Source organism: Curtobacterium sp. MCPF17_018 (genome assembly GCF_003234135.1).
Taxonomy (GTDB): domain Bacteria; phylum Actinomycetota; class Actinomycetes; order Actinomycetales; family Microbacteriaceae; genus Curtobacterium; species Curtobacterium flaccumfaciens.
In genome coordinates this window covers 449,495-505,588 of sequence record NZ_QKSJ01000001.1, presented here as the reverse complement: position 1 = coordinate 505,588, position 56,094 = coordinate 449,495, and the positions used below count along the sequence as shown (strand labels likewise).

54 protein-coding genes (2 of these 54 only partly in view) are annotated in these 56,094 nt (G+C 72.2%); 22 read left to right on the top strand and 32 right to left on the bottom strand.

The window, feature by feature from the left end; all coding sequences use genetic code 11:
* The 6 genes from DEJ27_RS02380 to DEJ27_RS02355 all read right to left on the bottom strand — a co-directional run.
* Positions 1–151 carry the beginning of an NAD(P)-dependent oxidoreductase gene (locus DEJ27_RS02380; protein WP_258369785.1) on the bottom strand. The gene continues 686 nt to the left of window position 1, outside the view, so the window shows 151 of its 837 coding nt (coding positions 1–151); the start codon lies at positions 149–151; its stop codon lies off the left edge, out of view.
* A gap of 73 nt (positions 152–224) precedes the next feature.
* Positions 225–839 carry a M23 family metallopeptidase gene (locus DEJ27_RS02375; protein WP_220032914.1) on the bottom strand — a complete coding sequence of 205 codons (615 nt, stop codon included), beginning with the start codon at positions 837–839 and terminating at the stop codon, positions 225–227.
* Between the two features lie 352 nt (positions 840–1,191).
* Positions 1,192–1,536 (bottom strand): hypothetical protein, encoded by a 345-nt coding sequence (locus DEJ27_RS02370; protein WP_110858874.1) that lies wholly within the window; start codon positions 1,534–1,536, stop codon positions 1,192–1,194.
* Positions 1,537–1,671: 135 nt separating this feature from the next.
* On the bottom strand, positions 1,672–2,418 hold the full coding sequence (locus DEJ27_RS02365) for a 1-acyl-sn-glycerol-3-phosphate acyltransferase (RefSeq protein WP_027465061.1): 747 nt from the start codon (positions 2,416–2,418) through the stop codon (positions 1,672–1,674).
* An 87-nt stretch (positions 2,419–2,505) separates the two neighbouring features.
* Positions 2,506–4,374: a DNA helicase RecQ gene (gene recQ, locus DEJ27_RS02360; protein WP_110858873.1), complete on the bottom strand. Its 1,869-nt coding sequence runs from the start codon at positions 4,372–4,374 to the stop codon at positions 2,506–2,508.
* A gap of 9 nt (positions 4,375–4,383) precedes the next feature.
* Positions 4,384–5,532 (bottom strand): CPBP family intramembrane glutamic endopeptidase, encoded by a 1,149-nt coding sequence (locus DEJ27_RS02355; RefSeq protein ID WP_146238483.1) that lies wholly within the window; start codon positions 5,530–5,532, stop codon positions 4,384–4,386.
* Between the two features lie 36 nt (positions 5,533–5,568).
* Here DEJ27_RS02355 and DEJ27_RS02350 point away from each other — a divergent pair, with 36 nt between their 5' ends.
* The gene (locus tag DEJ27_RS02350; protein WP_146244639.1) at positions 5,569–6,495 is read left to right on the top strand and encodes an EamA family transporter; all 927 of its coding nucleotides are present in this window, start codon (positions 5,569–5,571) and stop codon (positions 6,493–6,495) included.
* Between the two features lie 12 nt (positions 6,496–6,507).
* Here DEJ27_RS02350 and DEJ27_RS02345 read toward each other — a convergent pair whose 3' ends face one another.
* Complete coding sequence (locus DEJ27_RS02345) at positions 6,508–6,966, bottom strand: GNAT family acetyltransferase (RefSeq protein WP_110858870.1); 459 nt, start codon at positions 6,964–6,966, stop codon at positions 6,508–6,510.
* Positions 6,967–7,060: 94 nt separating this feature from the next.
* Here DEJ27_RS02345 and DEJ27_RS02340 point away from each other — a divergent pair, with 94 nt between their 5' ends.
* Both DEJ27_RS02340 and DEJ27_RS17645 read left to right on the top strand, forming a co-directional pair.
* A complete protein-coding gene (locus DEJ27_RS02340; RefSeq protein WP_258369776.1) occupies positions 7,061–7,870 on the top strand; it encodes a class E sortase in 810 nt (269 codons plus the stop codon).
* Positions 7,867–8,043, top strand: a complete 177-nt coding sequence (locus DEJ27_RS17645; protein WP_181419972.1) for a hypothetical protein — start codon at positions 7,867–7,869, stop codon at positions 8,041–8,043. Before DEJ27_RS02340 ends, DEJ27_RS17645 begins: the two co-directional genes overlap by 4 nt.
* A 17-nt stretch (positions 8,044–8,060) precedes the next feature.
* Here DEJ27_RS17645 and DEJ27_RS02335 read toward each other — a convergent pair whose 3' ends face one another.
* The 4 genes from DEJ27_RS02335 to DEJ27_RS02320 all read right to left on the bottom strand — a co-directional run bounded on the left by DEJ27_RS02335 (position 8,061) and on the right by DEJ27_RS02320 (position 14,144).
* A complete protein-coding gene (locus DEJ27_RS02335; protein ID WP_111090237.1) occupies positions 8,061–11,051 on the bottom strand; it encodes an AAA family ATPase in 2,991 nt (996 codons plus the stop codon).
* Positions 11,051–12,214 (bottom strand): exonuclease SbcCD subunit D, encoded by a 1,164-nt coding sequence (locus DEJ27_RS02330; protein WP_110858868.1) that lies wholly within the window; start codon positions 12,212–12,214, stop codon positions 11,051–11,053. Before DEJ27_RS02330 ends, DEJ27_RS02335 begins: the two co-directional genes overlap by 1 nt.
* A 71-nt stretch (positions 12,215–12,285) precedes the next feature.
* Complete coding sequence (locus DEJ27_RS02325) at positions 12,286–13,476, bottom strand: S24/S26 family peptidase (RefSeq protein ID WP_111090236.1); 1,191 nt, start codon at positions 13,474–13,476, stop codon at positions 12,286–12,288.
* 68 nt (positions 13,477–13,544) lie between these two features.
* Positions 13,545–14,144 (bottom strand): hypothetical protein, encoded by a 600-nt coding sequence (locus DEJ27_RS02320; protein WP_110858866.1) that lies wholly within the window; start codon positions 14,142–14,144, stop codon positions 13,545–13,547.
* A 208-nt stretch (positions 14,145–14,352) separates the two neighbouring features.
* Between DEJ27_RS02320 and DEJ27_RS02315 the strand changes: the two genes are divergently transcribed.
* Together DEJ27_RS02315 and DEJ27_RS02310 are read left to right on the top strand one after the other, a co-directional pair.
* Positions 14,353–14,931, top strand: coding sequence for a MarR family winged helix-turn-helix transcriptional regulator (locus DEJ27_RS02315; protein ID WP_110858865.1), 579 nt, complete (start codon positions 14,353–14,355; stop codon positions 14,929–14,931).
* A gap of 36 nt (positions 14,932–14,967) precedes the next feature.
* The gene (locus tag DEJ27_RS02310) at positions 14,968–15,477 is read left to right on the top strand and encodes a DinB family protein (protein WP_110858864.1); all 510 of its coding nucleotides are present in this window, start codon (positions 14,968–14,970) and stop codon (positions 15,475–15,477) included.
* 265 nt (positions 15,478–15,742) lie between these two features.
* Here DEJ27_RS02310 and DEJ27_RS02305 read toward each other — a convergent pair whose 3' ends face one another.
* Together DEJ27_RS02305 and DEJ27_RS02300 are read right to left on the bottom strand one after the other, a co-directional pair.
* The gene (locus DEJ27_RS02305; protein ID WP_110858863.1) at positions 15,743–17,881 is read right to left on the bottom strand and encodes a DEAD/DEAH box helicase; all 2,139 of its coding nucleotides are present in this window, start codon (positions 17,879–17,881) and stop codon (positions 15,743–15,745) included.
* A 270-nt stretch (positions 17,882–18,151) separates the two neighbouring features.
* A complete protein-coding gene (locus DEJ27_RS02300) occupies positions 18,152–19,006 on the bottom strand; it encodes a PPK2 family polyphosphate kinase (RefSeq protein WP_181419960.1) in 855 nt (284 codons plus the stop codon).
* A gap of 110 nt (positions 19,007–19,116) precedes the next feature.
* On the opposite strand from DEJ27_RS02300, the gene DEJ27_RS02295 reads away from it, so the two are divergent.
* Complete coding sequence (locus DEJ27_RS02295) at positions 19,117–20,127, top strand: alpha/beta hydrolase (protein ID WP_110858862.1); 1,011 nt, start codon at positions 19,117–19,119, stop codon at positions 20,125–20,127.
* A 131-nt stretch (positions 20,128–20,258) separates the two neighbouring features.
* A complete protein-coding gene (locus DEJ27_RS02290) occupies positions 20,259–20,555 on the top strand; it encodes a hypothetical protein (RefSeq protein ID WP_110858861.1) in 297 nt (98 codons plus the stop codon).
* Here the strand turns inward: DEJ27_RS02290 and DEJ27_RS02285 are convergent.
* The 3 genes from DEJ27_RS02285 to DEJ27_RS02275 all read right to left on the bottom strand — a co-directional run bounded on the left by DEJ27_RS02285 (position 20,552) and on the right by DEJ27_RS02275 (position 26,380).
* Positions 20,552–24,019, bottom strand: a complete 3,468-nt coding sequence (locus tag DEJ27_RS02285; protein ID WP_111090235.1) for an efflux RND transporter permease subunit — start codon at positions 24,017–24,019, stop codon at positions 20,552–20,554. The two genes, DEJ27_RS02290 and DEJ27_RS02285, sit on opposite strands and share 4 nt — an antisense overlap.
* A gap of 63 nt (positions 24,020–24,082) precedes the next feature.
* The gene (locus DEJ27_RS02280) at positions 24,083–24,757 is read right to left on the bottom strand and encodes a DUF6518 family protein (RefSeq protein WP_110858859.1); all 675 of its coding nucleotides are present in this window, start codon (positions 24,755–24,757) and stop codon (positions 24,083–24,085) included.
* A 171-nt stretch (positions 24,758–24,928) separates the two neighbouring features.
* The gene (locus tag DEJ27_RS02275) at positions 24,929–26,380 is read right to left on the bottom strand and encodes a PLP-dependent aminotransferase family protein (protein WP_258369775.1); all 1,452 of its coding nucleotides are present in this window, start codon (positions 26,378–26,380) and stop codon (positions 24,929–24,931) included.
* Between the two features lie 61 nt (positions 26,381–26,441).
* Between DEJ27_RS02275 and DEJ27_RS02270 the strand changes: the two genes are divergently transcribed.
* The 3 genes from DEJ27_RS02270 to DEJ27_RS02260 all read left to right on the top strand — a co-directional run bounded on the left by DEJ27_RS02270 (position 26,442) and on the right by DEJ27_RS02260 (position 28,714).
* On the top strand, positions 26,442–27,119 hold the full coding sequence (locus DEJ27_RS02270; protein WP_181419959.1) for a YitT family protein: 678 nt from the start codon (positions 26,442–26,444) through the stop codon (positions 27,117–27,119).
* Positions 27,120–27,275: 156 nt separating this feature from the next.
* Positions 27,276–28,136: a DUF4097 family beta strand repeat-containing protein gene (locus DEJ27_RS02265; RefSeq protein ID WP_110858858.1), complete on the top strand. Its 861-nt coding sequence runs from the start codon at positions 27,276–27,278 to the stop codon at positions 28,134–28,136.
* On the top strand, positions 28,133–28,714 hold the full coding sequence (locus tag DEJ27_RS02260) for a PadR family transcriptional regulator (protein WP_027465044.1): 582 nt from the start codon (positions 28,133–28,135) through the stop codon (positions 28,712–28,714). The genes DEJ27_RS02265 and DEJ27_RS02260 overlap by 4 nt, the downstream gene beginning before the upstream one ends.
* Positions 28,715–28,838: 124 nt before the next feature.
* Here the strand turns inward: DEJ27_RS02260 and DEJ27_RS02255 are convergent, their stop codons facing one another.
* Positions 28,839–29,291 (bottom strand): MerR family transcriptional regulator, encoded by a 453-nt coding sequence (locus DEJ27_RS02255; protein ID WP_110858857.1) that lies wholly within the window; start codon positions 29,289–29,291, stop codon positions 28,839–28,841.
* A 130-nt stretch (positions 29,292–29,421) separates the two neighbouring features.
* Here DEJ27_RS02255 and DEJ27_RS02250 point away from each other — a divergent pair, with 130 nt between their 5' ends.
* The 4 genes from DEJ27_RS02250 to DEJ27_RS02235 all read left to right on the top strand — a co-directional run bounded on the left by DEJ27_RS02250 (position 29,422) and on the right by DEJ27_RS02235 (position 33,321).
* Positions 29,422–31,656, top strand: coding sequence for an APC family permease (locus DEJ27_RS02250; protein WP_110858856.1), 2,235 nt, complete (start codon positions 29,422–29,424; stop codon positions 31,654–31,656).
* An 11-nt stretch (positions 31,657–31,667) separates the two neighbouring features.
* The gene (locus DEJ27_RS02245) at positions 31,668–32,423 is read left to right on the top strand and encodes a hypothetical protein (RefSeq protein ID WP_110858855.1); all 756 of its coding nucleotides are present in this window, start codon (positions 31,668–31,670) and stop codon (positions 32,421–32,423) included.
* 61 nt (positions 32,424–32,484) lie between these two features.
* Complete coding sequence (locus DEJ27_RS02240) at positions 32,485–32,760, top strand: DUF3072 domain-containing protein (protein ID WP_017886246.1); 276 nt, start codon at positions 32,485–32,487, stop codon at positions 32,758–32,760.
* 120 nt (positions 32,761–32,880) lie between these two features.
* Positions 32,881–33,321: a DoxX family protein gene (locus tag DEJ27_RS02235; protein WP_111090234.1), complete on the top strand. Its 441-nt coding sequence runs from the start codon at positions 32,881–32,883 to the stop codon at positions 33,319–33,321.
* Positions 33,322–33,444: 123 nt separating this feature from the next.
* Here DEJ27_RS02235 and DEJ27_RS02230 read toward each other — a convergent pair whose 3' ends face one another.
* A complete protein-coding gene (locus tag DEJ27_RS02230) occupies positions 33,445–34,590 on the bottom strand; it encodes an NAD(P)-binding domain-containing protein (RefSeq protein WP_110858853.1) in 1,146 nt (381 codons plus the stop codon).
* Positions 34,591–34,748: 158 nt separating this feature from the next.
* Between DEJ27_RS02230 and DEJ27_RS02225 the strand changes: the two genes are divergently transcribed.
* A complete protein-coding gene (locus tag DEJ27_RS02225; protein ID WP_017886249.1) occupies positions 34,749–34,967 on the top strand; it encodes a DUF3073 domain-containing protein in 219 nt (72 codons plus the stop codon).
* Between the two features lie 665 nt (positions 34,968–35,632).
* Here the strand turns inward: DEJ27_RS02225 and purM are convergent.
* Positions 35,633–36,748 carry a phosphoribosylformylglycinamidine cyclo-ligase gene (gene purM, locus DEJ27_RS02220; protein WP_110858852.1) on the bottom strand — a complete coding sequence of 372 codons (1,116 nt, stop codon included), beginning with the start codon at positions 36,746–36,748 and terminating at the stop codon, positions 35,633–35,635.
* 73 nt (positions 36,749–36,821) lie between these two features.
* On the opposite strand from purM, the gene purF reads away from it, so the two are divergent.
* Entirely contained in the window at positions 36,822–38,279 is a 1,458-nt protein-coding gene (purF, locus tag DEJ27_RS02215; protein ID WP_027465037.1) for an amidophosphoribosyltransferase, read from the top strand.
* 84 nt (positions 38,280–38,363) lie between these two features.
* On the opposite strand, the gene DEJ27_RS02210 is transcribed toward purF, so the two are convergent.
* Positions 38,364–38,765 carry a hypothetical protein gene (locus DEJ27_RS02210; protein ID WP_110858851.1) on the bottom strand — a complete coding sequence of 134 codons (402 nt, stop codon included), beginning with the start codon at positions 38,763–38,765 and terminating at the stop codon, positions 38,364–38,366.
* A 108-nt stretch (positions 38,766–38,873) separates the two neighbouring features.
* Here DEJ27_RS02210 and DEJ27_RS02205 point away from each other — a divergent pair, with 108 nt between their 5' ends.
* Entirely contained in the window at positions 38,874–41,462 is a 2,589-nt protein-coding gene (locus DEJ27_RS02205; RefSeq protein ID WP_146244638.1) for a LuxR C-terminal-related transcriptional regulator, read from the top strand.
* Between the two features lie 290 nt (positions 41,463–41,752).
* On the opposite strand, the gene DEJ27_RS02200 is transcribed toward DEJ27_RS02205, so the two are convergent.
* A complete protein-coding gene (locus DEJ27_RS02200) occupies positions 41,753–42,124 on the bottom strand; it encodes a sterol carrier family protein (RefSeq protein WP_071248502.1) in 372 nt (123 codons plus the stop codon).
* 57 nt (positions 42,125–42,181) lie between these two features.
* Between DEJ27_RS02200 and purD the strand changes: the two genes are divergently transcribed.
* Together purD and DEJ27_RS02190 are read left to right on the top strand one after the other, a co-directional pair.
* Complete coding sequence (gene purD, locus DEJ27_RS02195) at positions 42,182–43,450, top strand: phosphoribosylamine--glycine ligase (RefSeq protein WP_111090232.1); 1,269 nt, start codon at positions 42,182–42,184, stop codon at positions 43,448–43,450.
* Positions 43,447–44,316, top strand: a complete 870-nt coding sequence (locus DEJ27_RS02190) for a phosphoribosylaminoimidazolesuccinocarboxamide synthase (RefSeq protein WP_111090231.1) — start codon at positions 43,447–43,449, stop codon at positions 44,314–44,316. The genes purD and DEJ27_RS02190 overlap by 4 nt, the downstream gene beginning before the upstream one ends.
* 520 nt (positions 44,317–44,836) lie before the next feature.
* On the opposite strand, the gene DEJ27_RS02185 is transcribed toward DEJ27_RS02190, so the two are convergent.
* Positions 44,837–46,051: a PP2C family protein-serine/threonine phosphatase gene (locus DEJ27_RS02185; RefSeq protein ID WP_110858848.1), complete on the bottom strand. Its 1,215-nt coding sequence runs from the start codon at positions 46,049–46,051 to the stop codon at positions 44,837–44,839.
* 88 nt (positions 46,052–46,139) lie between these two features.
* On the opposite strand from DEJ27_RS02185, the gene DEJ27_RS02180 reads away from it, so the two are divergent.
* Positions 46,140–46,457: a hypothetical protein gene (locus DEJ27_RS02180; RefSeq protein ID WP_146238480.1), complete on the top strand. Its 318-nt coding sequence runs from the start codon at positions 46,140–46,142 to the stop codon at positions 46,455–46,457.
* 76 nt (positions 46,458–46,533) lie between these two features.
* On the opposite strand, the gene DEJ27_RS02175 is transcribed toward DEJ27_RS02180, so the two are convergent.
* From DEJ27_RS02175 to DEJ27_RS02165, 3 genes are read right to left on the bottom strand one after another with little or no spacing between them, the layout of a single operon-like run.
* Positions 46,534–47,352 (bottom strand): helix-turn-helix transcriptional regulator, encoded by an 819-nt coding sequence (locus DEJ27_RS02175; RefSeq protein WP_146238479.1) that lies wholly within the window; start codon positions 47,350–47,352, stop codon positions 46,534–46,536.
* A complete protein-coding gene (gene lepB, locus DEJ27_RS02170; protein WP_110858845.1) occupies positions 47,349–47,996 on the bottom strand; it encodes a signal peptidase I in 648 nt (215 codons plus the stop codon). Before lepB ends, DEJ27_RS02175 begins: the two co-directional genes overlap by 4 nt.
* Positions 47,993–48,568 (bottom strand): hypothetical protein, encoded by a 576-nt coding sequence (locus tag DEJ27_RS02165; protein WP_146238478.1) that lies wholly within the window; start codon positions 48,566–48,568, stop codon positions 47,993–47,995. The genes lepB and DEJ27_RS02165 overlap by 4 nt, the downstream gene beginning before the upstream one ends.
* Before the next feature lie 127 nt (positions 48,569–48,695).
* On the opposite strand from DEJ27_RS02165, the gene DEJ27_RS02160 reads away from it, so the two are divergent.
* Positions 48,696–49,481 (top strand): SDR family oxidoreductase, encoded by a 786-nt coding sequence (locus tag DEJ27_RS02160; protein ID WP_110858843.1) that lies wholly within the window; start codon positions 48,696–48,698, stop codon positions 49,479–49,481.
* A gap of 113 nt (positions 49,482–49,594) precedes the next feature.
* Here DEJ27_RS02160 and DEJ27_RS02155 read toward each other — a convergent pair whose 3' ends face one another.
* From DEJ27_RS02155 to DEJ27_RS02130, 6 genes are all read right to left on the bottom strand, one after another.
* Entirely contained in the window at positions 49,595–50,479 is an 885-nt protein-coding gene (locus DEJ27_RS02155; protein ID WP_111090230.1) for a VOC family protein, read from the bottom strand.
* Between the two features lie 223 nt (positions 50,480–50,702).
* Entirely contained in the window at positions 50,703–51,794 is a 1,092-nt protein-coding gene (locus tag DEJ27_RS02150; RefSeq protein ID WP_146244637.1) for a hypothetical protein, read from the bottom strand.
* A complete protein-coding gene (locus DEJ27_RS02145) occupies positions 51,791–52,393 on the bottom strand; it encodes an ABC transporter ATP-binding protein (protein WP_111090228.1) in 603 nt (200 codons plus the stop codon). Before DEJ27_RS02145 ends, DEJ27_RS02150 begins: the two co-directional genes overlap by 4 nt.
* The gene (locus DEJ27_RS02140) at positions 52,384–53,427 is read right to left on the bottom strand and encodes a peptidoglycan-binding protein (RefSeq protein WP_111090227.1); all 1,044 of its coding nucleotides are present in this window, start codon (positions 53,425–53,427) and stop codon (positions 52,384–52,386) included. The genes DEJ27_RS02145 and DEJ27_RS02140 overlap by 10 nt, the downstream gene beginning before the upstream one ends.
* Positions 53,427–54,029: a hypothetical protein gene (locus DEJ27_RS17415; RefSeq protein WP_146244636.1), complete on the bottom strand. Its 603-nt coding sequence runs from the start codon at positions 54,027–54,029 to the stop codon at positions 53,427–53,429. The genes DEJ27_RS02140 and DEJ27_RS17415 overlap by 1 nt, the downstream gene beginning before the upstream one ends.
* 4 nt (positions 54,030–54,033) lie before the next feature.
* Complete coding sequence (locus DEJ27_RS02130; RefSeq protein WP_110858837.1) at positions 54,034–54,318, bottom strand: hypothetical protein; 285 nt, start codon at positions 54,316–54,318, stop codon at positions 54,034–54,036.
* Positions 54,319–54,422: 104 nt separating this feature from the next.
* Between DEJ27_RS02130 and DEJ27_RS02125 the strand changes: the two genes are divergently transcribed.
* A complete protein-coding gene (locus tag DEJ27_RS02125) occupies positions 54,423–54,989 on the top strand; it encodes a GNAT family N-acetyltransferase (RefSeq protein ID WP_181430062.1) in 567 nt (188 codons plus the stop codon).
* Positions 54,990–55,126: 137 nt separating this feature from the next.
* On the opposite strand, the gene DEJ27_RS02120 is transcribed toward DEJ27_RS02125, so the two are convergent.
* Positions 55,127–56,094, bottom strand: partial view of a catalase gene (locus DEJ27_RS02120; protein ID WP_111090224.1) — the 3' portion only. The gene runs 550 nt beyond the window's last position; the window shows 968 of its 1,518 coding nt (coding positions 551–1,518); its start codon lies beyond the right edge, outside the window — the gene reads right to left on this strand; the stop codon is at positions 55,127–55,129.

Sequence of the window (56,094 nt, the reverse complement as noted above, 5' to 3'; positions counted from 1 at the left end):
CGACGGCACTGCCCGGGTCGCTCGCCACCGTCGCGCCGCGGTCGCCCAGGGGTGCGGCCTTGTCGGCACTCCGGTTCCAGACCGTCACCTCGTGGCCGTCGCGGAGCAGTGATCCAGCCACGCCGGCGCCCATCGCACCCGTCCCCAACACCGTCACTCGCACGTGCGTCTCCGTCCTGGCGCGGCTCCGTGCCGCGACCGTCCCGACGCTACGCCCGACGCCGTCAGAGGAGCCCGCGAGCCCGCAGCCAGGCGGCCGGGTCGATCGGGGTGCCGGCCACGATGACCTCGAAGTGCAGGTGGGCGCCGGTCGAGACCCCTGTGTTGCCGACGGCCCCGAGCCACTCCCCCACGCGGAGGACCTGGCCGGGGCGGACGTCGATCGCCGACAGGTGCCCGTACCGCGTCGCGGTGCCGTCGGCGTGCCGCAGGAGGACCTGGTTGCCGTAGCCACCGAGCACACCCGCCGAGACGACCCGGCCGGGCAGCGCGGCGACGACCGGGGTCCCGATGGCCGTGGCGAAGTCGACCCCCTGGTGGTTCGACGAGCAGGCCGCGCAGCCGACGACCCAGCGGGAGCCGAAGGCTCCGGCGTCCGGGATCGCACCGGCCGTGGGGCGGACGGCTCCACCGGTCGGGCCCGAGCCACCGGGAACCCGGAGGGCTGCCGCAGCACGACCCACCGAGAAGTCGTCGCGGCCGGCGGTCGGCCCGGTCGAACCGTCGGCGACGAAGTGCTGCATGCCGGCGGATGCCGACGTGGGTTCCGGAGCGGCCGGAGCGGCGACGGCGGTCTGCGGGGAGCCGACCGCGATGAACAGGCACGTGACGGCGGTCACCGCCGCGGCGGGCAGTGTCCGCCGGGCGGGGATCCGGAAGGGCGGGAGGCGGCGGCGCGCGGGAGCGGCCGGCTGCGCGACCCGGGTCGGCTGCGCGGCCTGCGTGGGCCGAGTCGGCTGTGCGGCCCGCGTGGGCCGGATGGGCCGGATGGGCCGGATGGGCCGGGTGGAAGCCGGGGTGACGGGAGGGGGCACCGCCACCCCGGCGGCTCGGAGGGGCCGCGGCTGCGCAGCGTGCCGTGCACGGCGCAGCGGGGGCGCGGTCGGTCGGTCGGCGGTGCGGCGCTCGGCTCCGCGCGGGCGCCGGGGCAGACCGTCGTCGAGGGTCGTCATCGTGCGGTGACCGGCCCGGTCAGACGCGGACGACGCCGTCACGGGCGATCCGGTCCAGCTCGCACACGACGGCGTCGACGACCGCGCGGGTGATCGCGTCGGCGACGGTCTCGACCAGGACGAGGTGCTCGGGACGGATCGTGACCTCGGTCACGAGGGCCGATGCCACCCGCACCGGGATCTCGTCGATCGCGGCGACGAGGGCGGCCGGCACCAGCGTGGAGTCACCCGGGCGGACGGGCGCGGAAATCGGTGAGGTCGGTGCCGGGGTCACGACGGCGAGCGCCGGCGACGGGGTGGAGTGCGGCGCGTCGGCCTGATCGCGGCGCTGGGCGATGGAGTCGAAGAGCGGGGTGGAGGACATGCTGCGGATGGTCCGATCTGGATGTCGTGGCTGGTCGTTCTCGGGCGACCGGCGATGGCGGCGTGCCGAGCGGCACGTCCGCCATTCAACCATCGATATTTCAGATTTGCAATAGTGACCGGACAGTCGCGGTGGTCAGTCCGGGTCGACGGCAGCCGCGGTCGGGTCGTCCGGCTGCAGCGCACGACGGACCCGTTCCACGATCGTCGCCGGCGGGTTGTTGTAGGCGTTCGCCGGCTCCTGGCCGCTGAGCTCCTGGATCGCCGCCATCACCGCATCGGTCGCGTGGCGCCGAGCACGACCGGACGACGCCTCGCCGAAGGACGACAGGTCGATCGGCTGCCCGAACTCGATCGTCACGCGGGCGAGCTTCGGCAGCCGGGACCCGACCGGCTGCACGTCCTCGGTGCCCGTGAGCGCGACGGGCACCACGGGGGCGCCGCTCGTCAGCGCCAGCCATGCCACGCCCGTGCGGCCCTTGTAGATCCGGCCGTCGAGCGAGCGCGTGCCCTCCGGGTAGATCGCGAACGCCTCGCCCTCCTGCAGGCGTGCCAGCCCGAGGTCGAGGGCCTGCTGGGCCGCCGCACCCGCGCCACGCTCGACCCCGATGGCGCCGATGCCACCGAAGAACGCCCGCGAGACGGCTCCCTTGAGACCCGAACCCGTGAAGTACTCCTGCTTCGCCAGGAACGACACCTTGCGCGGCGCCATGAGCGTGATCGCGGGCGAGTCGATGAACGAGCGGTGGTTGCTCGCGAGGATCACCGGGCCGCGCTTCGGGACGTTCCGACGACCGATGATCTTCGGGCGCCACAGCAACCGGGCGAGCGGGGTCACCACCGCGCGACTGAGCACGGTGGCGAACTTCGTCGAACCGGACACCGGACCTCCTCGTGGTGACGAGCTACCGAGTGTAATGAGGCGCGCGGAGGGCACATGCCCGGAACGGCATGCAGTGGCGGCAGAGCGTCAGTCGGCCGCCGCGACGACGTCGAGGACCGCGCGCCCGTACCGCTCGAGCTTCGCTGCGCCGACGCCGGAGATCTCGCCGAGCTGGTCGACGTCGGCGGGGCGGACGGCGGAGATGCCCCGGAGTGTCGCGTCGTTGAACACCACGTACGCGGGGACGCCCTGCTCGCGAGCCTCGGCAGCACGCCAGGCACGAAGGGCCTCGAACAGGCCGACCGCTTCCTGCGGCATGTCGGTGACAACCGTCCGTCGACTGCTGCGGCCGGCGCGCGGCGCCTTGACCGGGTCGCGACGCATCCGCACCTGCACCTTGCCCGTCAGGACCTCGGCGCTCGTGGGACTGAGGACGACGGTGCCGAAGCCGTCGCCCGACACCGCCGCGTAGCCCTGGGCCAGCACCTGTCGGGCGACCGCCCGCCACTCGGCCTCGGACAGGTCGGCGCCGATGCCGAAGGTCGCCAGGGTGTCGTGCTGCAGCTCCTGCACGCGGGGCGACCGCTTGCCGATCAGGATGTCGACGAGGTGCGCCACGCCGTACCGCTGGCGACGCTCACGCTCGAGCCGCACGACGGTGGACAGCAGCTTCTGCGCGGGGACCGTGCCGTCCCACGACTCCGGCGGCGCGATGCACGTGTCGCAGTTGCCGCACGCCGTGCTCTCCTGCCCGAAGTACGCGAGCAGCCGCACCCGGCGGCACTCGATCGTCTCGCACAGGCTGAGCATGGCGTCGAGGTGGGCGCTGAGCTGTCGACGGTGTGCTGCGTCGCCCTCGGACTGGTCGATCATCCGCCGCTGCTGCACGACGTCGTTCAGGCCGTACGCGAGCCACGCGGTGGCCGGCAGCCCGTCACGACCCGCACGGCCCGTTTCCTGGTAGTACCCCTCGACCGACTTCGGCAGGTCGAGGTGCGCCACGAACCGGACGTCGGGCTTGTCGATGCCCATGCCGAACGCGATGGTCGCCACCATGACGACACCGTCCTCGCGCAGGAACGTCGACTGGTTGCGGGCACGCACCCGGGCGTCGAGGCCCGCGTGGTACGGCAGGGCGTTGATCCCCTGCTCGGCCAGGGCCGTCGCGGTGCGCTCGACGGAGTTGCGGGACAGGCAGTACACGATGCCGGCGTCGCCGCTGTGCTCCGTGCGGATGAAGGTGAGCAGCTGCTGCAGCGCGCCGGTCTTCGGCTCGATGCGGTACTGGATGTTCGGCCGGTCGAAGTCGGCGACGAAGTGCGCGGCGTCGTCGAGGCCGAGCCGGGCGGAGATCTCGCGGTGGGTCTGCGGCGTCGCGGTGGCGGTCAGGGCGATGCGCGGCACCGTCGGCCACCGCTCGTGCAGGACGCTCAGCTCGAGGTAGTCCGGGCGGAAGTCGTGACCCCACTGGGCGACGCAGTGTGCCTCGTCGATGGCGAACAGCGAGACGCGCGCCCGGTCGAGGAGCGCTCGGGTGGACTCGAGCCGGAGCCGTTCGGGCGCGAGGTAGAGCATGTCGACCTCGCCCTGCACCACGGCACGCTCGACCCGGGACCGTTCGTCGGGGCCCTGCGTGGAGTTGAGGAACGCGGCCCGGACCCCGTTCGCCGCCAGGGCGTCGACCTGGTCCTGCATGAGGGCGATGAGCGGCGACACCACGACCCCGACGCCGTCACGGACGAGCGAGGGCACCTGGTAGCACAGGGACTTGCCGCCACCGGTCGGCATGAGCACGAGGGCGTCGCCACCGGCCACCACCTGGTCGATGATGGCCGCCTGCTCACCACGGAAGGCGTCGTAGCCCCACACGCGGTGCAGCACGTCGAGCGCAGCGGCACGGGGTGCGGACACGGCAGCGGGAGCAGACACGGCAGCGGGCGCGGGCGTGGTGCTCATGCCACGAGCCTACGGGCGACCGGCGACACCCACCGCACTGTCCACAGCACCGTCCGTGCCGGAGTCGGCACGGTGGTCGGAACCGGCCACGTCGTCGGCGCGGGCCGGCGTGGTCGCCCAGCCCGTGCCTCCAGGCCGGGTCCAGCGAACGCCGCTCGCCCAGGCCGGGGTCACACCGCGGAACCGGGGTGCCTCGTGCCCGGCGAACCGGCGGTCCAGCTTCCGCCACCACGCCAGGAACTCGACCATGGCCCAGAACGCGAGCGACGTGCCGAGGGTGACGAGGGTCCCCTGCCACGTGCCGTTCGCGTCCGACGAGGTCAGGTCGACCTTCGACCAACCGGGCGCCTGCAGCACGAAGATCATGATGTTGTTGAAGGCGTGCTGCAGGACCGTGGCCTCGAGCCCGCCGGTCCGGAGGACGATGATCGCCGCGATCAGGCCGAACGAGCCGACGTCGAGGATGCCCCAGACGTTGTAGCCGTTCGGGATGTGCAGCACCGCGAAGACGACCGTCGAGACCGCCACGGCGATGATCGTGCCGACGCGACGCGGGATCCACGACGCGACGGTCTGCATGAGGAAGCCGCGGAAGATGTACTCCTCGGCAGCGCCCTGGAACGGGACGAGCAGGACGACGAGGACGATCGTCAGGGTGAGGGTGCCGAGGGAGACCGTCGACTGGCCGATCGCGTCGTGGTTCCAGGCGAAGCCGCCGTCGGTCGTGATCATCCCGCCGTCCCAGAACAGGCCGGTCTGGACGACGAACATGACCGCGGCGATGACGAGCGTCGGCAGCAGACACCACGCCGTCCAGGCCCACCGGACCCGGAAGCGCGTCGACGACAGGATGCCGGCCGGTCCGATCCGCGCGATCTTCACGGCGAGCAGGATCCCCGGCAGCAGGACCACGAGCGACACCAGGGTCAGCGAGAGGGTCAACGGATCGGTCGGGTCGAGGGCACCGCTCTGCAGGTCGTCGAGCAGGCCGTACAGCCCGGACGCACCCCCGACCGCGGCGACCGGGATGAAGTAGGCGACCGTGATCAGGATCTGCGACACGAGGTACCACCCCGCCAGGAACGCGAGCGCCACGAGCGGCCGCCACCACCTCCAGCGCGCGTCGATCCGGGGCAGGCGCTGGTAGGGAACACTCACGCACCGCAGGCTACCGCGCGGGGCAGGATGGGAGCCGTGCTCACCGTCCTGTTCGGCCTGTCCGGCGCGATCGTCTACGGGTTCGCCGACTTCCTGGGCGGCCTCGCCTCGCGCCGGGTCCGGCCGGTCGTCGTCGCCGCGGTGGCGGCCGCGATCGGGGTCGTCCCGTTGCTGGTCGGCCTATTGGTCCTCGGTGGCGTGTTCTCGTGGCCGGCCGCGGTCTGGGGTGCGGTCGCGGGGCTCTCGGGCGGCGTCGGGGTGCTGCTGCTCTACGCGGCACTCGCGATCGGGCCGATGAGCGTGCTCTCCCCCGTCACCGCCGTGTTCGCAGCCGTCGTGCCGGTGCTCGTCGCGGTGCTCCGCGGCACGGTGCTGTCACCGGTGGCCACCGGGGCGCTCGTGGTCGCGGTCGTCGCGGTGGTCCTGGTCGCGGTGGTCCGGAACGCCTCGGGCGCACGGCTGACCGCCCGAGGCGTGGTCGCCGCCGCCGTCGCCGGGTGCGGCTTCGGCGGGATCGTGCTGGCCTACGACATGACGCCGTCGGACTCGGGCGTCGCACCCCTCGTGGTCGCGCGGGTGCTGCAGGCGGTGCTGCTGGGCGCGGCGGCGATCGTCGTCGTGCTCCGGACGGGAGGCCCGGTGCACGCCCCGACGGCGACGGCCCGCTCCGACGGGGCTGCCGCCGTCCGCGAGCCTCGGTCGGGTCGCGCATGGGGTCCGCGGCTGCTGGTCACCGTGGCCGTGTGCGGCGTCTTCGACGCCATGGCGAACGTCTTCATCCAGGCGGGGCTGCACAGCAGCGACGACCCGGCGACCCTGCCCGTCGTGAGTGTGCTCAACGCGCTCTACCCGATCGGCACGGTGGTGCTGGCCGGCGTGGTGCTCCGGGAACGGTTGACCGCGCAGCAGTGGATCGGCATCGTGCTGGCGTTCGTCGCGTCGGTGGCGCTGGCGCTGGCGTAGCGCGCGGCGCGGTCAGGCGTCGGGGATGAGGCGCTTGCCGAGCGAGACCGTGCGGTCGTCGGTGTAGCCGAGGGACGCGTAGAACCCGAGCACCTGCTCGTTGCCCGCACGCACCTGCAGGTTGAGCTTCGGGCAGCCGAGGTCGGTCAGGAGCCGCTCGAACTCGGCCATCAGGGTGCGACCGAGGCCGGAGCCCTGCAGGTCCGGGCGCACGGCGAGGTAGTTCACCCAGCCGCGGTGCCCGTCGAAGCCGGCCATGCCCGCGGCGACCACGTCGGTGTCGGCGGTGTCTGTGTCATCGCCGTCGGTGCCGTCCGGCTCGGCGACCAGGAAGAGCTCGGGCTGGACGGTCAGCTTGCGCTCGATGTCGCGCCGGGGGTCGTTCCAGGGGCGGACGAGCCCGCAGGATTCCCACAGTGCGACGACCGCGTCGGTGTCCTCGGTGCGGAAGGGGCGGATCCGGTACTCCATGCCCCCACGTTAACGGGGGTGGGGAGAACGTCGTCACCGGCCTGTCGTCGTGATCTGATAGACCTGTCCGACCACCCAGCCGATCAGGAGCCCCGTGACCGCACACGACACCATCCCGTCGCGCCGCAGCGCACGGGACGACGAAGCCGGCTCGCGGTCCCGGCGTTCCCCGCGCAGACGCCAGACGGTCGGCGGCGCGATCGTGTCGCTCATCGCCGAGTTGCTCATCATCGCGGGCGCCGGCACCGGCCTGTACGTCGTGTGGACGGCGTGGTGGACCGACGTGGTCGCCGTGAACGAGCAGACGAAGCTCGTGCAGGGCCTCGACCAGGTCAAGACCCCGAAGGTCGAGGGCACCGAGCACCGCGGCACCGCACCCGTGCTGGACGAACCGCCGGCGTTGTCGGACGTGTTCGGGACGATGCAGATCCCCCGGTTCGGCAACGACTACAACCGGCCGATCGGCGAGGGCACGGATCGTGAGAAGGTCCTCAACACCATCGGGCTCGGGCACTACCAGGGCACCGCGATGCCCGGTGCACCCGGCAACTTCGCCGTCGCCGGACACCGGGTCACCTACGGCAAACCCCTCAACCAGATCGCGGAGCTGAAGAAGGGCGACTCGGTCGTGGTCCGGGTCACCGACGCGAAGACGAAGTTCGACGTCTGGTACGTCTACAAGGTCACCGACAGCCAGATCGTCACGCCCGACAAGATCGAGACGATCGCGCCGGTGCCGAACAAGCCCGGCGTGGAACCGACCGCCCAGGACCGCTGGCTCACGCTGACCGCCTGCCACCCGATGTGGTCGGCGGCGGAGCGGTACGTGACGCACGCGAAGCTCGACTACTGGATGCCCGCGTCCGAGGGCACCCCGAAGGAACTCTCGGAGACGGCCAAGTGATCTTCCCCCTGGTCTGGCGGCTGCTGCCCGGCCCCACCGCCCTGAAGGTGCTCGAGCTGCTGGTCCTGCTCGCGGCGATCGTGTTCGTGCTGTTCCAGTGGGTGTTCCCGTGGATCGCAGCGGACATCCTGCCGCCGCCGGACGGCACGGTGGGGGCCACGCCGACCCCGTAGCGTCTGGTCTGGTCTGGTCAGACCGTGGTCGTCACCCGCGACCCGCCGGTCGGGGTGCGGCGCACGGCGATCCGCTCCGGGATCCGCTGCTTGAGTTCTTCGACGTGGCTGACGATCCCGACCTGTCGCCCGCCCGCGGTCAGTCGGGACAGCTGCCCGATGACGTCGTCGAGGGTCTCGGGGTCGAGTGTGCCGAACCCCTCGTCGACGAAGAGCGTGCCGAGCGACACCCCGCCGGCCTCGGCCTGCACGACGTCGGCCAGCCCGAGCGCCAGGCACAGTGACACGGTGAACGTCTCGCCGCCCGACAGGCTGCGGGGGTCACGGACGGTGTCGGTCGTGTGGTCGTGCACGGCGAGGGCGAGCCCCGTCCGTCGCGACCGTGACCCGGATTCCCGTTCGTCGGAGGTCTCGATGGTGAACCGCCCGGCGAGCATGCCGCGCAACCGGTCGTTCGCCGCCGCCACGACGTCCTCGAAGCGCCGCATGAGCACGTAGGTGCCGAGCGTGATGCCTGTCGGGTTGACCGAAGCCACGCCGTTCGCGACGTCGGCGAGCCGGACGACGGCGCGGCTGCGGGCCGAGGTCTCCTGTCGCGCACGGACGGTGCGGTCGACCTCGGTCGCACACTGCTCGACGGCCTCGGCGCGGTGCGCTGCGGTCACCGCGAGCCGGATGGCTTCGTCGAGCTCGGCCGTCGCGCGGACCCGTTCGGCCTGCGCCGCCGGCACGTCGAGCTGCTCCGGATCGTCGTCGGCGGCCTGCACCACCGCGGGGTCGTCGAGCCCTGCCCGCACGACGGCGCGTTCGGCCTCGGCTGCGCTGATGCTGCTGCGGAAGCGCGCGACGGTGTCGGGGTCGAGCAAGCCGGCGCGTGCGGCATCGACGTCGGGGAAGGCCTGCACGTCGAGGACCCGGGCCACCTCGGCGCTGCGCTCGTCGCGGGCTCGGGCCGCGGCCGCCGCACGGTCGTCGGCCTCGGCGACGGCGCGGAGCACCGTCAGCCGCCCGTCGAGCTCGTCGACCACGGCACGGAGCGAGACAGGGGCGCTGCCGTCGTCGCTGTCGAGCAGTGCTCCGAGCCGGTCGATCGCCTCGTGCACCGATCGCAGGTCGGCCTCGAGCCGCTCGGCATCGGAGGCCGCGGTTGACGCGAGCACCGTGCGCCGGGCGTCGAGATCGTTCCGCTCACGCTCGAGCGCCCGGGTCGCGGTGTCGTGCGCCGTCCGCTCGCGCTCGTGCTCCAGCACCAGCGCCGCAGCGTCGTGCGCCGCTCGGACCCGCTCGTCGGCGGCCACCGCCATCGCGTCGAGGGCGATGGTGTCGACCGTGCCGACGACGCCGGTCAGTCGGAGGTGCTCCGCACGTTCGACGGCCAGGTCGGCCGCGGCGTCGGCGAGCTGCTGGTCGGCCCGACGCGTGGCGTCGCCCGCGGACTCCACCGCTTGGATCGTCGGGTGGTCGTCCTGCGGCGCGGCCACCGACGGGTGCGCGGTCGACCCGCAGACCGGGCACGGGTCGCCGGGGGTCAGCGCGGCACCGAGCTCTCCGGCGAGCCCGGCGATCCGGCGCTCGCGCAGGGAACGTTCGGCATCGAGCGCCTCGGTGGCCCGACGGCGGGCATCGGTCACGATGCGTTCGGCATCGGCGACGCGCTGCTCGGCGCGGTCGCGCGCGGCCAGGTCGGCACGGAGCGACTGCACCCGAGCGACCTCGTGCGCGGCGGCGTCGGCGTCGGCAGCGGTCGCCGAGGCGGTCCGGGCGGCCTCGACGATCCGTGCTCGTTCCGACGGCCGTGCCTCGAGCGCGGTGTCGAGGGCGGCGAGGTCGTCGGTGAGTCGCGATGCGGTCGCGGTGGCCTCGGCGATCGCGGTGCGCCTGGCATCCGCTTCGGCCTCGACCGCGACGAGGTGCCGGACGTCGGACAGGGCGTCGGTCAGCGTGTCGCGGCGCCGGACGATCTGCTCTGCGTCGACGGCGGAGAGCGCGTGCTGGTCGCGCAGCCGGGCCGCTGCCGCGGCGGTGTCGTCCGCCCGTACGGTTGCGGCGTCGAGGCCGTCGGCCACCGCGGCGACCCGGGCGGCGCGATCGGCCGTCGCGACCGCGGCCCGTGCCTGCTCGATCGCCGGGGCGTCTTCGTCGAGGAGCGCCTGCCGCCGCAGCAGCGCCGCTCGTCGCTCGAGGGCGGCCGCACGGGCCGTCACCGATCGTTCGTGCTCGGTCGCCGCCGTCGCAGCGGCAGCCGCAGCCGTCCGGGCTGCCCCGGCTGCGTCGGCCGTCGCGCGGAGGAACGCCACCGTGTCGGGGACGACGGACTCGTCGGCATCGGCGAGGTCCGCCGCCTGCGCGAACCGGGCCAGGGCGTCGCGGACGCGGTCGTCGGCTCCCTCGACCTCGGCCTGCACGGCTCGGCGGCGAGCGGCGAGTTCGTCGGCGGTGCGGTCGTAGACCTGGGTGCCGAACAGCGACTGCAGGAGCTTCCGGCGGTCTTCACCCGGGGAGCGGAGGAACCGTGCGAACTCACCCTGCGGCAGCACCACGGTCTGCAGGAACTGCGCGCGGTCGAGCCCGACGATCCGGGCGATCTCGACCCCGACCTCGGGGATGCGGGACGACATGGGTTCGCCGGCGACGTCGGTGGGCGCGGCGAGTCGGAACAGCTGCACGGACGCCTGCTGCTTCACCGTGCCGGTCCCCCGCTGCTTCGGGCGGTCGTACTGCGGGGTGCGCCGGACCCGGAACATGCCTGCACCGGTCTCGAACACGAGCTCGACGAACGGTTCGACCGCGGGGTCGGCGTGCTGGCTGTGCAGCCGGTCGGAACTGGCGTCGGAACCGGCGAGTCCGCCGTACAGGGCGAACACGACGGCGTCGATGATCGTCGACTTGCCGGAACCGGTCGGCCCCTCGAGCAGGAAGACCCCGGACGCGGCCAGCGCCGCGAAGTCGATCGTCACGAGGTCGGGGTACGGCCCGATGGCGCGCAGTTCGAGTCGGTGCAGGTACATCAGCGGTCCCCCTCGCGCTGCAGGGCGAACGCCGCGGCCTCGTACGCCTCGGTCAGCACCGCCCGTTCGTCGTCGTCGGGCAACCCGCCGGTGGCGAAGGCCACGAAGTCGCCGGCGACCTCGACCGGGTCGGACGTGGCGGTGACGGCCCGCGCGGCGGTGGCGGCCGGCCGGTCCGCCGGCTCGTGCGTGATCGCCAGGGCGTGCGGGAAGAGGTCCTTCACGCGGGCGTACATGCGTTCCGGGTGCACGGTGTCGGTCACCGCGACGCGGACCCAGGCGTCGGCATCGGCCCGGAACTCCCCGGACTCGATGGCGTCGATGCTGCCCCGGACGTCGACGAGCCGCCGCGGCACCGGGGTCGGTACGAGCTCGACAGTGACGGCACCCACCGCGTCGAGGTCGGCGATGGTCACGGACTTCCGCTGGTGCCGCTCGCCGAACGAGAACGCCAGCGGGGACCCGGCGTACCGGATCCGGTCGTCGTCGCCGACGCGCTGCGGGCCGTGCAGGTGCCCGAGGGCGACGTAGTCGAACCCGTCGAACACGGACTCGGCCACACGGTCGACCCCGCCGACGCGGATGTCCTGCTCGCTGTCGCTCGGGTCGGCGCCCCCGACGAAGGCGTGTGCGACGACGACGCTCCGGGTGCCGGCCCGCGTCTCGAGGTCGGCGCGGATCCGTTCGGTGGCGGCGTGCACGACGGCGTGGTGTGAGCGGGCGAGGGGTTCGTCGGGGACCGCCGCCAGGGCGTACCGCGTGAGGTCGGGGTGCAGGTACGGGATGCCGTACACGGCCACCGGGCCGTCCTCGTCGGTCACGAGCACCGGATCGGCCACGTGTCCGGGCTCGGCGAGGATGCGCACGCGCTGCCCCATCACGCCGGCCCCGAAGCCGAGCCGCGCGGCGGAGTCGTGGTTGCCCGGCGTGAGGACCACCGTGGTGGTCTCGGCGAGGCGCTCGAGCACGCGGGAGAGCATGCGGACGGCGTCCACCGGCGGGATCGCGCGGTCGTAGACGTCGCCGGCGATGACGACGAGGTCGACCGCCCGTTCGCGGGCGAGGTCGACGAGCCAGTCGGTGAACGCGGCCTGGTGCTCGAGCAGGTCGGCACCCAGCAGTGTGCGACCGAGGTGCCAGTCGCCGGTGTGCAGGATCCGCATGCGGCCACGGTAACGCCGGCCGGGGACATCCCCGGACACCTCGCGGTGCCCTGTGGACAACGGATCAGGCGTCAGTTCGCGCAGCTCAGGTTCGTGCCGACGAGCGCGGTCTGGATGCGCGCTGTCGCCGTGCTGTCAACGTGCCAGGAACCTGCCCAGTTGGTGCGGATCTTCACGGTGACGACCGCACCGAGGGTCAGGATGCCGCTGCCCGTGACCCGGATCGGCGCCGTGCTGCCCGCCGGTCCGGTCGCCGCGATCGTGTTCGCGTTCGTGTTGAGCACCGAGAAGGACGTCGCGGGCGGCCCGTTGTACGTGAAGCCGATGTTGACCGAGCCGTCACCGTTCGGGGTGCAGGTCAGCGCGGTGGCGGGGGTCGCCGTGCCCGCCGAGAAGGTCGCCGTCGGTGCGACGGTGGTCCGTGACCACGGGGCCGCGTCCGCCGCTCCGGGCAGCAGGACGCCGGCGGCCGCAGCGAGCACGAGCACCGCGGCGCCCCCGCTGACGCGGCGAAGCCGCCGCACGCGACGCGCTCGTCGACGCGACGCGCGACGGGTGAGGACGGTGGACGAAGCGGTCTGGAGGCCCGTGGCGGTGCCGTCCCGCGCCTCCCGGCCATCTTCGGCACCGTCTGCCGGACCGGCGGCGTCATCCGGACCAGCCGCGTCGTCCGGATCACCGGCTGCGCCGTCGGTGTCGTCGTCGGCCTCGACGAACCGCCGGAGCGACCCGTCGATCGTGCAGAGCGCGAGCACCGCGGTCAGGCCGAGCGCGAGCATCGCGACCAGGCCCCACTCCCCGGCGCTGATCCACCGGATCGGCGTCCCGATGAACGGGATGCGCAGGAAGGCGACGCCGTGCACGGCGGAGCGCTCGATCGGCGTGGAGTCCTGCTGGGGGTTGGCGTCGCCCTTCGTGACCATGGTGCCGCGCGGGCCGTCCTCGACGTAGCGGTGCATGCGCAGGTGGTCCGGCTGATCCGGGTCGTCGGCCAGCAGGACCTTGCCCGTCGCGATCTCGCCCGAGCCGACCGGACGCGAGACGACCACGTCACCGGGGACGATCCGCGGCTCCATCGAGCCGGTCATCACGGTGGTCGGTTGCCACCCGATGAGCGCCGGCGCGGCCGCCCAGAGCGCGAGCCCGAGCAGCGTCGCGACCACACCCCGGGCGAGGGTGGCGACGACGACGCGCCCCCAGTCGACGGCGTCACGGACCGCTGCGTGCGGTGCGGGACCACCGTGCACTGCGATGCTGCTCATGACTGCCTTCGACCGGGGGCGCGTTGCGGGGAGGGAACGGACGGGGCTGGTTCGGCCCCGGTCCCGACTCAGCTGTTCTGGGCCTCCCAGGTGAAGCCGAGGGCTGCGGTGCCGCCCTGCACGGTGTTCGGGGCGGTGCTCGAGACCGTGTAGGTGACGCGGTAGACGCGCGTCTCGGACGCGGTGCCGGTCGGGGCCCAGGTGCCGACGCCGGTCGCGTAGTTGGTCGAGGCGGCGCCGAAGCCCGCGACGGTGCCGCTGTAGAGCGAGCCACCCGTGGCGGCCGGGGTGAAACCGGAGCAGGAGCCGAAGCCGCCGCCGGTGCCCTGCTCGATGGTCAGGTTGACGTTCGCCGCCAGGTCCTTCGTGGTCGAGACGTTCGTGCCGTAGAGCTTCACGGCCGAGGGCAGCGAACCGGTCGAGGTCACCGCGATGCAGTTCGCACCGGTCGAGCCGGGCTTCAGGTTGTTCGCCGTGAACAGCGCGGTGTTGTTGTCGTCGTCGGACAGGGCGACACTGCCGGCCGTCCAGTTGTTCGTCGGGTTGACGGTGGTCGAGGAGAAGGCCGCGTACGAGGCCGTCGAGACGACGACCCCCGAGGCGACGAGGGCGGCGGGGATGGCGATCCAGGCGGCGAGGCGGGCAGCACGAGGCGTGACACGAGACATGGTTGGACTCCGTGAGGAAGAGATCTGATCGGTGGTTCGGACGGGCCCGCGGTGGTTGGTCGCGCTACGTGCCGAGGTGGTACGACGATCAAGCTACTTGGCCCTCGAGCAGCTCACAAGACCTGAGGTGTCCCCACTGATGGGGGTATCTTGACGAGTGAGTTACTTGTTGACTGAAGTTCCCAACCTGTACCCGAGAAGAGCTCCCATGACGGACACCGACCCGGTCGTCCTCCCCCCGCACGCACCTGCCGTCCCCGCGGCGCGCGTCGCCCCCACCACGCCGCCGGCACCGGTGTCGCCCGACGTCACGGCGCTCGACCCCGTCACCGCCGACACGGACCGCGACGCCGACCTGCCGCGACTGCTCACCGCCTTCCGGGTGCTCCAGACGCAGCACGCGCGCGTCCTGCACCACGAGAGCACGATCCGCGGGCTGAACGCCACGGACACCCGCTTCGTGTTCTTCCTCAGCGCCGCCGACGGCCACGGCGTGACCCCGAAGCAGGCCGGCGAGTACCTCGAACTCACCACCGGTGCGATGACGTCGCTGATCGACCGGCTCGAGAAGCACGGACACCTCGAGCGTCGCCCGAACCCGGAGGACCGCCGGAGCGTGCTGCTGCACCTCACGCCGTCGGGCACGGCGGTCGCCCACGAGGTCGGCGCCGTCTACTCCGACGCGTTCCGGCAGGTCGTCGCACCGTCGGACCGCGCCGTGGTCGCCGCCGCCTTCGAGGGGCTCGGTGCCGCCCTGGAGCGCCACCGCCGCAGCGCCGCCGTGTGACAGCGGGTGTCACGGTCCGCGCGTAGCGTGAGCGCCATGACCCCCTCTGAACTCCTCATCGAAGCGTTCTCCCGCGTCCCCGAGACGGTCGAGCGGGCCGTCGACGGGCTCTCCGAAGACCAGCTCGCGACACGACCGGCCGCCGGGGCGAACACCCTCGCGTGGCTCGCGTGGCACATCGCCCGTGGCCAGGACGTGCAGATCGCGGAGCTCGCCGGCTCCGAGCAGGTCTGGACGGCGGACGGCTGGTACGACCGGTTCGGGCTGCCGTTCCCGGCCGAGGCGCTCGGGTACGGCATGTCCCGCGACGACGTCGGGCGGGTGCGGGCCTCTGCCGAGCTGCTCACCGGGTACCTGCGCGCGGTGCACGAGCGCACGGTCGCGTACCTCGGCACGCTCGGCCCGGACGACCTCGACCCCGTCGTCGACGACGCGTGGGACCCGCCCGTGACGGCCGGCGCGCGACTCGTGAGCATCCTGGACGACTGCACGCAGCACGCCGGGCAGGCCGGCTTCGTGCGCGGGCTGCTGTTCTTCAACCGCTGAGCGCGCGCGGTCGGTCGCTCGGCCGCTTCGTGAGCAGCAATGGTCGGGTCCGACGTCGCGACCCGACCATCGGTGCTCACCATGTGACGGACGGGAGGCCCGGTACCAGCTGGTACCGTCCCTCCCGTCACGGCCGTCATGCCGCTGGCGCGTCACGCCGGTACCGGCGGGTGGGGCCCACCTCCCGTCACGGCCGTCATGCCGCTGGCGCGTCACGCCGGTACCGGCGGGTGGGGCCCACCTCCCGTCCGTCGTGTGGTCGCGACTAGCGCGCGGCGAGCTCCGACACGATGCCGTCACCGGGTGCGGCCTGCACCAGGTCCGCCTCGATCTCGGCGCGCTCGAGGATGCCCTCGATCTTGCGGATGCGGCCACGCGGAACGATCGTCACGACCGTGCCCTCCTTGCCGGCACGACCCGTGCGGCCGGAGCGGTGCATGTACGCCTTGTAGTCGTCCGGGGCGTCCGCCTGCACGACGAGCGAGACGTCGTCGACGTGGATGCCGCGGGCGGCGACGTCGGTGGCGACGAGCACGTTCACCCGGCCGCTCGTGAGCAGCTGCAGGTTGCGCGTGCGGCGCGACTGGTTCAGGTCGCCGTGGAGCGAGGTCGCGCGGATGCCGGCGTCCTCGAACTGGTCGGCCAGACGCTCGGCGTAGGCGCGGGTCCGGGCGAAGACGATGGTCTTGCCGTCGCCGGCGACCAGCTCCTCGAGGAGACGGTCCTTCTCGCGCTGCTCGACCACGAGCACGCGGTGGTCGATGGTCGAGGACGCCTGGTCCTCACCCGCGACCTCGTGCACGCTCGGCTCGTGCAGGAACTGCTCGACGAGCGCCGCGACCTGGGTGTCGAGCGTCGCGCTGAACAGCAGCTTCTGCGCGCGGTTGCCCTGCGGGGTGACCTCGGCCGTGGCGGAGAGGATCTCCTGCACCGGCTCGAGGAACCCGAGGTCGCACATGTGGTCGGCCTCGTCGAGCACGGAGATGATGACCTCGCTGAGGTCGAGCTTCCCCTTGTTCATGAGGTCCTGCACACGACCGGGGGTGCCGACGATGATGTCGACGCCGCGCTCGAGCGCGCCCTCCTGACGGCCGTAGGGCACGCCGCCGTAGATCTGCGTCGTGAACAGGCCGACCGAACGCGCGATGGGCTGCACGGTGCGGTCGATCTGCAGGGCGAGCTCACGGGTCGGCGCGAGGATGAGCGCACGCGGAGCGCGGCCCATCTTGCGCTTGGTGCCGCCGCCGTGCTCCATGAGCTTCTCGACCAGCGGCGCACCGAAGGCGATGGTCTTGCCGGAGCCGGTGCGGCCGCGACCGAGGACGTCCTTGCCGGCGAGCACGTCGGGGATCGTCGCCGCCTGGATCGGGAACGGGCTCGAGGCGCCGAGCTCCTGCAGGGCGCGGGAGATGTTGCCGCCGATGCCCAGGTCGCCGAAGGTCACGCCCTCGACGTCGGCCGCGATGGTGGCCTCGGCCTGGAGCTTCTCGAGCTTGACGTCGTCGGCCGGCACGAACTTGCCGCGCTCGGGCTCGTCGAACGAGCGGCGCGGGGCGCGGTCGGTGCGGTCGTCGCGGTCGAACTTGCGCGGGGCGCGGTCGTCACGGTCGAACTTACGCGGGGCGCGGTCGTCGCGGTCGAACGAGCGACGCGGGCGGTCGTCGTTGTCACGACGGGGCGCACGGTCGTCGCGGTCGAACGAACGACGGGGGCGGTCGTCGTTGTCACGACGGGGCGCTCGGTCATCGCGGTTGAACGAGCGCGGTGCACGGTCGTCACGGTCGAAGCGACGCGAACGGTCGTCGTTGTCACGACGCGGCGCACGGTCGTCACGGTTGAAGCTGCGCGGAGCGCTGGGCCCCTGCGAGCCGGTTCCGGCGCGACGCGGAGCTTGCGGAGCGTCGGGACGGCCGTGCGAGTAGGGAGCGTCACGGTCGAAGCGACGCGGACGGTCGTCGTTGTCACGACGGGGCGCACGGTCATCGCGGTTGAACGAGCGCGGTGCACGGTCGTCACGGTCGAAGCGACGCGGTGCTCGGTCATCGCGGTCGAACGAACGACGCGGACGGTCGTCGTTGTCACGACGGGGCGCGCGGTCGTCACGATCGAAGCGACGCGGGGCGCGGTCATCACGGTTGAAGCCGCGGCCGCCACGGTCATCGCGGTCGGGGCGACGCTGCCCGCCGCTGTCACGCGGCTCCCAGTTCGGGCGGGCCGGACGCTCGCCCTGCGACGAGCGGCCGCGACGCTCCTCGGCATCCCAGCGCTGCTTCTGGCGGGGCTGCGACGGGTCGGCGGCGCGGAACCCGCGGTGCTTGCTGCTGCGGGCGGCGGGGGTGCCGTTCGGGTGGCGGACGCGGTCGGAGGCGCGGTTGTCCGCGCCGCCCTTGTTGTACGGGGCCATGGCTGCTTTCTCGGGTGCGCAACGTACCGCAGCGCCCGACAGCGACATCGGCGGGGGCTGCTTGCGGAGAGGGGGTTCATCCCGTCGCGAGTCGACGTGATTCCAGCCCTCGAGCAACACACACCCAGCAGAATTTCCGTGATCACAATGTCACGACGTCGAAGGCCGACCGAGCGAGTCTACGCGAGCCGGTGCCCTGACGCCAGCCCCGCGCGGTCCGGCGGCGGCGTGCCGGGCGCGGGACGGGCCTCCAGTCCGGTGGTCGCGCGCTCAGGACTCCGCGAGCCGACGACGCTGCTCGGCGACGTCGAAGTCGGCCTTCGGCCAGGACAGCTGCATGTCCTCCAGCGCCCGGAGCAGGAGCTGCTGCACGGCGAGGCGGGCGTACCACTTGCGGTTCGCGGGCACCACGTACCAGGGAGCCTGCGGGGTCGAGGTGCGGTCGAGGGCGATCTGGTACGCCTGCTGGTAGCGGTCCCAGAGCAGGCGGTCGTCGATGTCGGCCGGGTTGAACTTCCAGTGTTTGTCGGGGCGGTCGAGCCGGTCGCCGAGGCGCTCGCGCTGTTCGTCCTTCGAGATGTGCAGCATCACCTTGACGATGGTCGTGTCGGCGGCGGCGAGGCCGTCCTCGAAGGCGGTGATCGCGCCGTACCGGCGTTCGATCTCGTCCGGTGCGGCGAGCCCACGGACCCGTTGTGCGAGCACGTCCTCGTAGTGCGAGCGGTCGAACACGCCGAGCTGTCCGGCCGCGGGGAGCTGTCGTTCGATGCGCCAGAGGAAGTCGTGCTCGCGCTCCTCGGCCGTCGGGGCCTTGAAGCCGGCGTAGCGCACCCCGTTCGGGTCGACCGCACCGACGACGTGCGAGACGATGCCGCCCTTGCCCGCGGTGTCCATGGCCTGCAGTACGAGCAGCACCCGGCGCTCGTCACCGGCGGTCGACGCCGCGTACAGGCGCTCCTGCAGGGCGGCGAGACGGGAGGCGCCGGCGGCGAGGGCTTCGAGGCCGTCGATCTTGCGACCGGGGAAGCCCGGGGTGTCGTCCGGGTCCACCTGGTCGAGGCGGAACCCGGGTTCGACGCGGAGCAGTGGTTCGGGATCGGCGTTCCAGGCCTTGCGACTGCTCACGGGTCCTCCTGCGGTGCTCCGGTCGGCGGCTGCCGTGCTCATCCTCGCACTGCCGCTGATCGTCCGCTCGGGTGACGTGGGCGGCCGCCGGTGCGGCTAGCGTTGACGTGATGAAGTCCGGCCGCCGCTCAGTGCTCGCGCTCGTCGCCGCGGTCGTGGCGCTCGGCGCGATGGCGTCCTGCAGCACGGACCCGGTCGGCGACGAGAACGCCACGGTGACCGCGGACAGCATCATCTACCCGCTGTCGCTGCGGTACCACGGCATCGACGTGGTGGCGGACGTGCCCTACGGCACCGATCCGCTGCAGCGCCTCGACGTGTGCCTGCCGGCCGACAGCGACCCCGCGACGACGGCGACCCCCACCGCGACGCCGTCGGCCACCGCCGACCCCGATGCCCGAGCGGTCGGGGCCACCACCGGACGCCCGGCGGTCCTGATGATCCACGGCGGCAGCTGGTCGCACGGTGACAAGGCGACCGCCGCCTACCGGTCCGTGTGCAAGTACCTGGCATCCGAGGGCTTCGTGACGTTCAACGTCGACTACCGCCTGGCGCCGACCGACCCGTTCCCGGCCGGGCTCGACGACGTCCGCCGTGCGCTCGACTACGTGTTCCGTCCGGCGACGCTCGAGACCTACGACGTCGACTCCCAGCGCGTGGGCGTGTTCGGCGGGAGCGCCGGCGGCAACCTCGCCGCGATGCTCGCGGTCACCGACCACGACTCCGCCGCGTACGCCGACGGCGACCGGATCCGTGCCGTGGTCGACCTGAGCGGGCCGACGAACCTGACCACCCGGTCCACCGAGCCCGACGGGGTCTCGGCGGCCTTCCAGCGCAAGCAGCTGCTCTACCTGGGGTGCCGGTCGTACGCCAGGTGCCCGGCGGCCACCCGGGCGTCGCCGGAGTTCCACGTCACCTCGGACACCGCTCCGTTCTTCATCGGGCACTCCACCGACGAGTTCATCCCGATGTGGGAGTCGCAGGAGTTCGCCGCGACGCTCCGGTCCCACGACGTCCCGGTGACGTTCGTGGCGGTCGAGGGCACGGCACACTCGATCGCCCAGCTCGACGAGGCGATGAGCCGCCGCGTGGCCACGTTCCTGCGGACGCAGCTGGGCTGACCGCGCGAGCTGACCGGCTGACCACGCGAGCTGACCGGCTGGCCTCGCAAGGCGACCGGCCGCGTGCCCCGGGTGGGTGCCACCCGGAGTCGGGACTGCCGCTGTCGAGCCCCCGGCCGCAGACTTCGGGGGTGACCGACACCTCGACCCGCCCTGCCCGCGCCGCTGCGACCCGCTGGGACCGCCCGGCGCTGCAGACGTTCGGGGAGCTGCTGCTCGGGCTGTCGTTCGTCGCCGCGGTGGCCTTCGGCGGGTACGCCTCGGTCACCGGGCAGCTGGCCGTCGTGTCGCAGGGCGCCGCCGTGGTGTTCCTCGTGACGCTGACCCTGGTGCTCGTGTCGTGGTTCCGAGCGGTCGAGCGCGAGGAGCGGACCGAGCGTGTCGTCGTCTCGCCCCTCGCCGCCATCGACGCCGAGTACCGCCGCTAGGCAGCGCTGCCGGAACGCGCCGCCCGTCGCCGCTGCCGTTCCCGCCGGAGCTCCACGCGTTCCTGGCGTCGCTCGGCGCGCGCCTGCTTCCGGGTCTTCCCCGCGGCGATCCGGTCGTCGTTGCGTTCGCGAGCCCGCTCGACCACGAAGTACAGCGCCGGCAGCACCACGAGCGTCAGCAGCGTCGAGGACACCAGGCCACCGATCACGACCAGTGCCAGCGGCTGCGAGATGAAGCCGGACTTGCCGGTCAGCCCGACCGCCATCGGCAGCAGCGCGAAGATCGTCGCCATCGCCGTCATCAGGATCGGACGGAGGCGTCGTGTCGCGCCCTCGATCAACGCCTCGCGCACCCGCAACCCGCGCCGTCGGTACTGGTTGACGAGGTCGATGAGCACGATGGCGTTCGTCACGACGATGCCGACGAGCATGAGCAGACCGATCAGCGACGCGACGCCGATCGGGACGCCCGATGCGATCTGCAGCAGGATCGCGCCCGTCGCCGCGAACGGCACCGACACGAGCAGCAGCAGCGGCTGGAGCAGGCTCCGGAACGTCGCGACCATGATCACGTAGACGATCAGCACGGCGACCAGCACCGCGAGCCCGAGCTGCGAGAACGCGGACGACTGGCTGGCGGCGACACCACCGATCGAGGCGGTCGCGCCCTTCGGCAGGTCGAGCTCGTCGACGGCGGTCGTGACGGACTGCACGGCCGCACCGAGGTTCGTGGCGTCCGGCGTCACGGTGATCGTGGCGGTGCGGGCCGCGTTCGTCGTGGTGACCGTTGTCGGTCCCTCGGACTCCTCGACCGTGGCGACGTCGGACAGCGGGACCGTGCCGGTGCTCGTCGGGACGTCGAGGGCACGGAGTGCGGCGATGGTGGTCGGCGGCTCGGGGTCGGCGATGTAGACGTCGAGCGTCGCGTCGTCGATCTCGATGCTGCCGGTGTCCCGTGGCGAGACCGCTGCGGCGACGAGGCCACCCACCTGCGTCTCGGTGAGGCCGAGTGACGCGGCCTTCTGGCGGTCCACCCGGACGGCGAGGAACGGCTCCGCCGCGGACAGGTTGCTCGTGGCGCCCGTGGTGTCCGGGACCGACCGCATGGTCTTCAGCACCTGACGCGACGCCGTCTCGAGCTGCGCCTGGGTCGGCGCTGTGACGTCGACCTCGATGTCGCTGCTGCCGCCGAACCCGCCGCCGGAGGACGCGATGGTGACCTCGCCGACGTCCTCGATCGCACCGATCGACTTCCGGGCGTCGGCCTGGATCGTCGGCTGGTCGGCCTCGGCATCGGTCGTGACGGCGTACTGCACCGAGGCGCTGCCGCCCCCGCCGAACGCCGCCTGGATCGACTGGCCGCTCGTGCCGATGGTGGTCTGCACGGTCTCGACGCCGTCGACGTCCTGCAGTGCCCGCTCGACCTTGCGTGCGGACTCGGACTGGACGGCGAGGCTGGAGCCGGCCTTCAGGTCCTGCGTGACCGTGAAGGTGTTCTGCCCGGAGTCGCCGAGGTAGTTCGTGGTGACGAACGGCAGCGTGGCCACCGTTCCGCCGAGCACGATCACGGCGAGCAGGATGACGACGACCGGCTTCCGGACGACCCACCGGAGCACCGGCAGGTAGACGCGGCGCAGACGGTCGGCGGTTCCGGCGTCGTGCAGGTCCGCGGCGGAGGCGAGCACGCCCTCGGACCGGTCGTGATCGTGCCCGGCGACGCCCGCCGACGGCGCTGCATCCGCTTCCGAGTCCGCTGCCGTCGTCGCATCGCCCGGCTTCGCCTTCGGCGGGCGCAGCCACCAGTACGCGAGCACCGGGACGATGGTGAGCGAGACGAACAGCGACGCGACGAGCGCCAGGGTGACCGTCACGGCGAACGGTCGGAACAGCTCCCCCACGAGTTCAGCGACGAAGGCGACCGGCAGGAACACCGCGACGGTCGTCAGCGTCGACGCGGTGACCGCTCCGGCGACCTCGCGCACGGCGTCCCGCACGGCACGGCCGCGGTCGACGCCGGGGAGCATGTGCCGCTTGATGTTCTCGATGACGACGATGGAGTCGTCGACCACGCGGCCGATCGCGATCGTGAGGGCCGCCAGCGTGATGATGTTGAGCGTGTACCCGGCGGCGCGCATGCCGATCGCGGCGAGGAGCACCGACGTCGGGATCGAGATCGCGGTGACGAGCGTGGAACGCCACGACAGCAGGAACACCAGGATGACGATCACCGCGAAGGCGAGCCCGAGCAGGCCTTCTTCGGCGAGGGAGTCGATGGACTGCTGGATGTAGGGCGCCTGGTCGAAGACGACGGTGAAGCGGGGGTCACCCTCGATCTTGTCCTCGATACCGGGCAGGGCGTCGCGCACGGTCGTCGAGACGTCGACGGTGTTGGCTTCCTGCGTCTTCGTGATCGAGATCGTCAGGGCCTGCTGGCCGTCCACCCGGCTGATCGAGGTGCGCGGCGACTCGGTGATGGCGACCTTCGCGACGTCACCCAGGGTGGTGTCCGTCGGCGTGGCCGCGGTCGTGGACCCGCCAGTCGCGGCGTCACCGGTGGGGGCGGTGTCGGTCGCCCCGGTGCCGGTCGCACCCGTGTCGCTTCCGGTCGCACCGGCGCCGGTCGCACCCGTACCGGCGGCACCCGCAGCCGTGCCGTCACCGGACGACGTCGTCCCGTCGGCGGCACCCGACCCGGATCCGTCCGAGCCCGACGAGCCCGAAGAACTCGACGAGCTCGTCAGCGGCAGCGCGCGGATGTCCTCGAGCGAAGCGATCCGCTCACCCGTCTGCACCGACAGGGTCGAGCCGTCCTCGGTGATGGTGCCGCCGGGGATCAGGGTGCCGTTGTCGTCGAGCGCGTCCGAGATCGCCGTCTGGGTCAAGCCGCGGGCGGCGAGCTCGTCCTGGTCCGGCGTGATGACGACGCGACGGCCCGGGTTGCCGAAGACGTCCGCCTGCCGCACGCCGTCGAGCTTCTCGAGGTCGGGGATCGCCGAGGCCTGCAGCCGGTCGACGAGCTGCTCCTGGTTGCCGGACGCCGAGACCGCGACCTGCAGCACCGGCAGGTCGTCGAAGGACCCGGTGACGATCTGCGTCTGCACCGAGTCGGGCAGCGACAGCGCGTTCACCGCGGTCTGGATCTTGTCCTCGGCGCTGGCCAGGTTCGATCCGTACTGGAACGACGCCGACACCACGCTCTGCCCGGTGGACGAGGTCGCACTGGTCGACTCGAGGTCCGGGACGACCTGGATCGCCTGCTCGATCTTCGTCGAGACGTCGTTCGACACGACCTCTGGCGTGGCTCCGGGGTAGGCGCTGACGATCGCGACCTGCGGGAACTCGACGCTGGGGATCAGCTCCTGCTTGAGACTCGAGAGCGCGATGCCGCCGAAGACCGCGACCACGATCGTGACGAGCGCGATGAGGGCCCGGTTGCGCAGGCTGAAGACCGAGAGGAGGTGCACGTCATCGATCCTCGCAGGACCGACCGACGAACGTTCGGCTGGCAGCCAGAACCCGCCGTCGGATCAGAACCCGCCGAGCAACAGGTACGCCCCGAGCACCGCGACGGTCCCGACCACCCCGGTGCCGAGCGCCACCACGCGCGCGACGGGTGAGCGGGTGCCGAGGACCCCGATGCCGAGGAGCACCACCCCGACGACGATCTCGACGACCCAGGTGACGTGCCCGGTCGTCGCGGCGACCTGCAGCAGCCCGCGGATCCCCTCACCGACGAGCACCGCGGCCGTCACACCGAGCGCCCCCGCGCGCCACCGGGCGTCGCGGGACCGCACCGCCACGGCGACCGCCCCGGCCAGCAGCCCGGCCGGCACCCCGAGCAGCACCCACGGGTTCGTGATCGACAGCACGTCCGGGAACCCGCGCAGGACCGTCGTGGCCCAGTACCCGACGTGCATGAGCTCGAGGAGCACGACGCCGAGCACCATCGCGAGCGGCAGGGCGACGCGGCCCGCTCGTGCTCCGGCCGCCAGGCACAGCAGCGCCGCGACGAGGAACCACGGTCCGGCCGAGTTCGACACGGAGGCGAGTGCGGGCACCGCCTGCCCGAACGACGTCAGGACGCCGGCCAGGACCGCCCCGCTCAGCGCGATGGTGACCCGCACCACGGCGGGGACCGGCGCGGGCGGGTCGACGGGCGTCGGCACAGCGGAGCGGGTTCCGGCGGACAGGGTCGCGTTCATGGCTCCAGCCTCGCCGGACCCCACCGACGCCGCATCACCCCGGGGAGCGAGAACCCCGGACCCGGCCTCACCCCAGAGGATGACACCGAGCCCCCGGCGCACGACACCGAGCCGCGGCGCATGACACCGAGCCCGGCGGATGACACCGAGCCCGAGAGCCCGACGCACCTCTTAGACCACCGCCGCCAACGACCCCCGCACCCCGGTCGACTCGCCACCGACCCGCTCCCACGCACGCGACAGCACGTCGACCAACCGCCCCCGGTCGGCCGGGGCCATCGTGAACGGCACCCGCAGGAACCGCTCGAACCCGCCGTCCGGCCCGAACACCCCGCCCGAGGCCAGCACCACGCCCTCGGCCCTCGCGGCGAGCACGAGCGCGCTCGACACCGGCCGGCCGAGCCCGACCCACGTCGTCAAGCCGCCCGCCGGCGCCGGGACGTCCCACTCCGGGAGCCGCGCCCGGAGCGCCCCCACGACCGCGTCGCGACCTTCGCGCAGGGACGCACGCCGCGCCTCCAGGACGGCCGCCGTGCGCGGGACCAGCTCGCGCACGACCAGCTGGTCGAGCACGGGGGTGCCGAGGTCGCCCGTCGGGCGGGCGAGCAGCAGCCGCTGCAGCAGCGCCGGGTCGGCACGGATCCAACCGATCCGCAGCCCGCCCCAGAAGACCTTGGCGGCGGAACCGATCATCACGACCGACGCCCCCGACGGGTCGGCCGCTGCCAACGGCGGCGACGGCGAACCGTCGATCCGGAGCTCCCCCATCGTCTCGTCGGCGATGACGGTCGTGCCGACCGAGGACGCGACCGACAGCAGGAGCTGGCGGGTCGATGCGGACATGGTCGCACCGGTCGGGTTGTGGAGCTCGGGCATGACGTACGCGACGGAGGGCGCGGTGCGACGCAGCGTCGTCTCGAGCGCGGCGGCGTCCCACCCCGTCCGCGCATCGACGGGGACGCCGACCAGACGGCCGCCGGCCTCGCGGAAGGCCTCGTGCGCGTGCGGGTAGGTCGGGGACTCGACGAGGACGGCGTCGCCACGGCGGACGAGCACGCGCGCGAGCAGGGCGATGGCGTGCTGCGCGCCGATGGTGACGATGACCTGGGCGGGCTCGGTCGGCAGTCCGCGCTCGGTGTAGCGCGCTGCGATCGCGGCGCGGAGGCCGGGGTCGCCGACGGTGTCGTAGCCGATGCCGGCGAGCGCGGCGGGCACGTGCCGGACCGCCCGCTCGACCGCCTCGTCGATGCCGGGGGCCGCGTGCAGGGCCGCCTTGCGCAGGTCGAGCAGGTCCCCCTCGACGACTCCGCCCAGGCGTTCGGGGTCGGGCCGGCCGACCAGGTCACGGGGCAGGTGGACCACGCTGCCCGAGCCACGGACGGACACCAGGAACCCGTCGGAGCGCAGCCGGGCGTAGGCGTTCGCGACGGTGGTGCGTGAGACACCGAGGGCTGCGGCCAGGCCGCGCTCGGCCGGCAGCCGGACGCCCTGGGCGACCCGACCGTCGATGACGAGGACCCGGAGGGCATCGGCGAGGGCCTCGTAGGCCGGAGCGTCGGTGCTCGCGCGCCAGTCGGTCAGCAGGTGGGCGGCGGCACGGGCACTGATCAGGACAGGGGGCACGGGTCCACGGTAGCGCGATTGGCTCTCGACCAGCAGGCCAATCTGTCGGGACGATGGCCACATGCCCCGCCGCACCGCCCTCACCCTGCGCTTCGTCCAGCTCTTCGTCGGACTGTTCCTCTACGGCGCCTCGACCGCACTGCAGGTCCGCGCGGTGGTCGGCGTGAGCTCGTGGACCGTGCTGACCCAGGGGCTCGAGAACGTCGTGCCGTGGTCGTTCGGGGTCATCACGGTCGTGTCGAGCGGCGTCATCCTGCTGCTGTGGATCCCGCTGCGCCAGAAGCCGGGCATCGGGACGCTGCTGAACGCCCTGGCGATCGGGCCGAGTGCCGACCTGGTGCTCTGGCTGGTTCCGGAGCCGTCGGGGCTCGTCGCCCGGATCGGGCTGTTCGCCGCGGGACTCGTGCTGCTCGCGATCGCGACGGCGTTCTACATCGGTGCGGGGTTCGGCACGGGCGCGCGGGACGGCCTGATGGTCGGGTTGCACCAGCGGCTCGGCTGGCCGATCTGGCTCGCGCGGACCCTGGTCGAGGTCACCGTGGTGATCGTCGGGTGGATCCTCGGCGGGGACGTCGGCGTCGGCACCGTCATCGCGGCGTTCGCGATCGGCCCGATGGTCCAGCCGCTCATGCCGCACTTCCGCCGGTTCCCGTGGAGCCCCGAGCGCACCGCCGCAGCGCCCGGCGTCGCAGCACCCGCCCTGGAGGCCCGCCCCACCCCCGCCACGCCCGCTTCGTGAGCAGGGACGGTCGGGTCCACGGCGCCGACCCGACCAGTCCTGCTCACGATCGCCCGGCGATCGCCCGGCGATCGTGTGCGACCCCTTGCGGCCGTAGGGAACGCGATATAGCGTGACCTGCACAGACGCGATACATCGCGAGTTCCAGGAGGCAACATGGCGCAGGAGAAGTGGCTCGTCGACGAGCCCAAGGTCATCGACACCGGCATCGTGCGCACCGTGCGTGTCGGCCTCGTCGGCGGGCAGGTGGACGTCGTCGCGCACGACGAACCCACGGCCCGGGTCGAGATCCACAGCGTGTCCGGCAAGCAGATGCTCATCGAGGTCGACGGCGACACCCTCACCGTCGACCACCCCCAGGTCCGGTGGGACGACCCCATCGGGTTCCTGAAGTCCTTCCGCGGCAAGGCCCACGCCGACGTCAGCATCCTGGTCCCCCGCGACGCCGGCATCACGCTCGGTGTCGTCTCGGCCGGTGCGCTGCTGTCCGGCACGAACCGTGGTGCCACGCTCAACACGGTGTCCGGCGACCTGGTCGTCGACGGCGTCGCGGGTGACGTCACGGTCAACGCCGTCTCGGGCGCCACCACGATCCGCGACCTCGACGGCGCGCTCGCGGTGCACACCGTCTCCGGCGACGTCGTGGCCACCGGCGAGATCCCGCGGTTCCAGGCCGACGGTGTCTCAGCCGACGTCGTGCTCGACCTGCACGGGGTCCCCGAGTCCGCGCGCGTCAACACGGTGTCCGGGTCGGTGAGCGTCCGCCTGGCGGACGGCGTCGCCTACAAGTGCACGGTGAACACCGCGACCGGCAAGCTGCAGTTCGACGACGCCGAGATCCGCGGGGTACGCGGTTCGTACGTCAAGCAGGGCGGCGAACTGTCCGGCCAGTGGCTCGACCTGCGGGTGAACTCCGTCTCCGGCGACATCGCGGTGCTGCACGCCCCGCCGGTCGCCGAACCTGCACCCCCGACGACACCGACCACCCCGACCAACGAGAGCGAGGTGCCCGAATGAGCCCCGTCTTCGCCCACGGTCACCTGCGCCTCTACCTGCTCGTCCTGCTGGCCGACCACCCGATGCACGGCTACGAGCTCATCCAGGCACTCGGCGACCGCTTCGGCGGCACCTACGTGCCGAGCGCCGGCACCGTGTACCCCCGGCTCGCCAAGCTCGAGGACGACGGCCTGGTCACCAAGACCGCCGACGGGCGCAAGACCGTCTACGCGATCACGGACGCCGGCCGTGCCGAGCTCGCGGCGCGTGCCGACGAGATCGCCGCGGTCGAGTCCGGCGTGAGCGACTCGGTGAAGTCGTTGGCCGACGGCGTGCGCGCCTCGGTCGGCGAGGCCATGCGCTCGCTCCGTGCCGACCTGGCCGCCGCAGCCGAGAGCCCGGCGACCGGTTCCGCCGAGGAGCCCGTGTCCGTGCCGTCGGACAGCGCCCGCGCCCTGCGCGAGCTCGAGATGGCCCTGTCGTCGTTCCGGCAGCAGGTGCGTGCGGACCTGCGCCGTCGGGCGACCCGCGGCACGCTCGGTGCGGACACCGTGACGCGGCTGCGCGACGGCCTGGAGGCCCTGCGCAAGTCGCTCTGACGGCCGGCGGCCGACAGGCGGTCGCGACCACGGGCCTCCCGGCCGTCACCGGGACCGCCCGCGGAACCAGGTTCCGGACACAGCACCGTGCAGATGCGCGGTGCCGTGTCCGGAACCTGGTTCCTCACCGTCCCGCAACCGGTGGGTCGACGACCGACAGCCGCGTCGGCGCGAAGCCGGCGAACGCCTCGGCCGCAGTCAGGGGTTCCCCGTGCTCGACGCGCGCCACGGTGGTGCGCACCGCCGCGAGCTGCCGGGCCAGCCGGTCCCGTTCGTGCTCCAGCCACGTCAGGTGCGCCGTGAGCGCCGCGACGTCGTCACCCTCGTCGTCGAGGCGTCGCGCGATCTCCGGCAGTCCGAGTCCGAGTCCGCGCAGCAGCAGGATCCGCTGCAGCCGGACGAGCGCGCGGTCGTCGTAGCGCCGGAGCCCGCCCGCGCCGACGGCGGTGGCCGGCAGCAGTCCGACGGCCTCGTAGTGCCGAAGGGTCCGACTCGAGACGCCGGCGGAACGCGCCACCTCGGTGATGGCGTGGGGAGCTTTCGCAGCTGCGTCGTCCGGGCCTGTCGATCCGTTCATGCTGGCGACTGTACTGGTTGACGCTGCGTCAACGGCAAGGGGTGGGCGGCACCCAGGGTCGAGCGCCCGTGGGCACCCGGGAATATGCGGCAGGCGAACCGTGTTGACTCGCGCCCGGAACTGAGTAGGTTTGCCGCTCGTGACGAACGAGATCCGGTCGTTGAAAGCACGACTGATCGGGGATCCCCTCCCCTCTGAGAAGCTCGAAGGACAGCTCCTCCCGAAGCACCTGGCCCTGCCGATCTTCGCGAGTGACCCGCTGTCCTCTGTCGCGTACGCGCCGCAGGAACTCCTGATGATCCTGCTGCTCGGCGGCATGGCCTTCCTGACGTTCGCGCCGTGGGTCGCCGCGCTCGTCGTGCTGCTGCTCGTGGTCGTCGTCGCCTCGTACCGGCAGCTCATCAAGGCGTACCCGTCCGGCGGTGGCGACTACGAGGTGGCGCACCGGAACCTCGGTGAGAAGGCCGGGCTGGTCGTCGCCAGTGCGCTGCTCGTCGACTACGTGATGACGGTGGCCGTGTCGGTCGCCTCCGGTGTCGACAACATCATCTCGGCGCTGCCGATGCTCGACCACTTCCGCGTCGAGCTCGCCCTGCTGTTCGTCGTGCTGCTCGCCGCCGCCAACCTGCGGGGTGTGCGGGAGTCGAGCAAGGCCTTCGCGATCCCGACGTACCTGTTCGTGGCGAGCGTCTTCGTGATGGTCGTCACCGGGCTCGTCCGGGTGGCAGCGGGCAACGCCCCGGTCGCGGAGTCCGCTGCGTACACCGTGCAGAACGTGGAACACACGACGCAGGCGGCGTTCATCCTGCTGCTCCTTCGCGCCTTCGCCTCGGGCTGCTCGGCCCTGACCGGCGTCGAGGCCATCGCGAACGGTGTGCAGGCGTTCCGCCGGCCGAAGATCAAGAACGCGCAGGCCACCCTGGTCGCGATGGGCGGCATCGCGATCGTCCTGTTCATCGGGCTCATCACCCTGGCGCTCGTGTCGCACGTGCACTACGCCGAGCGTGCCTGCGACCTGCAGGGCTTCGCGAACTGTGCCACCACGCCCCAGCGCTCGCTCATCGCGCAGATCGCTGCGGCGACCTTCGGCAACAACTCGGTGCTGTTCTTCGTCATCCAGGCGACGACGGCTGCGGTCCTGCTCCTCGCGGCGAACACGGCCTTCAACGGGTTCCCGCTGCTCGGCTCGATCCTGGCGCGCGACTCGTACGCTCCGAAGGCGCTCTCGACCCGCGGCGACCGCCTCATCTACTCGAACGGCGTCATCGTCCTCGCCCTCGTCGCCGCGGCGCTGCTCGTGGTCTACCGGGCGAACGTCACGAGCCTCATCCAGCTCTACATCATCGGTGTCTTCGTGTCGTTCACGCTCGGGCAGACGGGCATGGTCGTGCACTGGACGCGGCTGCTTCGGGCCGACCGGGACCGGGACGGGTCGCCCGCTGCTGACGACGAGCCACCCGTGAACCGCGGGCAGGTCGTCCGCTCCCGAACGATCAACGCGATCGGCGCCACCTTCACCCTCGTGGTGCTCGTCATCGTCACGATCACGAAGTTCACCCACGGGGCCTGGCTCGTGTTCCTGATCATGCCGGTGCTGTACGTGCTGATGCTCGGCGTGAACCGGTACTACCGCGACGTCTCGCACGAGATCGAGGCCGACGTCGAGACGAAGTTCGGCGCCACCGGCGACCACGCGATCGTCCTGGTGAACAAGCTGCAGAAGCCCGTGCTCAAGGCGCTCGACTACGCGGTCGCCGCGGAGCACGCGAGCATCGAGGCGGTGCACGTCGCGATCGACGACGCCGAGTCCCAACGCCTGCGCGACCAGTGGGCGGAGTACGGCATCCAGGTGCCGCTGACGATCGTGCCGAGCCCCTACCGCGACATCTCGATGCCGCTGATCAAGTACATCAAGGCACACCGGCACGAGCACGGCTCCGAGGTCGTCACCGTCTACACCCCGATCTTCATCGTCGGGCACTGGTGGGAGGGCCTGCTCCACAACCACCGCGGTCGCCGCATCCGCAAGAAGCTGCTGCTCGTGCACGGCGTCACCGTGGCCCTGGTGCCGTGGCTCCTCGACTCGTCCGAGCTGCTGTACGGCCGACGCTCCCGCCCGCTGCCCGGCCAGGATCGCCGCGGCGAGCCCGTCCGGCCCCCGCTCCGCCGCCCCGCGCAGCCCGCGTCGCCGGCCGAGGCCGCGACCGAGGACCGCCTGCTCCGATCCGCGGAGCGCAACAGCATCCAGCCGCGCCGCGCGACCCGTCCGGCGGGCCCCGCCGAGGGCGTCGACCCCGCGCTCTGCACGGGCGAGATCCACGCCCTCGTACCCTCCCCGCCGCGACGGGGAGCCGACGAGTCGTAGCATGTGGCCCCATGACCATCAGTGACCTGCGGACGTTCGCCACGTTCGACGGACACGGCGGCAAGGTCTCGAAGCGCGTCGAGGTGCTCGACCACGAACCGCCGCCCGGCAGCCCGCTCGAAGGACTCGTCGCCGTGCGGGGCGAGCACCCCCTCGGCGCGCGTGACGAGCGCGCCGCCGACGACTCCGCCGCGCTCTCCCGTGGCGTCCCGAGCGTCGGGTGGGTGGATCCGGCGGCGCTCCGCGACTGGTACCGCCCGGACCGCGTCGTCCTCACCCGGCTCGAGGCGCGGCAGTCCGGCATCGAGCCCGGCGTCTACGCCGACTCCCGTGGGCGCGGTCGCGTCCGGATCGACGGCCTGGAGGCTCACCTCGCCCCCGACGGTCGACCCGCGTTCCGCGCGCTGGCCGGCCCCACCGCCGAGCCCGTCGTCGACGCGCCGCTGCCGACCGACCAGGCCGTCCGCCTGGTGGCGGTGAGCGCTGTCACCGAAGGGCTCGAGGTCGTCACCGCCCCGGTGTCACCGTTCCTGCAGCCCGGCGAGCACCCGGCGTACGGCGACGACGTGGTCGGGTTGCCGCCACGTCCGGCGAGCGGTCACGTCCGGGTCACGGCGTCGGTGCTGCTCGACGGCGAACTGCACGAGGTCGACCGGATCGACGTGCGTGCGGCGACGATCTGGATCCGCCGCGACGACCGCGTCGTGCCGATCGCCACGAGTGCCGTCGGGCCCGACCTGGTGCGGTACGCGGCGACTGCGGTCTGAGCCGCTTCGGGGGACGCCGCTGCTGCGTGTCGTGACGGGGGTGCGGCGTACCGTCGCGGACATGAGTGACGCAGACCGCGACCAGCAGCAGACCCCGGACGCACCGATCCAGGGCGAGACCCTCGGCGGCCCCCGACCCGACCCCTCCACCGACGCGAGCAAGGACCCCGAGCAGTGGGTCACCGGCGACGAGCCGATGACCGGACCGCAGCGCAGCTACCTCGACACCCTGGCCCGTGAAGCCGGCGAGGAGCTCCCCGCCGACCTCACCAAGGCGCAGGCGTCGGAGCACATCGACCGTCTCCAGCAGCAGACCGGCCGCGGCGCCGATTCCTGAGGAGCAGTCCGCCCTTCGGCGGACCGCTGCCTGGGCATGCTCTGAGCGTGTTCTGGCGAAGCGCGGTCAGTCCCCTGTTCGAGGACGATTGGTGACGCGTCACCGGCTACCTTCGTGGCCATGCGAACGACATCGACCTCCATCGGCCTGACCGCGCTCCGCATCGTCCTCGGGGTGGTGTTCATCGCCCACGGCGCCCAGAAGTTCGCCCAGGGCATCCCCGCCGTGGTGCAGGGCTTCTCCGGCATGGGCGTCCCCCTCGCCGAGGTCGCAGCACCCCTGGTCGCCGGCCTCGAGCTCGTCGGCGGCATCCTGCTCGTGCTCGGCGTCGCCACCCGTGTCATCGGCGTGCTGCTGGCCGTCGACATGGTGGTCGCCGGGTTCCTGGCCCACGGCACCGCCGGCTTCTACTCGCAGGACGGCGGGTTCGAGTACGTGCTCGTCCTCGCGGTGGCGTCGTTCGCCGTGGCGTTGACCGGGCCCGGGCGGTTCTCGCTCGACACCCTGGTGCTCAAGTCGTCGCGCCGTCGTCGTGGCGTCGAGGGACCCCTGCCCGCCTGAGCCGCGCGGCTCGTCCGGTGCGAGGTTCCGTCGCTCGTGCGAGCTCACCGGGGCCGCACCGGGAACGGAACCTCGCACCGTTCACGCGGCCCCCTCGCACCGTGCGAGGGGCCGCGCGGCCGTTCAGCCCGCCAGTGCATCCATGACCTGGCGGGCGATGCGCCGTCCGGCCCGGTTCGCACCGATGGTCGACGCCTGGGGACCGTAGCCGGCCAGGAACAACCGCGGCTCCTCGGCCGACCGGCCGTCCTCGACCACCACCCCGCCCGCCGGGGTCCGCAGGTGCAGCGGTGCGAGGTGCCGCAGGTCGGCGCGGAACCCCGTCGCCCAGATCACCGCGTCGGCGCGCACATGGGATCCGTCGGCGGTCCACACGCCGGTCTCGTCCATCCGCGTGAACATCGGCTCGTCACGCAGCACGCCGCGGTCGATGCCGGAGCGGATCCGTCGCGACACCGGGACCCCGGTGCCGCTGACGATGCTCGGCAGGACCTCGCCGGCGCGGGCGGCACGGTCCTGTTCGTCGACGGCGGCCACCGCGGACTCGACGTCGAGCGACGCGGTCCCGGCCCAGACCATCGGGCGCCGGGTGAACCACCGCGTCGAGCGGGCGACGCCGTCGAGTTCGAGCAGGAACCCGATCGCGCTCGTCCCACCGCCCACCACCACGACGTCCTGGCGAGCGAACTCGGTGGCGCTGCGGTACTCGGTCGTGTCGACCTGCCGTCCGCGGAACACGTCGCGGCCCGGGTACCACGGCACGAACGGGGTGCCCCACGTGCCGGACGCGTTCACCACGACCTCGGCACGGATGCGCGTGACGGTGCCGTCGGCGCTCCGGGTCGTGACGCACAGGCCGCCGTCCGCCGGAGCCTCGGCCGCCACGCCGCCGTCGCCGTCGATGCGCGAGACGGACGTCACCGTGACCGGGCGCCGGACCCGCAGGTCGTAGTGCTGCTCGAAGCGCCGGTAGTACTCCCCGACGACGTCCCGGGCGGGCCGTGACCGGTCGGCGTCGTCGAACTCCAGGCCCATCGCGCGCATGCCGGGCAGGTCGTGCACCCGGTGCGCCGCTCCGAGCCGCAGGGCCTCCCACCGGAACTGCCACGCCCCACCGGTGCTCGGCGCGCGGTCGAGGATCACCAGCTCGCTGCCCGGGACGAGCCCGAGGCGACGCAGGTGGTATCCCACGGAGAGCCCCGCCTGCCCCGCACCGATCACCACCACGCGGGCGTGCTGGTCGACCGGGGTCTCGAGGGGTTCCGTCATCACTTCGATTCTGCTGTGCGGGCCAGCCGTCGCGCGACGTCCAGATCGAGGTACATGGTAGAGTGATCGGCAGATTTCAAACCACGAACCGTCTGGTTCCCCGAGTGATCCTCCGTCATTCGCCAGGACCGGACCAGAGCCGAACGAGGGGGTCACGCATGGGGCGCGGCCGTCAGAAGGCGAAGCACACCAAGGTCGCCCGCGAGCTGAAGTACTTCAGCCCGCAGACGAACTACGGTGCGCTCGAGCAAGAGCTCTCCGCCGGACAACACTCCGACGAGAACTACGTCGACCGTTGGGCGGACCAGTACGGTCCGGAACCGGCGGAAGACGAAGACGAGTTCGAGACCCAGGCAGACCAGAACAAGTCCGCCTGACTTCTCTCGCAGTCACGCCGCGCAGCCCTCGGGCAGCGCGGCGTTTCCGCGTGCCCGGACGCCGGACGCGCACAGGCACTCATCGGATCTTCCAGGGCACCCTGCAGCGCGCTCGGGTCCCGGCCGCGAGTGGTCACGACTCCCCGCGCGCAAGACGCCGTGCGGTCGAGAACTGTCGGCTGCAGGCACGCCAGGCGACGGTTCGTGACCGCTCACCGCACGCACCACAGCGAGTCCCCGGCACACCCGCGACGGAGGCAGGGGCCAGGCTGCTCGCATCACACGCACCGGTACCGCGCCCGAGTCCCGGCCTCGAGTGGTCACGACTCCCCGCGCGCAAGACGCCGAGCGGTCACGAACTGTCGGCTGCAGGCACGTTGAACGACGGTTCGTGACCAGTCACCGCACGCAGCACGGCGAGTCCCCGGCACACCCGCGACGGAGGCAAGGACCAGGCTGCTCGCATCACACGCCCCGGTACCGCGCCCGAGTCCCGGCCTCGAATGGTCACAACTCCCCGCGCGCAAGACGCCGTGCGGTCACGAATCGTCGACTGCAGGCCCGCCGAACGACGGTTCGTGACCACTCACCGCACGCTCCACGGCGCGGCGCAGGACCGCGGCGCGGCGGGAGCGGGAGCCCCCGGCCCGGCGCCGCCGAGCTGGTCAGCCCGCGTAGCTCCCGACGAGCCGGACAGCGCCGCCGTCGACACCCTTGGCACCCTGCTCGAACCCGGTCAGGTCCCGCGCGGACGTGGCGATCGTGCCGACGGGCCACGTGGGCATGCCGGCGGCACCGAGTGAGGCGATGACCTCGGCAGCGGCCCCGGCCGAGACGACGGCGAACATGCCGATGCCCAGGTTCCAGGTGCCCTCGGTGTCCTCGATCGGGGTGCCGGCCATGTCAGCCAGGACCCGGAAGACCGGGAGCGGCTGCCAGGTGGAACGGTCGACCTCGACCCAGGAGCCGACGGGCAGCACGCGCGCCAGGTTCGCGGCGATGCCACCACCGGTCACGTGCGAGAGCGAGTGCACCGCGCCCGGGTGCTGCTCGAGCAGGGCCAGGAGCGGTGCGGTGTACAGGCGGGTCGGCTCGAGCAGGGCTTCGCCGACGGAGACCGCGCCGCCGAACCCGACGCCGCTCAGCTCGGGCAGCTGGTCCGTGAAGCCGACGCCCCGCGACGCCAGGATGTGCCGCACGAGCGAGTAGCCGTTCGAGTGCAGGCCCGACGACTCGATCGCCAGGACCACGTCACCGTCCTGCACGAGGTGCGCTCCGAGCTGCGCGTCCGCCTCGACGACACCCGTCGCCGCACCGGCGACGTCGTAGTCGTCCGGGCCGAGCAGCCCCGGGTGCTCGGCGGTCTCGCCGCCGACCAGGGCGGTGCCGGTCTCCGAGCAGCCGCGGGCGATGCCGGCGACGATGTCGGCGATCCGGCCCGGCACCACACGACCGCACGCGATGTAGTCGGTCATGAACAGCGGCTTCGCGCCGACCACGACGATGTCGTCGACGACCATGCCGACCAGGTCCTGCCCGATGGTGTCGTGCTTGTCGATCGCCTGCGCGATCGCGACCTTGGTGCCGACGCCGTCGGTCGAGGTCGCGAGCAACGGGTGTGAGAAGTCCTTCAGGAACGAGACGTCGTAGAGCCCGGCGAACCCACCGACGCCACCGAGGACCGAGGCGTTGTGGGTCGCCGCAACCGCGGACTTCATCAGTTCGACGGCCAGGTCACCGGCAGCGGTGTCCACTCCGGCTTCGGCGTACGGGTTGGGCATGCGGAGTCCTTCGCGGTGACATGGCAGACTTGTTCGGTACCCCCCGATTCTACGGTCTGGAGCACACCCGCGAATGTGCGGCATCGTCGGCCTTGTTGCGCAGGGCCCCGCCAACCAATCCATCTACGACGCACTGCTCCTCCTGCAGCACCGCGGGCAGGACTCGACGGGCATCGCCACGGTCGAGGGTCACGTGCACCACATGCACAAGACCCGCGGCCACGTGCGTGAGGCGTTCCGCACCCGCGACATGCGTGCCCTCCTCGGCACCATGGGACTCGGACACGTCCGCTACGCCACCAAGGGCGCCGCGACGAACGAGGAAGAGGCCCAGCCGTTCTACGTGAACGCGCCGTACGGCATCGTCCTCGTCCACAACGGCAACCTCACCAACACGCGGGAACTCACGCGTGAACTGTTCGACATCGACCGTCGCCACCTGAACACGACGAGCGACACCGAGCTCCTGGTGAACGTGCTGGCGCACGAGCTGCAGGGCCAGGTCCGCGGCGCGAACCTCGACCCGGGTCAGGTCTTCGACGCCGTCGAGCGCGTGCACGAGCGGGTCGAGGGCTCCTACGCCACGATCGCGACCATCGCCGGGCACGGGCTGCTGGCCTTCCGCGACCCGTTCGGCATCCGCCCGCTGATCCTCGGCCACAAGTTCGACGAGGCCGGGCAGCCGGAGTGGGTCGTCGCGAGCGAGTCGCTCGTGCTCGAGTCCGGCGGGTACGAGATCGTCCGCGACATCGCCCCGGGCGAGGCCGTCTTCATCGAGATGAACGGCCAGATGCACGCCCGCCAGTGCGCGAAGAACCCGCGCCTGGTGCCGTGCTCGTTCGAGTACGTCTACCTGGCACGCCCCGACTCGGTGATGAACGGCATCTCGGTCTACGACGCGCGTCTGCGCCTCGGCAACCGTCTCGCCGACACCATCGAGCAGTACGCGCCGACCGGTGACATCGACGTGGTCATGCCGATCCCGGACTCGAGCCGTCCGGCGGCCATGCAGGTCGCCCGGAAGCTCGGCATCGAGTACCGCGAGGGCTTCTACAAGAACCGCTACGTCGGCCGCACCTTCATCATGCCGGGGCAGGCGGAGCGCAAGCGTTCGGTGCGCCAGAAGCTCAACGCGATGTCGTCCGAGTTCAAGGGCAAGAACATCCTGATCGTCGACGACTCGATCGTCCGCGGCACCACGAGCCGCGAGATCGTCGAGATGGCCCGGGCCGCCGGCGCGAACGAGGTCACGTTCACGAGTGCCGCTCCGCCTGTCCGGTTCCCGCACGTCTACGGCATCAACATGCCGACGCGCGCGGAGCTCATCGCGCACGACCGGAAGATCCCGGAGATCAACCGCGTGCTCGGCAGCGACCACCTGATCTACCAGGAGGTCGGGGACATGCGCGACGCCATCATCGAGGGCTCCGACGTGACCGACCTCGAGATGAGCTGCTTCACGGGCGAGTACGTCACGGGCACCGTGAGCCCGGAGTACCTGTCCTGGGTCGAGGCGAACCAGCTCAGCTAGGTCGCGTCCGAGACGCGACCACCAGACGGACTGGAGGCCCGGTGCCAGCTGGCACCGGGCCTCCAGTCCGTTGATCGGGAGCGGCTACGGCCGCTGGTCACCGTGGTCGTCGAGCTCGCCGTCGACCGTCTCGGGCGGCAGTTCGACCTCGACGCGCTCCGCCGTCAGGCGGGCCGACCGCCGGGCGTAGACCCGGTCGAACACGACGGCGACGACCGCACCGACGAAGGCACCGATCGTGACACCCCACAGGCTGAAGTAGCCGACCAGGCTGCCGAAGCTGGTCTGGTCCCGCTGGCCACCGAGGTTCATGGTGAGGGCGACCACGACGAGGGTCGCGAGGAATCCGAGCACGGCACCGCCGACGATGAACACGCCGAACTTCGGTGCACGGCGGATGGTGACCTCGTCGGGGCTGGCGACCGCGCTGGGAGCCGGTGCCGGCGTGGGGAGCGGCTGCTCGTCGGGTTGATCGGTGTTGCTCACCCGTCCATTGTCCCCCACTGTGGGACGTCCCGCGGCCTGTGCCCGGCGACCGATCCGGGAGAGGATGGTCGCTACTGGTCGGTATCCCAAGGGGAGGAGGTGTGTCGGATGCGTGAACGAACCGCACCCGCCCGCCGACGCCGACCGACCGCCCCCGCCCGCGTGGCCTGGCCCGTCGCGCAGCGCGTCGAGGAGGACCGCGCCGTCGCCGTCGTCGCCGAGCACCGGTGGAGCGTCGCACTCGTCGGCGCCCCCGGGATCGGCAAGAGCACCGCCGCGGCGCGGGTCACCGACCGCGTCGCCGGTCGCGACGGCACCGGCCGCACGGTCGTCGTGCCGATCACGGCGGTCGCCGCGAGCAGGTCGATGCCCTTCGGCGCCGTCGCCGAGCGCTTCGGCGAGCTGCCGGCGTCCATCTCGGAGCTGTCCGACGACACCGGTGCCGAGCAGCGCCTCCGGGCGATCGAGGACCTCGTCGACCGCGACGTCCTGCTCCGCGTCGACGACGCCGACCACCTCGACGCGATCTCCGCGCGGTACGTCGCCTGGCTGGTCCGCCGGCAGGGCGCCCGGCTCGTCCTGACCTGCCGCGACTTCACGGCGCTCCCCGAGCCGCTCCGCGCGCTGTGGCAGGACGACCTGCTCGAGCGCATCGACCTGCAGCCCCTGGCGCTGCACGAGACCGCGGCACTCGTGGCCGAGGCGCTGGGCTCGCCGCTCGAGAACGCCTCCGCCGAGCGCGTCCACCGCGCCACCGCCGGCAACCCGCTGTACCTGCGCGAGGTGGTCCGCGCGGCACGGGTCTCCGGTGCACTCGACCACACGGCGACCGGGTGGTACTGGCGCGGACGGGTGACCGCGTCGGACAGCCTCGCCGACATGTACCGCACGGAGCTCGGGTCGCTGCCGGAGGACCTGCGCGACGTCGTCGACATCGTCGCCCTCGCCGACCCGATCCCGCTCGCGCGCCTGCTCGGCCTGGTCACCGGCGGGGACGTCGACCGGGTCGTCGCGCTCGGCTTGGTCCGGATCGATTCACTCGAGGACGGCGCCGCGGTCGTCCGGCCGTCGCACCCGCTCGTCGGCGAGGTCATCCGGACCCTGGTGCCGGTGGCCCGGCGCACGGCACTCTTCGCGCGCGCCAACGCCTTCCGCACCGACCGACCCGAGGGCGCACCGCCCGCAGCACGCCTGCGTGCCGCGCTGTGGTCGCTCGAGTGCGGGGTCCTGCCGTCGGTGGACCAGCTGCTCGACGCCGCGCAGGTCGCCGTGCGGCTGCAGGAGCACGAGAGCGGGATCGCCCTGGCCTCGGCAGCGCTCCGCACGACACTCACCCCGACCGAGCAGGTCACGGCGCACTGCCTCCGCTCGCTGGCGTACTCGTACTCGGACGGCCGTGAAGCCGGCCGCGCCGGCGCCGAAGCCGCTTGGGACGTGGCGAAACGGCACGTCGGCGACGTCACCGACGAGGCCGTGATCGAAGCGTGCGAGACCCTGGCGAACATCCGCCAGTTCCACGACGACGACGTCACGGCGGCGGTCGCCCTGACCGATGCCGCCACGCGCCTGGTGGAGTCCGACGAGGCCGTCGAGCGGCTGCGGCTGCTGCGGATGGCGCACCAGGGCTGGGGCGGAGACTTCGCCGAGGTCCGGGCCGAGATCGAGCGCAGCGGGATCGTGCACGCCCCGACGATGCCGATGTCGTTCCTCGCCGTCGCACCCTGCGCCGTGATGGCGTTGGCGACCGCCGGCCGACTGGACGACGCGTCCGCGCTCGGTCACCGCGCCCTGGCCACCGCCGTGGCGCACGTCGAGGCAGCGCCCTGGAGCGTCGGTGAGAACTCCTCCGTCCTGCACCAGGTGCAGATGTGGCGCGGCGACCTGGACGACCTGATCATCGAGGTGCCGGCGGGGCGGTCCAGCCCATACCTGAAGTACGACTTCACGCTCGAGCTCATCGGCCAGGGCAACCTGGCGATCGCACAGCGCCGCTGGGACGACGCGGTCGCCGCGTTCTCGGCGGCGTGCGAACGGTACGACATCGCCGACCACGGCGGGTTCGCGGCCTACCCCTGGGCACGTCTGGCCCTGGCGCACGCCTACGCCGGACGCCCGGAAGCAGCCTCCAGTGCGCTCGAGCGGGCCCGGACCACCCCGCTGCGGGCGATGCGGATCATCGGCGAGCAGGTCGCCGTGTCGATCGCCTGGACCGAGGCCGTGCTCGGCAACCCGGCCGGACTGCAGCACGCCGACGAGATCATCGAACGCAGCACGGCCAACGGCTCGTGGACGCACGTGATGTACGGGTACGCCCTGCACCACGCGGTCGGCATGTCGCAGGGGCGCGACTCGACCGGCTCGCTCGCGCGGATGCGCGAGGCCGCCACCCGCGTCGACGGACCACTCGCCGCCGCCGTGATCGAGTACGCCGACGCCGTGCGTGCCGTCGATCGCACGCGGGTGATCGCGGCGCAGGGCGTGCTCGCGGCGCACGGTGTCTCGGTGGCCGCCGCGCGCTCGAAACCGCCGCTGACGAAGCGCGAGTACGAGGTCGCCGAGCTCGCTGCGCAGGGGCTGAGCAACCGCAGGATCGCGGAGTCCCTCGGGCTCTCGACGCGGACGATCGACGCGCACCTGTCCCGTGTCTTCGCGAAGTGGGACCTGCACGCGCGCTCGGAGCTCAGCGAGCTGCTCTGAGCTGCTCTGAGCTGCTCAGCGTTCGGCATCGGCTGTCGCACACGCAAGAACGTTGCGGATTGCAGCACGACGCGCCGCCACGATTGACACGTTGTGTGGAACATCGCGTACCTTGGTGCCTGTCGCCGGGTTCGGACCCGTTCGGGTCGGGTCCGAATCCCGGCGACTTCAAGCTTAGGAACCCGGTCGATGCGGGCGCATCGGTAGGCACTACCTAATTCGCGCGGGACTCCTCCGCGGGCGGCTTCGGGGCGGTTCGGTCAGGCGCGGGTCGGTCAGGCGCGGGTGGGTCAGGCGCCGGGGGCGGGCAGCCGGACCGGCAGGAACGCCGTCAGGTCGGCGCGCGAGCCCGAGGCGCTGACGCGCGACTGCGCGACCGCCTCGGCCCAGGTCAGCTCACCGGACGCGAGCGCGAGCCACGTGGTGGCGTCGGTCTCGACCACGTTCGGCGGCGTGCCACGGGTGTGCCGGGGTCCGGGCACGGCCTGGACTGCGGCGAACGGCGGCACCCGCACCTCGACGCTGTTGCCCGGCACCTCGTCCGCCAGGCACTGCAACGTCCACCGCACCGCGGTCGCGACGGCCGGTCGAGCCGTCTCCCCACGACGCACCGCGGCCAGTGCCGCGCGCCCGTCGGCGTCCTCGATCCTCCTGGGTGGCATCTCCACAGGCTAGCCCTCGCATCGCGGGCGGCGAGTCGGGCTGGGTAGGGTGATCGGGTGCGAATCCTCGTCCTCGGTTCCGGTGCCCGCGAGCACGCGATCATCACGGCCCTCCTCGCTGAGCATGCGGGTCACGTCATCACGGCAGCGCCCGGCAACGCCGGCATCGCCGCCGACGTCGAGACCGTCTCCCTCGACCCCACCAACGGTGCGCTCGTCGCCGAGTACGCGATCGAGAACGACGTCGAGCTCGTCGTCGTGGGCCCCGAGGCCCCGCTCATCGCCGGCGTGGCCGACCCGGTGCGCACCCGCGGCATCCCGGTGTTCGGGCCGGGCAAGGCCGCCGCGCAGCTCGAGGGGTCGAAGGCGTTCGCCAAGCGAATCATGGGCGAGGCCGGTGTGCCCACAGGGCGTCCGGTCTACGCCGGCACGGCGGACGAAGCCGTCGCCGCGATCGACGAGCTCGGCGCCCCGTACGTGGTCAAGGCCGACGGGCTCGCCGCCGGCAAGGGCGTGCTCGTGACCGACGACCGCCAGGCCGCGATCGACCACGCCACCTACTGGCTCCAGCACGGACACGTCGTGGTCGAGGAGTTCCTCGACGGCGAAGAGGTCTCGTTGTTCTTCCTGAGCGACGGGCACGACGTCCGCGCGCTCAGCCCTGCGCAGGACTACAAGCGCCTGGCCGACGGCGACCACGGACCGAACACGGGCGGCATGGGTGCGTACTCGCCGCTGCCGTGGCTCGCCGACCGCTGGCCGTCCGAGCAGGCCTTCGTCGACGAGGTCACCGAGCTCGTCGCGCTGCCGACCGTCCGCCGCCTCGAACACGAGGGCACGCCGTTCGTCGGGCTCCTGTACTGCGGCCTCATCGTCACCGAGCAGGGCGTCCGCGTGATCGAGTTCAACGCGCGCTTCGGTGACCCGGAGACGCAGGTCGTGCTCCCCCGCCTGGCCACGCCGCTCAGCGAACTCCTGCTGGCTGCCGCCACCGGGCAGCTCGGTGCGGTGCCCGCACCCGTGTTCCGCGACGAGGTCGCCGTGACCGTCGTCCTGGCGAGCGAGGGCTACCCGGAGAACCCGCAGACCGGTCGACCGATCACCGGCATCGACGACGCGAACGCCCGCGACGGCGTCTCGGTCGCGCACGCCGCCACCGGTGTCCTCGACGACACGCTCGTGGCCACGGGTGGCCGGGTGCTCAGCGTCGTGGCGACCGGGTCGGACTTCGCCCAGGCCCGCGAGCGCGCCTACGCCGGGCTCGGCGATATCACGCTCGACGGCGCCCAGTTCCGCACCGACATCGCCGCGAAGGTCGCGAAGTGACCGCCGCCGCTCCGATCGCCGGCTGGCGGCACGTCTCGTCCGGCAAGGTGCGCGAGCTCTACGTGCCCGAGGGCACCGCGGACCTGGCGAGCGCGTCCGAGCTGCTGCTCGTCGCCTCGGACCGGGTCAGCGCGTACGACTTCGCGCTCGAGCCGCCGATCCCGGGCAAGGGCGAACTGCTGACCCGCCTGTCGCGGTTCTGGTTCACCCAGCTGAGCGACGTCCCGAACCACATCATCGGCCCGTCCTCCGGTGGAACCCCGGTGCCCGCCGAGGTCGAGGCACGGTCGATGCACGTCATGCCGCTCACGATGTTCCCCGTCGAGTGCGTCGTGCGCGGGTACCTGGTCGGCAGCGGCTGGGCCGAGTACCAGGAGACCGGCAGCGTGTGCGGCGTCGCGCTCCCCGCGGGGCTGTCCAACGGTGACCGCCTGCCGGAACCGATCTACACGCCGGCGTACAAGGCGGCCCAGGGCGAGCACGACGAGAACATCTCGTACGAGCAGACCGTCGACCTGGTCGGTGCCGAGACCGCGGCCACCCTGCGCGAGCTCTCGCTGCACGTCTACACCGAGGCCGCCGCCATCGCTCTCGAGCGTGACGTCGTCATCGCGGACACCAAGTTCGAGTTCGGGCAGGACGCCACCGGCCGGATCCGCATCGCCGACGAGGTCCTGACGAGCGACTCCAGCCGCTACTGGGACGCCCGCTCCGCCGACCGCACCGACTCGTTCGACAAGCAGATCGTGCGGGACTGGCTCAGCGCGCACTGGGATCGCCAGGGCACGCCGCCGGTCCTGCCGGACGAGATCGTCCAGCGCACGGCTGCGCGCTACGCCGAGCTGATCGAGCGCCTCGGCGCCTGACGCCCCGCCCGGTCGGCGCCTGGTGTCGCACGAACGGTCACGACACCCCGCTCACGTCCGTCGAGCGGTCACGAACCGTCGCCCGAGGCCGCGCCGACCGACAGTCCGCGACCACTCGGCGCCCGACGCACGGCAGGTCGCGACCACTCGCCGCGCGGTACCCGGTGCCACCCGAACGGTCACGACGCCCCGCTCAGGTCCGGCGTGCGGTCACGAACCGTCGCCCGAGGCCGCGCCAACCGACAGTTCGCGACCACTCCGCGCCCGACGCACGGCAGGTCGCGACCACTCGCCGCGGTACCCGGTGCCACACGAACGGTCACGACACCCCGCTCAGGTCCGCCGTGCGGTCACGAACCGTCGCCCGAGGCCGCGCCAACCGACAGTTCTCGACCACTCCGCGCCCGACGCACGGCAGGTCGCGACCACTCGCCGCGCGACCACTCGGCGGCCCACGCACGATACGTCGCGACCACTCGCCGCGCGACCGGCCGACGAGCCGGCGACAGTTGTCGACCGCTCAGGCCCCGAGCGCGTCCCGCGCCACCACGACGACGGTCAGGTCGTCGCCCGGGTCGTGCTCGGCGACACGTGCGCGCACCCGCTGCAGGAACGTCTCGACGTCCGGGGACTCCCGGTACAGCGACCCGAGCTCCGACAGCGACGCGAGCGTGGAGTCCCAGAGCTCGAGCGCGCCGTCGGTCACGACGATGAGCACGTCACCGGGCCGGAGCACGAGCGACCCGGCGGCGCGGGGCATCCCTGCGGGGTGCAGCCCGATCGGCAGGTCCGACGACCGCAGGATCCGTTCGGCACCGTCGTCGCGGAGCTGCAGTACGAGCCCGTGGCCGGCGTCGGCGAAGTCGAGGCGGCCGGTGGACGGGGTCAGTCGGCCGTGGAACATCGTCGCGAAGGACTCGGCACGGCTGAGCTCGGGGGCGACCTGCGCCTCGAGTTCGGCGACCGCGACGCTCGGGTCCTGGTCGCCGCGGGCGAGCAGCCCACCGCGGATGTTCGCCGCGAGGAGCCCGGCGGACATCCCCTTGCCCATGACGTCCGACACGGTCAGGTGGATCGAGTCCTCGCCGGAGCGGTGCCAGTCGTGGAAGTCACCGGAGACGAGCCCGTGCGGGATCGACACCCCCGTGATCCGGTACCCGGGCACCTGCACGGCAGCCGGCTGCAGGCCGTGGAGCACGGTGCGCAGCCGGTCCTCGTCGGCACCGGCGAGCAGCTCGCGCTCTGCCCAGATGCCGAGTTCCTGCAGCAGTTCGAGCTCGTCGGCGTCGAGGGTGCGCGGCTCGGGGTCGATCAGGCAGAGGGTGCCGATCTTCAGGTCGTCGTCGCCGGCGCGGAGCCCGACACCGGCGTAGAACCGGATGTTCGGGTCGTCGAGCACCATCGGCAGGTCCGCGTACCGGTCGTCCAGTCGGGCATCGGCGACGACCACGGGGCCCTGCTCACCCAGGCTCCGTCCGCAGAACGTGTCCTGCAGCGGGATGACCGGATCGAAGGCGGCGTCGCTCTGCTGCGACTTGATCGTCAGCGTGGTCTCGCCCGCCAGGTTGAGGAACGAGCCGGAGACCCCGAGGGCCTCACGGGCGATCCGGGTGATCCGTTCGAACCGTTCCTCGACCCCGCCGTCGACCACGTCGAGTGCCGCGATCAGAGCGGCTCGCCGGACCGCATCGGCCCCGGTCGGCGCGGGCACGGACATCGCGGTTTCCGGCTGCATGCTCCCACGGTAACGCGCGGAACGGACAGGGCCTGTCCCCAGTCCGGAGGGCGCAGGTGGTCGGGCGCGCCGGCGTACCCTGGTCGTCGTGCTCCGAGTCGTCCCCGCAACCGTCCTCGGAGTGGCCGCGCTCCTGGCCCTCGCTGGCTGTGGCGCCCACGACTCCACCGGCCAGGTGTCGGTCACGGTGTCGTCGAACGCCGCCGACCACCCCTACGAGGTCAAGGTGTTCGCCTCGACCGGCAAGCTCTCCGAGCACCAGCGCGTGTTCCCGGGCGGTACGGCGGACTTCGCGGGCGTTCCCCTCGGCCAGGTCACGGTCCGCGCCGGCGACCTCTGCCCGCAGACGACCAAGGTGTCCGACGGCACCGTCGCGAGGGTCACCCTGACGACGACGGGCTGCTGACCCCGACCGCGACCGGGTGCTCGACGCGCGGTTCGCCCGGCGAGCCGGATGCCGGAATCCGCGAAGAACGCGAGAACTACCGTTCTCCGGGTGTGCCGCTCCGCGCGACGGTCTGGTGCGGCTGCTCCCCGAACCGTTCCCGGTAGTACGCCGCGAACCGACCCAGGTGGGTGAACCGCCACCGCCGCGCCACCTCGCTGACGAGCAGCGCGCGGGAACCCGGCCGCCCCAGCTCCAGGTGCACCCGGTCGAGCCGGACCTCGCGCAGGTACCGCATGGGCGTGACGCCGAGACGACGGCGGAACAGGTCCTGCAGGCCGCGCTCACTCAGGTCGCAGGCCGCTGCGACGTCCGCCACCGTCAACACCCGGTCGGCGTGGTCGTGGACGAAGCCGATCGCGCGCCGCATCCGGTCCGCGACGTCCGCTCGCGACCGGGCGAAGGTCGACAGGACGACGGTCGCGATCCGCCGGTTCAGGGCCGCACGGTCGGCGGCGGGCAGCGCCGGGTCGAGGATGCGCCCGGAGGCCTCGCGCAGCAGTGCCCGCAGCGGTTCGAGTGCGGGATCGCCCGCGTCCGGCTGCCGGAACACTGAGGACTCCCCCGTGTCGCCGAGCAGCGACGGCGACAGGTGCAGCAGCGTCGTGGCGGTCGCGTCGGTCTCGAAGGCGTACGCGACGGACGCCGAGAGCATCATCGGCCGCCCGGCGCCGACCTGCCACTGCTCGCCGTCGTCGGCGGTCAGGCTGGCCCGGCCGTCGGCGAGCCAGAACACGACGTGGTCGGGACGCGGACCGATCGTCCCGGACTGCTTGCCCGGTGTCGCGATCCGGTGGATCGACAGGTCGTCGTCCCCGCCGGTCTCGTAGCCGAAGCCCTGGTCGTCAGCGGTCACGGCGTCGGGACCCGGTCCCACTCGTCCCCGTACCGGGACAGCACCGACCACCGCGAGATCGGCCACGTGGTCACGAAGGCGCGCCCCACGACGTCGTCGACCGGCACGGTGCCGTGCACGCGCGAGTCGGCGGAGTCGTAGCGGTTGTCGCCCATCACCCAGATGCGCCCCTTCGGCACGGTGATCTCGAAGTCCTTCCCGGCGACACGGTCCGACCCGCGTTCGAGCACGACGTAGGGCTCGTCGACCGCGTGTCCGTTCACCGACAGGCGCCCCCGGGCGTCACAGCACGACACCGTGTCACCCGGCAGGCCGATGACCCGCTTGATCAGGTCGTCGCCCTGGCCCGTGCCGAGCCAGCCGCCCGGGTCCTGGAACACCACGACGTCACCACGCTGCAGCGGGACGACCCCGGGCACGAGCTCGTTGACGAGCACCCGGTCCCCGACGAGCAGCGTGTCCTGCATGGAGGCCGAGGGGATGTAGAAGGAACGGACCAGGTACGCCTTCACCAGGAAGGACGCCAACAGCGCCACGACGACGATGATGACGAGGTCGCGCAGGAACCGCAGACCGCCGCGCTTCGGCTCGGCCACGGCGTCGGCACCAGCGTCGGATGCAGCGTGGGCGTCGGTGTCGCTCAATGCGTGAGCACCACCTTGACGAGGCCGATCACGAACGCCACCGCGGCCAGCACGATGCCGCCCCACAGCCCGAGGAACGTGGGCTGCTTCCCGCTGAACCGCTGCATGAACACACCCACCAACCCGATGCGTACGACCAGGATCACCGTCGCCGCGATCTGTGCCCACTCCGCCGGCAGCCACCCGATCCAGGCAGCCGCGTAGAGGACCGCCGGGATCAGCCCGGAGGTCGCGATCGGGTTGGCGTTCCGGACGATCGTCGCGACCGAGTCGCGGCGCGCAGCGCGGTCCTCGGCGGACTCCTCGCCGTCGTCGCCGAGCCCGTGCGCGACCAGGTGCGCGAGCACGTGGGCCAGGTACGTGAGCACCGCGGTCGCCAGGACGGTCGCCACCGCGGCTCCGTGGTGGATCTGCTCCGGGTTCACCGCGATCGCGACGGCGAGCACCGTGATGTTGCCGTAGATGTACGACGACATCCGGTCGCGGACGTGCTCGAGTGGCAGGTCGCGGGGATCCGGGCGACCGCCGCGGGGTCCGCGCCCCGGTCGGGAGGGCCGTCGTGTGCGTGGCATCCGTCCATCTTGGCCCCCGCGCTCGGCCGTCCGCCGACAGGACACCGGGTGCGATGGCCACACGGGTGGCCGGTTCCGGCAGACTGGGTGCCGATCGGCGCGACGGAGCGCCGGACAGGAGGCCCGCATGACGTCCGCACGACCCCTCGCCCTGGTGACCGGGGTGGGCCGCAGAGCCGGCATCGGCGCGGCACTCGCCACCCGGCTGGCAACCGACGGCTGGGACCTCGCCATCTCGTGGTGGGGGCCCTACGACGACCGCGTGAGCGGCGGGGCGGACCCGGACGGGGTCGAGTCGGTGGTGCAGGAGTGCGAGGGGGCGGGAGCACGGGTGACGCGCCTCCCGGTCGACCTGGAGGACCCGGAGCAGGCGGCCGCGCTCGTCGGCCGCGCCGAGTCGGAAGCCGGCGCCCCCGTGACCGCCCTCGTCATGTCGCACTGCGAGTCCGTGGACTCCGACCTGCGCACCACCACGGTCGAGTCGTGGGACCGCCACTTCGCCGTGAACGCCCGCGCACCGTTCCTGCTCGTGCAGGCCTACGCGGCGGGGCTCGAGCGCGCCGGGGACGCCGCACCGCGCGACCGACGCCGGATCGTCGCGCTGACGAGCGACCACATCGCGTACAACCTGCCGTACGGGGCATCGAAGGGTGCGCTCGACCGGATCGTGTTCGGCGCCGCGAAGGAGCTCGGCAGCCTCGGCGTCAGCGCCAACGTGGTGAACCCGGGCCCGAACGACACCGGCTGGATGTCCGACGAGGTCAAGGGGTGGGCCGTCGAGGGCACTCCGCTCGGCCGACTCGGACGCCCGTCGGACACCGCCGCGCTCGTCGGGTTCCTCTGCTCGGAGCAGGGCGCCTGGGTGAACGGGCAGCTGCTGAAGTCGGACGGTGGGATCTCGAACAGCGCCTGATGCGGGCGGCCGGGCAGCCGACGCCGAGTCTCGGAGTCAGCGACACTTCTCGTGGCTGCGGGCGCGAGAAGTGTCGCTCAGCCCGAGTCTCGGCCGCCCCGCGGCGGACCGCGTCAGGCGCGACCGGGCGCAGTCACCTCGATGCGGTTCGCCCACGGGTCCTCGAACGCGACCGTCCGGCCGTCGTCGGCGGCCTGCACCCCGGTGTCGTGCATGCGTGCGACGAGGGCACCGAGGTCGTCCGACCCGGGCACCTCGATCCGCACGAGTCCCAGCCCGAGCGCGAGCTGGCGGCGCCCGGCCCCACGTGAGTTCCAGGTGTTCATCGCCATGTGGTGGTGGTAGCCGCCGGCGCTGACGAACAGGGCCTCGCCCCAACCGGCCGTCGTCGCGAAGCCGAGCTTGTCGACGTAGAAGTCCTTCGCGCTGGCGACGTCGCCGACCGACAGGTGCACGTGGCCGACCCGACCCGGCGCGTTCGGCGCGGACTCCACTGCCTCGGCCGTCAGGTGCTCTTGCAGGAACGCGTTCGGGTCGACGTACTTCGTGTCCATGTCGACCTTGCCGTGCGTCCACGACCACTCCGTGCGGTCGCGGTCCCAGTACAGCTCGACGCCGTTGCCCTCGGGGTCGGTGAAGTAGAACGCGTTGCTCACCAGGTGGTCGGCGCTGCCGGTGAAGGTCTGCGGGAACTTCGTTGCGACCGAGTACAGCGCGGCGGCCAGGTCGGCCGTCGTGTCGAACAGGATCGCGGTGTGGAACAGGCCGGCGTCGTGCGGGCCTGCGTGCTGCATGGACGGCGCGTGCTCGAGGATCACGATCGGCACCGCCAGGCCACCGGCACCTGGTCGCCCGAGGACGGCGACGCCGCCCTCGTTCGAGAGCAGCGAGAGCTGGACGCCGTCGCGGTAGTAGCCGATCATCCGGTCGAGGTTCGCGACGCGGAGGGTGACGGCACCCATCCCGGTGTCGGCGGCGAGGAGGTTCTGCGGGTGCATGGCACCAGTGTGCGCCCATTTAGTTGACGCGTCAACCAAATGGGCGTCGGTCGCCTGCGCCAAAGCGACAGATCCACGCCATCCCGGTGCGAGGTACCCGCCAAAGCGACAGATCTCTGCGAACAGTTCGCGGCAATCTGTCGCTTTGGCGCACGGGGGCGCGCAGCGGACGGGGCGCGCAGGCGACGAGAGGCCCGGTGCGCGTCCGCCCCTCCGGCCGCGGTCAGCGGGAGCGGAAGTAGCGGTGCAGCGCGCGCTCGCGGATCGCGGCCGCGGCGAGCGCCCCACCGAGCAGCGCGCCCACGAGCCCGAGGGACGCGATCGCGATCGCCTCGCGCACGATCGGCAGCGCATCGTCGACGTCGAGGCCACGCACCGACACCACCGCGACGCTCGTCGCGACCACCGCCCCGACCGATGCCCAGACCAGGTGCTGCAGGACGACGCCGAGGACCTGCGCACACCGCGGTACCCCGACGTGCCGGTCGTAGGCCAGGGCGAGCCGACGCCGTGCGACCGCTGCCCCGCCGATCGTCAGCCCCACGAGGGCCGCTGCACCGAACGGGACGAGCACTGGCTGCCGCGCCGCGGGGGTGAAGACCGCGCCCAGCGTCGGGTTGAGCTGCCCGGCGGTCGGTCGGTCCTCGCCGTCGGCCCCGCTCGCCGGCAAGACGGTGCGCCGGAGCATCGAGACCGTGTCGTCGCGCTGCGGCCACACCGTCGCCCAGCAGGCGTCGAACGGCGACCCGTCGTCGACCGCCGGCGCGAGGACCGCGTACTCCAGGTCGGGGTCCCGGCCGTCGTCGGGGTAGTCGTACACGCCGGCGACTCCGGTGCCCGCGCCGCCCACCGTCACGAGGCGATCGCCGGCAGCAAGGCCCAGGGTCTCGTGCACCGCGGGCGAGACGATCACTCCCGTCGCCCCGTCGGCAGCCGAGCCGCCGAGCAGGCCACGCACCCCGGCGGTCACTTCGTAGGTCGGGATCGCCGAGCCCGGCAGCGCGGCGGGGACGACCCCGGCGTCGAGGCGCCGGAACGCACCAGACGCGATGACCCCTTCGGCATCCGCGAGGGCATCGCACACGCGGCCGTCGATCCGCCCCTCGGCCCGCTGGACGGTCGTCGCCGCACCGCTCGCGACAAACACCGCAGCCGCTCGGACGTCACCGGCGACCGCTACGGCGCGCATGCCCACGACGCCGCTGAGCAGCACCGCGAGGACGACAGCGGCCGTGGCTGCCCACGAGGCTCCGGAAGCGATGTCGCGCCACGCCTCCCGCCAGACCTCGGTCACCTGCATCCGGCGAGGGCTCATCGGTACCGCCCGAGGTCGAGCACTCCGTCGCAGGCGTCACGGCTCGCGTCGTCGTGCGTGGCGACGACGACGACCGTCCCCGACGCGGCGAGCGCACCGATCCCACGGTTCACCTCGATCGCGGTCGCTCGGTCGAGTTGCGCCGTCGGCTCGTCGACCAGCATCAGACCCGGCGCACTCGCGATCGCGCGCGCGAGCATCAGGCGTTGCGCCTCACCACCGGACAGTTCGGCGAATCGCGCGTGCGCCCGCGAACCAAGCCCGAAGCGCTCGAGGACCCCGAGCGCGCGGACGTCCGCGGTCCGACGATCCGCGCCCTGGGCGACGAACGGCAACGCGACGTGGTCAAGCACTCGGCGGCGGGCCACCCCGTACGGGTTCTGGAAGACCCAGAGCGGCCGACAGCCCGGCGGACGGACGGCGGCACCGCGCGTCGGACGGAGCATCCCGGCGAGGATCGCGAGCAGCGTTGACTTGCCGGAACCGCTCGGCCCGACGACCGCGGTCACGGTCCCCTCGGCGAAGGTGCGGTCGACGCGGTCGAACAGCACGGTGCCGTTCGGCCAAACGTGCCCGACGCCCTCGAGCGTCACCGACACGAGCTGGACCGGTCCGGCGCGGCACTGATCCGGTCGAGCGTTCGTCCGCCGGGCACCCGGACGAACGACTGCCCGAGTTCCGATCCGAGCACCTCGACCCGGAGTGACCGCCCCGTCGTCGGTTGCACGCATGCCTGGGCGCCCACGAGGTCCCAGAGGGCCGTCGGTGGCACCACTTGGACGGCTAGTGGCCGGCTGAGCGTCCACGTCGCGGCCACGGTGGGTGCGCCGTCCGCCGAAGCGACCGTCGCGGCGTACTCCGGCGGGGCGGTGATCGCGGCGAGGGCCGTCGGCGACGAGACCACCCCGGCGGCGTCGATCGGGACATCGGCGTTCCCGATCCGCAGCACGCGCTCCCCCGGCGCCGGATCGACCGGGAGCGCCTCGATGCGCGCACCGCGGAGTTCGGCCGGGAGTTCGACGAGGACACCGTCGGCGCCGACCGTTGCCCCGACGACGGCCACGCATGCCAGGACGATGTTCTCGGCGGCTGGTACCCATGCGAACGGGGCCCGCGGCACGACGTCGTCGGGCAGGTCGTCGCGGTCGACGCCTCGGTCGACCAGGAACTGCTGCGCAGCACGGAGTGTGCCCCGACCGAGGACGCCGTCGATGCTCAATCCGGCACCGAGGCGCGTGAGTTCCCGCTGCAACCCCGTGACGTCGGCCCCGCGGTCGCCGAGCTCGAGGTCGCGCCACAGCGGCTCGTCACTGGCGAGTGCGAGCACCGGCTGTCCGTCGACCCGCGCGAGGACGTCCCCGCTCCGCACGGGTGCCCCAGTCGAGCACGTCGACGTCGTCACCGTGCCGGTCCGCGACGTCACGACCAACCGTGGGGCACCGATGTCGAGTGCGAGCTGCACCTGTCGTTCATCGGCATCGGTGCGCTCGGTCACCCGGACAGTACTCGCGGGGGCAGCCGTCCGGAGTGCGGCCGGGACCTCGGCCGGCACAGCGACCACGATGGCTGCGGCCGTCGCCGCTGCGACCACGATCGCCCCGAGCGCCAGGAGCGCGGCAGATGGGAAGCGCATCACCGCCGCCAGAGGCCGAGGGGGTCCAGCCGACACTGTACGGCTGCGGGATCCCACGGCGAGAAGGAGAAGTTCCCGTCGTCGTTCTGATCACGCCAGTCACGTTCGGTGTACGTGTCGTCGACGAGTCTCGCAGCACGGAGGCACGCGACGGTGATCGTTGCCTCGTCCTGCTTCTCCGGGTTCCGCCGGACCTCGTTGAACAGGTAGGTCACGTCGCTGTCGAAGTCCTTCGCGCACTTCGACTTCGAATCGTTCATGGCCATGGCATCTTCAGCCTTCCGCCCTGGGAGTGGCGAGGCTTCGGACGTGCCATCCTCCGCTGTCGTGTAGTGGTAGCCGAGATCTCGCATGCATGCGCTCATGCGGGACTGCGCATCTGCGACCTCCCGCGCCGAGATCGTTCCGTCCGAGAGGATCTGCCACTGGTAGGAACTGGTGTCGGAGGCCGATTCCGCGAACTCACCCGCCCACGGCCCGGCCGCGGAGAAGCCCGACGGATCGACGACCCGGGGTGCAGCATCCGCCTGGGCACAACCGACGAGCCACGCGGCGGCGATCGCCCCGACGATCGTTGCCCCCCGAAGCCTGCTCCGAATCACCGCGTCAGGCCCGGGTCATGCCGTACTGGGCGATGTTGGTCCAGCAGGCAGCCTGGTAGGACCACTTGTTGCCACCGACCACGTTCCCCCACTTCATCGTCCCGCTCCGCAGACGGTTGAAGTGCTGAGCGCGACCACACCCCGACTCGTTGAAGCCAGTGCTCTGCGTCACCTTCCGCCAGCACGTCGCCGCACTCGCCTCCGGCGCCGTCACGGTATCGACCGCGATCCCGCCGCCCACGACACTCCCCAGCACGACCGCACCCAGTACGACGTTCTTGATCGACATCGATCTCCCTTTTCGTTGCGACATCACCCAGATGTCACCGTTAACGTATTACCGGTTCATACGAGAACGCAACGACCACCACCACATCCGTGCAGGATGGACCCGTGACTGACGACATCCGGTGGGAGGTGGTCGAGGAGAGCACGCTGTCGCTCCCCGACCACGAAGCGATCGCAGCGCTGCTCGGGCAGGCCTTCCCCGACTGGTCGCATTGGTACGTGGGCGGCCGGAGCTGGTCCGGCATGCAGCCGGAACGCCGGGTGCTCGCGCACGACGCCGACGGGGTCGTACTGGCCCACGTCGGCATCCGCCGCATGTACATCTCCGTCGGCGGGCAGGACGTCCTGGTCGGCGACACGGGCCTGGTCGCCGTCGCGCCCCGCCTGCAGGGCACCGGCGTCGGCCGCGAGTTGATGACCCGCACCGCGGCGGTCCTCGAGGGACTCCGCGTCCCCTTCGGGTTCCTCGGCGCGGGCGAGGACCGCGTCCCCTTCTACGCGAAGCTCGGCTGGCACGAGTTCCCCGAGGCCGTCGGCACCTTCTCGGCGTTCACCGCCGAGGGCGCGGGCGTCAGCAACACCGAGCAGGGCGGCTGGATGGCGCTGCCGGTGGCAGCGCAGCTCGAGGACTGGCCCGCTGGCCCGATCTGGCTGAACGGCCAGCAGGTCTGAGCACGAGGACTGGGCACCCCCGACGCACCGGCCCGATCTGGCTGAACGGCCAGCAGGTCTAGACGCGACGACCAACGGACGGGAGGCCCGGTACCAGCTGGTACCGGGCCTCCCGTCCGTTGGTCGTCCAGCGGGGCTTACGCCTCGACCGCGACCTTCTCCGGGTCCTCGTTGGAGCCCGGCGCGCTCGGCGCGACCGCGGCGCGCACGCGCGCACCCAGGTCGGCGTCGACGTTCGTCCAGTAGGCGAACACACGCTCGCGCAGGTCGTCGCGCGTCACCTTCGAGACGTGGCCGGCGATGTTGCCGACCAGGCGCTCACGGGCGGCGTCGTCGAGGACCTCACGGACGAGCGTGCCGGCCTGGCCGAAGTCGTCGTCCTCCGGGTGCAGGGTCGCGGCGGAACGCTGCAGCGCACCGTCGGACTCCCAGCCCGGGGCGTCGTCGGTCGCGTTCGGGTCGGCGTGCGCACCACCGAGCGAGTTCGGCGCGTACACCGGCACCTCGGACTTCTGGAAGTCGAAGCGCATGCCGCCGTCCTTCGAGTACGAGTGGACCTCGTTCTTCGGGGCGTTCACCGGCAGCTGGGCGTGGTTCGTGCCGACGCGGTAGCGGTGTGCGTCCGCGTAGCTGAAGATGCGCGCCAGGAGCATCTTGTCCGGGCTCGCAGCGATGCCGGGCACGAAGTTCGAGGGGGCGAAGGTCGCCTGCTCGATCTGCGCGAAGTAGTTCTCCGGGTTGCGGTTCAGCTCCATCGTGCCGACCTCGATGAGCGGGTAGTCCGCGTGCGGCCACACCTTCGTCAGGTCGAACGGGTTGAAGCGGTAGGTCGCGGCGTCCTCGTAGGGCATGACCTGCACCTTGAGGGTCCAGCGCGGGAAGTCCTGACGCTCGATCGCGGCGTGCAGGTCACGGATGTGGAAGTCCGCGTCCTCGCCGGCGATGCGGTCCGCGTCCTGCTGCGTCAGGGTCTTGTGGCCCTGCTCGGTGATGAAGTGGTACTTCACCCAGAAGCGCTCGCCCGAGGCGTTGATCCACTGGTAGGTGTGCGAGCCGAAGCCGTCCATCTCGCGCCAGCTCGCCGGCAGGCCGCGGTCGCCCATCA

Excerpts from the sequence above, each read along its gene's own strand:
- purM (WP_110858852.1), bottom strand. The coding sequence starts at position 36,748 with ATGCCCAACCCGTACGCCGAAGCCGGAGTGGACACCGCTGCCGGTGAC.
- DEJ27_RS02280 (WP_110858859.1), bottom strand. The coding sequence starts at position 24,757 with ATGAACGCGACCCTGTCCGCCGGAACCCGCTCCGCTGTGCCGACGCCC.
- DEJ27_RS02310 (WP_110858864.1), top strand. The coding sequence starts at position 14,968 with ATGACCCCCTCTGAACTCCTCATCGAAGCGTTCTCCCGCGTCCCCGAG.
- purF (WP_027465037.1), top strand. The coding sequence starts at position 36,822 with ATGTGCGGCATCGTCGGCCTTGTTGCGCAGGGCCCCGCCAACCAATCC.
- DEJ27_RS02150 (WP_146244637.1), bottom strand. The coding sequence starts at position 51,794 with ATGAGCCCTCGCCGGATGCAGGTGACCGAGGTCTGGCGGGAGGCGTGG.
- DEJ27_RS02260 (WP_027465044.1), top strand. The coding sequence starts at position 28,133 with ATGAGCCCCGTCTTCGCCCACGGTCACCTGCGCCTCTACCTGCTCGTC.
- DEJ27_RS02255 (WP_110858857.1), bottom strand. The coding sequence starts at position 29,291 with ATGAACGGATCGACAGGCCCGGACGACGCAGCTGCGAAAGCTCCCCAC.
- DEJ27_RS02205 (WP_146244638.1), top strand. The coding sequence starts at position 38,874 with ATGCGTGAACGAACCGCACCCGCCCGCCGACGCCGACCGACCGCCCCC.
- DEJ27_RS02160 (WP_110858843.1), top strand. The coding sequence starts at position 48,696 with ATGACGTCCGCACGACCCCTCGCCCTGGTGACCGGGGTGGGCCGCAGA.
- DEJ27_RS02235 (WP_111090234.1), top strand. The coding sequence starts at position 32,881 with ATGCGAACGACATCGACCTCCATCGGCCTGACCGCGCTCCGCATCGTC.
- recQ (WP_110858873.1), bottom strand. The coding sequence starts at position 4,374 with ATGAGCACCACGCCCGCGCCCGCTGCCGTGTCTGCTCCCGCTGCCGTG.
- DEJ27_RS02230 (WP_110858853.1), bottom strand. The coding sequence starts at position 34,590 with ATGACGGAACCCCTCGAGACCCCGGTCGACCAGCACGCCCGCGTGGTG.
- DEJ27_RS02225 (WP_017886249.1), top strand. The coding sequence starts at position 34,749 with ATGGGGCGCGGCCGTCAGAAGGCGAAGCACACCAAGGTCGCCCGCGAG.
- DEJ27_RS02185 (WP_110858848.1), bottom strand. The coding sequence starts at position 46,051 with ATGCAGCCGGAAACCGCGATGTCCGTGCCCGCGCCGACCGGGGCCGAT.
- DEJ27_RS02245 (WP_110858855.1), top strand. The coding sequence starts at position 31,668 with ATGACCATCAGTGACCTGCGGACGTTCGCCACGTTCGACGGACACGGC.
- DEJ27_RS02155 (WP_111090230.1), bottom strand. The coding sequence starts at position 50,479 with ATGCACCCGCAGAACCTCCTCGCCGCCGACACCGGGATGGGTGCCGTC.
- DEJ27_RS02200 (WP_071248502.1), bottom strand. The coding sequence starts at position 42,124 with ATGCCACCCAGGAGGATCGAGGACGCCGACGGGCGCGCGGCACTGGCC.
- DEJ27_RS02330 (WP_110858868.1), bottom strand. The coding sequence starts at position 12,214 with ATGCGGATCCTGCACACCGGCGACTGGCACCTCGGTCGCACACTGCTG.
- DEJ27_RS02165 (WP_146238478.1), bottom strand. The coding sequence starts at position 48,568 with ATGCCACGCACACGACGGCCCTCCCGACCGGGGCGCGGACCCCGCGGC.
- DEJ27_RS02370 (WP_110858874.1), bottom strand. The coding sequence starts at position 1,536 with ATGTCCTCCACCCCGCTCTTCGACTCCATCGCCCAGCGCCGCGATCAG.
- DEJ27_RS02240 (WP_017886246.1), top strand. The coding sequence starts at position 32,485 with ATGAGTGACGCAGACCGCGACCAGCAGCAGACCCCGGACGCACCGATC.
- DEJ27_RS02130 (WP_110858837.1), bottom strand. The coding sequence starts at position 54,318 with ATGTCGATCAAGAACGTCGTACTGGGTGCGGTCGTGCTGGGGAGTGTC.
- DEJ27_RS02270 (WP_181419959.1), top strand. The coding sequence starts at position 26,442 with ATGCCCCGCCGCACCGCCCTCACCCTGCGCTTCGTCCAGCTCTTCGTC.
- DEJ27_RS02265 (WP_110858858.1), top strand. The coding sequence starts at position 27,276 with ATGGCGCAGGAGAAGTGGCTCGTCGACGAGCCCAAGGTCATCGACACC.
- DEJ27_RS02335 (WP_111090237.1), bottom strand. The coding sequence starts at position 11,051 with ATGTACCTGCACCGACTCGAACTGCGCGCCATCGGGCCGTACCCCGAC.
- DEJ27_RS02320 (WP_110858866.1), bottom strand. The coding sequence starts at position 14,144 with ATGTCTCGTGTCACGCCTCGTGCTGCCCGCCTCGCCGCCTGGATCGCC.
- DEJ27_RS02140 (WP_111090227.1), bottom strand. The coding sequence starts at position 53,427 with ATGCGCTTCCCATCTGCCGCGCTCCTGGCGCTCGGGGCGATCGTGGTC.
- DEJ27_RS02295 (WP_110858862.1), top strand. The coding sequence starts at position 19,117 with ATGAAGTCCGGCCGCCGCTCAGTGCTCGCGCTCGTCGCCGCGGTCGTG.
- DEJ27_RS02345 (WP_110858870.1), bottom strand. The coding sequence starts at position 6,966 with ATGGAGTACCGGATCCGCCCCTTCCGCACCGAGGACACCGACGCGGTC.
- DEJ27_RS02305 (WP_110858863.1), bottom strand. The coding sequence starts at position 17,881 with ATGGCCCCGTACAACAAGGGCGGCGCGGACAACCGCGCCTCCGACCGC.
- DEJ27_RS02325 (WP_111090236.1), bottom strand. The coding sequence starts at position 13,476 with ATGAGCAGCATCGCAGTGCACGGTGGTCCCGCACCGCACGCAGCGGTC.
- DEJ27_RS02315 (WP_110858865.1), top strand. The coding sequence starts at position 14,353 with ATGACGGACACCGACCCGGTCGTCCTCCCCCCGCACGCACCTGCCGTC.